At 66.6% G+C, this 51,264-nt stretch carries 52 protein-coding genes; 13 read left to right on the top strand and 39 right to left on the bottom strand.

What is annotated here, in order from left to right; all coding sequences use genetic code 11:
- The 6 genes from BLT64_RS21190 to BLT64_RS21165 form a co-directional block, all read right to left on the bottom strand.
- Positions 1-299 (bottom strand): thiamine pyrophosphate-binding protein (locus BLT64_RS21190; RefSeq protein ID WP_254777249.1); only part of this gene is annotated, 299 nt, incomplete at its 3' end.
- A 12-nt stretch (positions 300-311) separates the two neighbouring features.
- A complete protein-coding gene (locus BLT64_RS21185) occupies positions 312-1,703 on the bottom strand; it encodes an NAD(P)/FAD-dependent oxidoreductase (RefSeq protein WP_074810627.1) in 1,392 nt (463 codons plus the stop codon).
- 8 nt (positions 1,704-1,711) lie between these two features.
- Positions 1,712-2,131, bottom strand: a complete 420-nt coding sequence (locus BLT64_RS21180) for a nuclear transport factor 2 family protein (RefSeq protein WP_011747939.1) — start codon at positions 2,129-2,131, stop codon at positions 1,712-1,714.
- 14 nt (positions 2,132-2,145) lie between these two features.
- Positions 2,146-3,486 carry a TRAP transporter large permease gene (locus BLT64_RS21175; protein ID WP_011747940.1) on the bottom strand — a complete coding sequence of 447 codons (1,341 nt, stop codon included), beginning with the start codon at positions 3,484-3,486 and terminating at the stop codon, positions 2,146-2,148.
- A complete protein-coding gene (locus tag BLT64_RS21170) occupies positions 3,483-4,043 on the bottom strand; it encodes a TRAP transporter small permease (RefSeq protein WP_011747941.1) in 561 nt (186 codons plus the stop codon). Before BLT64_RS21170 ends, BLT64_RS21175 begins: the two co-directional genes overlap by 4 nt.
- An 84-nt stretch (positions 4,044-4,127) precedes the next feature.
- Entirely contained in the window at positions 4,128-5,138 is a 1,011-nt protein-coding gene (locus tag BLT64_RS21165; RefSeq protein ID WP_011747942.1) for a TRAP transporter substrate-binding protein, read from the bottom strand.
- 114 nt (positions 5,139-5,252) lie between these two features.
- On the opposite strand from BLT64_RS21165, the gene pdxR reads away from it, so the two are divergent.
- From pdxR to BLT64_RS21140, 5 genes are all read left to right on the top strand, one after another.
- Entirely contained in the window at positions 5,253-6,740 is a 1,488-nt protein-coding gene (gene pdxR, locus BLT64_RS21160; RefSeq protein ID WP_074810625.1) for a MocR-like pyridoxine biosynthesis transcription factor PdxR, read from the top strand.
- A gap of 316 nt (positions 6,741-7,056) precedes the next feature.
- Complete coding sequence (gene fabA, locus BLT64_RS21155) at positions 7,057-7,566, top strand: bifunctional 3-hydroxydecanoyl-ACP dehydratase/trans-2-decenoyl-ACP isomerase (protein WP_011747944.1); 510 nt, start codon at positions 7,057-7,059, stop codon at positions 7,564-7,566.
- Positions 7,567-7,587: 21 nt separating this feature from the next.
- Positions 7,588-8,817, top strand: a complete 1,230-nt coding sequence (gene fabB / locus BLT64_RS21150; protein ID WP_011747945.1) for a beta-ketoacyl-ACP synthase I — start codon at positions 7,588-7,590, stop codon at positions 8,815-8,817.
- Between the two features lie 19 nt (positions 8,818-8,836).
- Positions 8,837-9,625 (top strand): enoyl-ACP reductase FabI, encoded by a 789-nt coding sequence (locus BLT64_RS21145; RefSeq protein ID WP_011747946.1) that lies wholly within the window; start codon positions 8,837-8,839, stop codon positions 9,623-9,625.
- Positions 9,625-10,452, top strand: coding sequence for an alpha/beta fold hydrolase (locus tag BLT64_RS21140; protein ID WP_011747947.1), 828 nt, complete (start codon positions 9,625-9,627; stop codon positions 10,450-10,452). The genes BLT64_RS21145 and BLT64_RS21140 overlap by 1 nt, the downstream gene beginning before the upstream one ends.
- A gap of 353 nt (positions 10,453-10,805) precedes the next feature.
- Here the strand turns inward: BLT64_RS21140 and BLT64_RS21135 are convergent, their stop codons facing one another.
- Positions 10,806-12,080: a lytic murein transglycosylase gene (locus tag BLT64_RS21135; RefSeq protein ID WP_011747948.1), complete on the bottom strand. Its 1,275-nt coding sequence runs from the start codon at positions 12,078-12,080 to the stop codon at positions 10,806-10,808.
- Between the two features lie 154 nt (positions 12,081-12,234).
- Positions 12,235-13,281, bottom strand: a complete 1,047-nt coding sequence (gene epmA, locus BLT64_RS21130; protein ID WP_011747949.1) for an EF-P lysine aminoacylase EpmA — start codon at positions 13,279-13,281, stop codon at positions 12,235-12,237.
- Positions 13,282-13,416: 135 nt separating this feature from the next.
- Between epmA and efp the strand changes: the two genes are divergently transcribed.
- Positions 13,417-13,983, top strand: a complete 567-nt coding sequence (efp, locus tag BLT64_RS21125) for an elongation factor P (RefSeq protein ID WP_041529873.1) — start codon at positions 13,417-13,419, stop codon at positions 13,981-13,983.
- 88 nt (positions 13,984-14,071) lie between these two features.
- Here efp and BLT64_RS26995 read toward each other — a convergent pair whose 3' ends face one another.
- Together BLT64_RS26995 and argC are read right to left on the bottom strand one after the other, a co-directional pair.
- Positions 14,072-14,239, bottom strand: coding sequence for a hypothetical protein (locus tag BLT64_RS26995; RefSeq protein WP_086000144.1), 168 nt, complete (start codon positions 14,237-14,239; stop codon positions 14,072-14,074).
- Positions 14,240-14,364: 125 nt separating this feature from the next.
- A complete protein-coding gene (gene argC / locus BLT64_RS21120; protein ID WP_011747951.1) occupies positions 14,365-15,393 on the bottom strand; it encodes an N-acetyl-gamma-glutamyl-phosphate reductase in 1,029 nt (342 codons plus the stop codon).
- Positions 15,394-15,856: 463 nt separating this feature from the next.
- Between argC and panB the strand changes: the two genes are divergently transcribed.
- Positions 15,857-16,687, top strand: a complete 831-nt coding sequence (gene panB, locus BLT64_RS21115) for a 3-methyl-2-oxobutanoate hydroxymethyltransferase (RefSeq protein WP_011747952.1) — start codon at positions 15,857-15,859, stop codon at positions 16,685-16,687.
- Positions 16,684-17,532, top strand: coding sequence for a pantoate--beta-alanine ligase (panC, locus tag BLT64_RS21110; protein WP_011747953.1), 849 nt, complete (start codon positions 16,684-16,686; stop codon positions 17,530-17,532). Before panB ends, panC begins: the two co-directional genes overlap by 4 nt.
- Positions 17,533-17,577: 45 nt before the next feature.
- Here the strand turns inward: panC and BLT64_RS21105 are convergent, their stop codons facing one another.
- Genes BLT64_RS21105 through BLT64_RS21095 form a run of 3 tightly spaced genes read right to left on the bottom strand, consistent with a single transcriptional unit; the run spans position 17,578 to position 19,951 of the window.
- On the bottom strand, positions 17,578-18,957 hold the full coding sequence (locus BLT64_RS21105; RefSeq protein WP_011747954.1) for a sensor histidine kinase: 1,380 nt from the start codon (positions 18,955-18,957) through the stop codon (positions 17,578-17,580).
- A complete protein-coding gene (locus tag BLT64_RS21100) occupies positions 18,954-19,637 on the bottom strand; it encodes a response regulator transcription factor (RefSeq protein ID WP_011747955.1) in 684 nt (227 codons plus the stop codon). The genes BLT64_RS21105 and BLT64_RS21100 overlap by 4 nt, the downstream gene beginning before the upstream one ends.
- Positions 19,637-19,951, bottom strand: a complete 315-nt coding sequence (locus BLT64_RS21095; protein ID WP_011747956.1) for a PepSY domain-containing protein — start codon at positions 19,949-19,951, stop codon at positions 19,637-19,639. Before BLT64_RS21095 ends, BLT64_RS21100 begins: the two co-directional genes overlap by 1 nt.
- A 244-nt stretch (positions 19,952-20,195) precedes the next feature.
- On the opposite strand from BLT64_RS21095, the gene BLT64_RS21090 reads away from it, so the two are divergent.
- A complete protein-coding gene (locus BLT64_RS21090) occupies positions 20,196-20,912 on the top strand; it encodes a calcium-binding protein (RefSeq protein WP_128492938.1) in 717 nt (238 codons plus the stop codon).
- Between the two features lie 130 nt (positions 20,913-21,042).
- On the opposite strand, the gene BLT64_RS21085 is transcribed toward BLT64_RS21090, so the two are convergent.
- A complete protein-coding gene (locus tag BLT64_RS21085) occupies positions 21,043-21,399 on the bottom strand; it encodes a Rieske (2Fe-2S) protein (protein WP_011747958.1) in 357 nt (118 codons plus the stop codon).
- Positions 21,400-21,402: 3 nt separating this feature from the next.
- Positions 21,403-22,515 carry a 4-hydroxyphenylpyruvate dioxygenase gene (hppD, locus tag BLT64_RS21080; protein ID WP_011747959.1) on the bottom strand — a complete coding sequence of 371 codons (1,113 nt, stop codon included), beginning with the start codon at positions 22,513-22,515 and terminating at the stop codon, positions 21,403-21,405.
- Positions 22,516-22,651: 136 nt separating this feature from the next.
- Between hppD and BLT64_RS21075 the strand changes: the two genes are divergently transcribed.
- Both BLT64_RS21075 and BLT64_RS21070 read left to right on the top strand, forming a co-directional pair.
- Positions 22,652-23,107, top strand: coding sequence for an Lrp/AsnC family transcriptional regulator (locus BLT64_RS21075; RefSeq protein WP_230999015.1), 456 nt, complete (start codon positions 22,652-22,654; stop codon positions 23,105-23,107).
- Between the two features lie 81 nt (positions 23,108-23,188).
- Complete coding sequence (locus tag BLT64_RS21070) at positions 23,189-24,229, top strand: lysine-2,3-aminomutase-like protein (RefSeq protein WP_041529874.1); 1,041 nt, start codon at positions 23,189-23,191, stop codon at positions 24,227-24,229.
- Between the two features lie 85 nt (positions 24,230-24,314).
- Here BLT64_RS21070 and BLT64_RS21065 read toward each other — a convergent pair whose 3' ends face one another.
- The 23 genes from BLT64_RS21065 to hmpA form a co-directional block, all read right to left on the bottom strand.
- Complete coding sequence (locus BLT64_RS21065; RefSeq protein WP_011747962.1) at positions 24,315-25,166, bottom strand: ATP-binding cassette domain-containing protein; 852 nt, start codon at positions 25,164-25,166, stop codon at positions 24,315-24,317.
- A complete protein-coding gene (locus BLT64_RS21060) occupies positions 25,163-26,002 on the bottom strand; it encodes an ABC transporter ATP-binding protein (protein WP_011747963.1) in 840 nt (279 codons plus the stop codon). Before BLT64_RS21060 ends, BLT64_RS21065 begins: the two co-directional genes overlap by 4 nt.
- 3 nt (positions 26,003-26,005) lie before the next feature.
- Positions 26,006-26,908 (bottom strand): ABC transporter permease subunit, encoded by a 903-nt coding sequence (locus tag BLT64_RS21055; protein WP_011747964.1) that lies wholly within the window; start codon positions 26,906-26,908, stop codon positions 26,006-26,008.
- Complete coding sequence (locus tag BLT64_RS21050) at positions 26,905-27,912, bottom strand: ABC transporter permease subunit (RefSeq protein WP_011747965.1); 1,008 nt, start codon at positions 27,910-27,912, stop codon at positions 26,905-26,907. The genes BLT64_RS21055 and BLT64_RS21050 overlap by 4 nt, the downstream gene beginning before the upstream one ends.
- Before the next feature lie 73 nt (positions 27,913-27,985).
- A complete protein-coding gene (locus BLT64_RS21045) occupies positions 27,986-29,590 on the bottom strand; it encodes an ABC transporter substrate-binding protein (RefSeq protein ID WP_041529875.1) in 1,605 nt (534 codons plus the stop codon).
- 205 nt (positions 29,591-29,795) lie between these two features.
- Positions 29,796-30,602 (bottom strand): 5-deoxy-glucuronate isomerase, encoded by an 807-nt coding sequence (gene iolB / locus BLT64_RS21040; RefSeq protein WP_011747967.1) that lies wholly within the window; start codon positions 30,600-30,602, stop codon positions 29,796-29,798.
- Entirely contained in the window at positions 30,599-30,784 is a 186-nt protein-coding gene (locus BLT64_RS21035) for a hypothetical protein (protein WP_011747968.1), read from the bottom strand. The genes iolB and BLT64_RS21035 overlap by 4 nt, the downstream gene beginning before the upstream one ends.
- 9 nt (positions 30,785-30,793) lie before the next feature.
- On the bottom strand, positions 30,794-31,690 hold the full coding sequence (gene iolE, locus BLT64_RS21030) for a myo-inosose-2 dehydratase (protein WP_011747969.1): 897 nt from the start codon (positions 31,688-31,690) through the stop codon (positions 30,794-30,796).
- Between the two features lie 11 nt (positions 31,691-31,701).
- The gene (gene iolD, locus BLT64_RS21025) at positions 31,702-33,531 is read right to left on the bottom strand and encodes a 3D-(3,5/4)-trihydroxycyclohexane-1,2-dione acylhydrolase (decyclizing) (protein WP_011747970.1); all 1,830 of its coding nucleotides are present in this window, start codon (positions 33,529-33,531) and stop codon (positions 31,702-31,704) included.
- A 76-nt stretch (positions 33,532-33,607) separates the two neighbouring features.
- Entirely contained in the window at positions 33,608-35,515 is a 1,908-nt protein-coding gene (locus BLT64_RS21020; RefSeq protein WP_011747971.1) for a bifunctional 5-dehydro-2-deoxygluconokinase/5-dehydro-2-deoxyphosphogluconate aldolase, read from the bottom strand.
- A gap of 3 nt (positions 35,516-35,518) precedes the next feature.
- A complete protein-coding gene (locus BLT64_RS21015) occupies positions 35,519-36,319 on the bottom strand; it encodes a TIM barrel protein (protein WP_011747972.1) in 801 nt (266 codons plus the stop codon).
- Between the two features lie 8 nt (positions 36,320-36,327).
- Complete coding sequence (locus BLT64_RS21010) at positions 36,328-37,338, bottom strand: Gfo/Idh/MocA family protein (RefSeq protein WP_011747973.1); 1,011 nt, start codon at positions 37,336-37,338, stop codon at positions 36,328-36,330.
- 2 nt (positions 37,339-37,340) lie between these two features.
- Positions 37,341-38,243, bottom strand: coding sequence for a sugar phosphate isomerase/epimerase family protein (locus BLT64_RS21005; RefSeq protein WP_011747974.1), 903 nt, complete (start codon positions 38,241-38,243; stop codon positions 37,341-37,343).
- A gap of 7 nt (positions 38,244-38,250) precedes the next feature.
- Positions 38,251-39,369, bottom strand: a complete 1,119-nt coding sequence (locus tag BLT64_RS21000; protein ID WP_011747975.1) for a Gfo/Idh/MocA family protein — start codon at positions 39,367-39,369, stop codon at positions 38,251-38,253.
- A gap of 5 nt (positions 39,370-39,374) precedes the next feature.
- The gene (locus tag BLT64_RS20995) at positions 39,375-40,295 is read right to left on the bottom strand and encodes a sugar ABC transporter substrate-binding protein (protein WP_011747976.1); all 921 of its coding nucleotides are present in this window, start codon (positions 40,293-40,295) and stop codon (positions 39,375-39,377) included.
- An 11-nt stretch (positions 40,296-40,306) separates the two neighbouring features.
- Positions 40,307-41,317, bottom strand: a complete 1,011-nt coding sequence (locus BLT64_RS20990; RefSeq protein ID WP_011747977.1) for an ABC transporter permease — start codon at positions 41,315-41,317, stop codon at positions 40,307-40,309.
- Positions 41,318-41,329: 12 nt separating this feature from the next.
- Positions 41,330-42,841, bottom strand: coding sequence for a sugar ABC transporter ATP-binding protein (locus BLT64_RS20985; protein WP_011747978.1), 1,512 nt, complete (start codon positions 42,839-42,841; stop codon positions 41,330-41,332).
- A 53-nt stretch (positions 42,842-42,894) separates the two neighbouring features.
- Positions 42,895-43,836 carry a sugar ABC transporter substrate-binding protein gene (locus BLT64_RS20980; protein WP_011747979.1) on the bottom strand — a complete coding sequence of 314 codons (942 nt, stop codon included), beginning with the start codon at positions 43,834-43,836 and terminating at the stop codon, positions 42,895-42,897.
- 229 nt (positions 43,837-44,065) lie between these two features.
- Positions 44,066-45,070: a LacI family DNA-binding transcriptional regulator gene (locus tag BLT64_RS20975; RefSeq protein WP_011747980.1), complete on the bottom strand. Its 1,005-nt coding sequence runs from the start codon at positions 45,068-45,070 to the stop codon at positions 44,066-44,068.
- A 105-nt stretch (positions 45,071-45,175) separates the two neighbouring features.
- Positions 45,176-45,850, bottom strand: coding sequence for a DUF2270 domain-containing protein (locus tag BLT64_RS20970; RefSeq protein WP_011747981.1), 675 nt, complete (start codon positions 45,848-45,850; stop codon positions 45,176-45,178).
- An 87-nt stretch (positions 45,851-45,937) separates the two neighbouring features.
- Positions 45,938-46,975 carry a GlxA family transcriptional regulator gene (locus BLT64_RS20965; protein WP_011747982.1) on the bottom strand — a complete coding sequence of 346 codons (1,038 nt, stop codon included), beginning with the start codon at positions 46,973-46,975 and terminating at the stop codon, positions 45,938-45,940.
- A 210-nt stretch (positions 46,976-47,185) separates the two neighbouring features.
- Positions 47,186-47,650: a hypothetical protein gene (locus tag BLT64_RS20960; protein WP_011747983.1), complete on the bottom strand. Its 465-nt coding sequence runs from the start codon at positions 47,648-47,650 to the stop codon at positions 47,186-47,188.
- A 13-nt stretch (positions 47,651-47,663) separates the two neighbouring features.
- Positions 47,664-48,872: an NO-inducible flavohemoprotein gene (hmpA, locus tag BLT64_RS20955; protein WP_011747984.1), complete on the bottom strand. Its 1,209-nt coding sequence runs from the start codon at positions 48,870-48,872 to the stop codon at positions 47,664-47,666.
- A 125-nt stretch (positions 48,873-48,997) separates the two neighbouring features.
- On the opposite strand from hmpA, the gene BLT64_RS20950 reads away from it, so the two are divergent.
- On the top strand, positions 48,998-49,441 hold the full coding sequence (locus BLT64_RS20950) for an RrF2 family transcriptional regulator (protein ID WP_011747985.1): 444 nt from the start codon (positions 48,998-49,000) through the stop codon (positions 49,439-49,441).
- A 6-nt stretch (positions 49,442-49,447) separates the two neighbouring features.
- Here BLT64_RS20950 and BLT64_RS20945 read toward each other — a convergent pair whose 3' ends face one another.
- On the bottom strand, positions 49,448-50,350 hold the full coding sequence (locus BLT64_RS20945) for a LysR substrate-binding domain-containing protein (RefSeq protein ID WP_011747986.1): 903 nt from the start codon (positions 50,348-50,350) through the stop codon (positions 49,448-49,450).
- Between the two features lie 120 nt (positions 50,351-50,470).
- Here BLT64_RS20945 and BLT64_RS20940 point away from each other — a divergent pair.
- A partial coding sequence (locus BLT64_RS20940; protein WP_175474419.1) for an aminopeptidase P family protein occupies positions 50,471-51,264 on the top strand: 794 nt, incomplete at its 3' end.

The raw sequence follows: 51,264 nt of genomic DNA, 5'->3' as shown, positions 1-51,264 counted from the left end.
TGCGGCGTCACCAGAAGCAAGGGCGTGTGGTTCCAGTAGGCCGTCTTGACCGGCGTCACGAACCCCGTCACCCCGGGACCGTTCTGCGCGATCGCCATCGACATCCGCCCCGTCGAGCGCGTGAAACCGTCCGCCATCATCCCGGCATTCGTCTCATGCGCACAGTCCCAGAACGTGATCCCGGCCCGCGGAAACAGGTCCGAAACAGGCATCATCGCAGAGCCGATAATGCCAAAGGCATGCTCGATCCCGTGCAATTGAAGGGTTTTGACAAAAGACTCCTCAGTCGTCATCTTCATGGCGATGGCTCCTTATCTGCGCTCGTCGCGATAGTGGTAAAACTGGTAGAGGCCCCATTGGCCGAGGCGCCGGAACGGCGTCCGCCAGCCCTCATGCGGCAATTCGTTGTTGAAGATCGGCAGGTCCGGCACCGCCTCGCCCGCCACCAGCTGCGCCATGCGCCGCCCGGCCATGGCCGAATACATCACGCCGTTGCCGCCATAGCCCAAGGCGTAGAAGGCGCCCGGCAGGTCCGGCAGCCCGGTGATGCGCGGCATCATGTCGTGGCTGACATCCACCCAGCCCCACCAGCTGTAGTCCAGCGCGATGCCGCGCAGCGCCGGGAACTTGCGGGCCATCCCCTCGCGCAGCGCGTCCAGATGCGCCGGGTTCGCGGCGTCGCGGCCGGTGATCGCGGCGCGCGAGCCGATCTGCAGCCGGTTGTCGGGCAAGAGCCGGTAGTAATGCCGCAGCGTCCGCGTGTCGGTCAGCGGCGAGAGCTTTCGGATGCCCACCGCTTCCAGCTCGGCGGGCGTCAGCACGCGGGTGACGATGCTGTTCGACATGATCGGCATCAGCCGGTCCCGGAGCCGCGGATGCAGGCTGCGCGGCGCATAGGCCGCCGTCGCCACCGCCACCCGCCGCGCCCGCACCGTGCCGCCCGGCGTGCGCAGGTGATGCACGCCGTTCCGGTACTCCCAGCCCTGCACCGGGCTGTCGACATGCACCCTGGCGCCCAGCTCGCGGGCCGCGCGCAGATAGCCGAAGGCCAGCTTCGCGGCATGGATGCCGACGCCGTCCGCCTCCCACATGGCGCCATGCGCCTCCTGGTCGCGCGCCACGGTCTCGTGCAACTCGTCGCGCGAGATCATCCGGGCGTCGTAGCCGAAGGTGTCGCGCAGCAGCGCCGTCTCCTTCTCCAGCGCCGGCATCGCCGAAGCCTTGTGGGCGATGTAGTAATGCCCGCCGTCCTGCGGATCGCAGTCGATCGCATGGTCGCGGATCAGCCCGCGGAACAGATCGAAGCCCTCGCAGACCTCGGCATGCAGGCGCCTGGCCACGTCCAGGCCCCAGCGCTCGATCCACTGGCTGCGCTTGAGCCGACCGGAACTGACCTGCGCCTGCCCGCCGTTGCGGGTCGAGCAGCCATAGGCGACGCCGTTCGCTTCCAGCACCACGGCCTTGATGCCGTGCATCTTCGCCAGGTGGAGCGCGCAGGACAGGCCCGTGTAGCCCGAGCCGATCACCACCACATCGGCATCCATGTCGCCCGTCACCGGGCCGTCGTCCGGCGGCGGGGCGCCGGCGGTGCCGATCCAGTAGGTCGGCGCATAGTCGCTGCGCGGACCCAGCCCCCGGGCGGTGACCGGATCATAGAGCGGGTCGTAGGGCAGCGCGCCCGCACGTTTCTCGATTGCCTGCATCGCCGCCCTCATTTCCCGGCAAGGGCGGGCGCGGTGGCGGCGGGAATGGCCGGGCGCTGCTTGCGGATCGCCTGCTTCTCGACGATCCGGCCGTCCGCGATGCGGAACAGGTCGACGCCCTGCACCTCGGTCCGGCTGCCGTCGGGGTTGGTGGCGCGGAAGGTCCATTGCGAGACGCCGCGCGTGCCGTCCTCGGACAGGAAATGCGTGTGCTCGGCCCATTGGACGTCCGGCATCGTGGTCCAGACCGCCTCGAAGGCCCTGGCGATGGCCGCCTTGCCCTCGATCCGGTTGCCGTATTCATGCTCGCCGGAGACCGTGTAGAACACGCAGTCATCCGCAAAATGGGTCATCACACCGTCGATGTCGTGGCGGTTGAAGGCATCAAAGGTCGCCTGCAAATCGGCGGCAGTCAAAGTGCGGGGCATTGGTAACTCCTTGGTCAGTAGCCCAGCAGGGCGGGAAGCCAGAGGGCGATTTGCGGGAACATGGCGATGACGAAGATCGCGGCGGTCGAGGCGACGGCGAAGGGCAGCGCGGTCACGCTGATCTTCTCGATGGTCTCGCCAGAGATGCCGGAGGCGATGAACAGGTTCTCGCCCAGCGGCGGGGTCTGGAAGCCGACGGAGAGCGTGCAGATCATCACGATGCCGAAGTGGATCGGATCGATGCCCACCATATAGGCCACCGGCAGCATGACCGGGACGAGGATCATGATCGCGGCCAGCGTCTCCATGAACATGCCCACGATCAGCAGCATGCCGATGATCAGCGCCCAGATCGCATAGATGTTGGTGGTCAGGCCGAGGATGCCGCCGGCGATGATGCCGGGGACGTTGTTCTCGACCAGGATGCGGCCGAAGATGGTGGCGGCGAACAGCACCAGAAGCACCCGCCCGGCCAGCCAGGTCGTCGCCTCGAGCGCCTTGAAGACCTCGCCCAGATCCAGTTCGCGGTAGATGAAGATCCCGACGAACAGGGTGTAGAAGATGGCGATGATGGCGGCTTCGGTGGGCGTGAACATGCCGGTATAGATGCCGCCCAGGATCACCACCGGGGCCAGCAGCGCCCAGAAGCCCTGATAGCAGGCGCACATGAACTTGCGCAGCGACAGCGGCTCGGACGAACCGTGATAGCCCCGCCGCTTGCAGCGGACATAGTTCATCAGCAGCAGGCCGCCCGCCATGACCGCGCCGGGCAGGAAGCCGGCGATGAACATCTTCGAGATCGAGACCGACTGGAACTGGCCATGCGCCTCGACGGCGGCCGGATCGGGCGCGATGCCCATGGCCGAGATGCCGAAGATGATCATCGGGATCGAGGGCGGGATGACGATGCCCAGGCCGCCCGCGGCCGCGGTGGTCGAGGCCGCGTAATCGCGGCTGTAGCCGTTGCGGATCATCCCGGGGATCATCAGCATGCCGACGGCGGCGGTGGTGGCCGGACCCGAGCCCGAGATCGCGCCGAAGAACAGGCAGGCGACGACGGTCGCGGCGGAAAGGCCGCCGGTGAACGGACCGGCAAGGCTTTCGGCGACCGAGATCAGCCGGCGCGACAGGCCCGCGGCCTCCATCAGCGCCCCGGCCAGGATGAACGAAGGCAGCGCCATCAGCGGGAAGGACCCGACCGAGGACCAGGCCATCTGCACCATCTTGATCGGGTTGTCGCCCAGATAGAGCATGGCAGCCAGTGCGGCCACGCCAAGCGCGACGGTGATCGGTGCGCCCAGCACCATCAGCAAAGCGAAGGTGCCGAACAGGACCTCTACGACGTAATCGTTCATTTCTTGTGCTCCCGCTCGTAGGCGCGCTGCTCATCGGCGGCGAGTTCCAGCATTTCCTCGACCTCGACCTTGTCGGGGTCGCGCGGGTCGATGCCCTTCACGAGCTTCAGATAGTTCACCTGCAGGATGCGGATGGTCATCAGCGCAAAGGCGATGGGCAGCGCCATGTAGACGTAGCGCATCTCCCAACCCAGGGTCTGGGCCTTCACGAAGGGCTTCAGCCGGCTGATGAACTGGATGGCCTGCCAGATGAACACGACGTTGAAGATGATCCAGAACAGGTCCCCGATCGCCTCCAGCACGCGCGCCGCCTTGCGCGGCATCATGTTCAGATGGAAGGTCACCCGGTTATGCGCCGCCATGCGCGCCGCATAGGACGCGCCGAAATAGGCGAACCAGACGAAGAGGATGACGGACAGTTCCTCGATCCAGGTGATCGAGAAGCCGAAGATCTGCCGGGCGACGATCTGGACGAAAAGCAGCGTGACGAAGACCGCCAGCAGCGCGCGGCAGATGTAGCTCTCGAGATGATCGAGATGCTTCCAGAATGCAGACATGAATTGCCTCCGGGTAAGGGGCGTTTCAGGATGGATCGGGAAAAGGGCGGGCGCGGCCTGCGCGCCCGCAGTCGGGGGAGGAACCTATTCCACCGGATCGCGGCCCAGCGAGGTCAGCACGCCGTCGAGAACTTCCTTGCCGCCGATCTGGTCGTAGAATTTCGGCCAGACCTTTGTCGTCGCCAGTTCGATGAACTCCTTTTCCTCATCGGCGGGCTCGGTGATCTCCATGCCCCGGCCGACCAGCTCTTCCTTGATCTTGTTTTCCTGGTCGCGCAGGAACTGCGCCGAGACCTGCGTCGCCTCCTGCCCGGCTTCCAGGACCTGCTGCTGCTCTTCCGGCGAAAGGCTCTGGAACAGCGCCTCGCTGACGATCAGCGGCTCGATCGAGAACAGGTAGCGCAGGTTGGTGACGTATTTCTGGACCTCGTAGAACTTCATCGCGTTGACGGTCATGTAGGGGTTGTCCTGACCGTCGACGACCTTCTGCTGAAGCGCGGCGAAGGTCTCGCCCCAGGCCATCGGGGTCGGGTTGATGCCCCAGCTCTTGTAGGTCTCGATCATGATCTCGTTCTTGGGCACGCGCACCACGACGCCCTGCAGGTCGGCCACCGTGGCGATCGGCTTTTTCGAGTTGGTCAGCACGCGAAAGCCCGAATAGGCCCAGCCGATGATGCGAACGCCCGCATCCTCGACGGTCTGGTCGACCATCTGCCGGCCGATTTCGCCCTGGGTGACCTTTTCGGCGTCTTCCTGGCTCAGGATGACGTAAGGCAGGGTCAGGGTGCCGACCGTGGGCGAGAAAGGCGTGATGTTGTTGATCGCGAGGATCGAGAAATCCAGCGTGCCGGTCGCGGCGGCGGTCACGGTGTCCTGCTCGTCGCCAAGCTGGCCGTTGAGGAAAAGCTTGCCGGTCATCTTGCCGCCGGATTTCTCTTCCAGCGCCGCGACGAAGGCTTTACCCAGCGCCTCCTGCGTGCCCCCGGCGCCGTCGCCGACCGCGATGCGATATTCGGCCGCCGAAACCGGCAGGGCAGCAGCGCCAAGGCTCAGCGCAAGCGCGGTGCCGGACAGGATACGGGTAAGAAAAGACATCGGAGGCTCCCTGTTGAGATATGCGTCGCCTTTGTTTGCGATCGCTGATGCGGCAAAATGTTGCAGGTGACGCGGCGTAACGATATGTCCAGTTGAAAGCAAAGATAGGTCCAGATGAGCGACCGGATCCCCGTCGAGATGTTCTTCCTGCGCGACAGCGAGGCAGGGACGCTGCAAGCGCGGCTGGCGGCGGCCATCGTGCGGGCAATCCTGGAAACGCGGGCGCGTCCGGGCACGCGGCTGCCCTCGTCGCGCGGCCTGGCCGATACGCTCGGCATCTCGCGCATGACGGTGACGCTGGTCTATCAGGAGCTGATCAGCCAGGGCTATCTGGAGACGCGGCCGCGTTCCGGCATCATGGTCGCCGCCACCGTGCCGCACCGGCGGCTGAAGGTGCAGGAACCCCGGCCGCACGAAACCGCGCTGGACTGGGACAACTGGCTTGCCGACCAGTTGCCGCGCCAGCGGGTGATCCGCAAGCCGGCGAACTGGCGCGATTTCCGCTATCCCTTCATCTATGGGCAAAGCGACCCGGCGCTTTTCGACCACAACGCCTGGCGCGACTGCGCCCGCCGCGCTTGGGGCACGCGGGATTTCGGCGAACTGGCCTCGGATTTCTACGGGGCCGACGATCCGATGCTGATCGACTATATCTGCTCGCACTCGCTGCCCCGGCGCGGCATCCAGGCCGAATCGGACGAGGTGCTGGTCACGCTGGGCGCGCAGAATGCGCTGTTCATCACCGTCGAGCTTCTGGCGCGCGGCGACCGGCTGGCGGTGACCGAGGACCCCGGCTATCCCGATTTCGCCGAGACCCTGCGCCGCGCCCACAGCCCCACGACCTTCCTCGACGTGGACGAGGGCGGGCTGAACCCCGAACTGCTGCCGCAGGGCACGCGGCTGGTGATCGTCACGCCCAGCCACAACATCCCGACCGGCGCGACCATGCCGCTGGGCCGCCGCCGCGACCTTCTGGCCCGGGCCGCCGCACATGATTTCCTGATCATCGAGGACGACTACGATTTCGAGATGTCCTATCTGGCGCCGCCGGCGCCGGCGCTGAAGTCACTCGATCGCGCCGGGCGGGTGATCTATATCGGCAGCTTCTCGAAATCGCTGTTCCCGGGGCTGCGCATCGGCTACATGGTGGCACCCGCGCCGCTGATCGCGCGGGCCCGGGCCTTGCGCGCCATCATGCTGCGCCACCCGCCGAACCACCTGCAAAGGATCACTGCCTATTTCCTGGCGCTCGGCCATTACGACGCGCATATCGTGCGGCTGCGCGGCGCGTTGAAGCGCCGCCGGGCGCTGATGGAGCAGGCGCTGGCCGCCACGGGCCTGCGCATCGCCGGGGCCGCGCGCTCGGGAGGGTCGAGCCTGTGGATCGAGGGGCCGGCCGCCAGCGACAGCGGCATCCTGGCCACCCGGCTGCAAGCCGACAGCGTGCTGATCGAACCGGGCGAGGTGTTCTTCGAGACCCCGCCGGTGCCCTGCCCCTTCTTCAGACTGGGCTATTCCTCGATCCGCGAGGGCGACATCGCGCCGGGCATCGAGCTGATCGCCCGCCGGGTCCGCGAACTGGACGCCGAACAGGCGGGTTGACCGGCCGCCGCACCCCCGTCCCGCAAGGCGGAATGCGCGACCCGCGATCTTGCGGACCAGACTGCCCCAGCGCTGCCCCGGCCCCGATGCGCCCGGACGCGGCCGCCGCGGATCGGAAGGATCGGCCGCGGCAAGATGACCCGCGGCGTTTCCCGCTTGGGCAATTGCGGGCAACAGGGTGCAAAAACCCGAAAAACCTGCGCTCTTGCGCCTTGCCGGGGCGGAATGATAGACCCAAGGACAAGTTTCGCGCCGGCCTTGCCCGGCGGTGATCGCAGCAGATAACGCAACGTCGGATCGAGGGGAAAACACGCGCATGACGATGACAAGGACCAGCTTTGACAAGGAAGATCTGCTGGCCTGCGCCCGTGGCGAGCTGTTCGGCCCCGGAAATGCCCAACTCCCCGAACCGCCGATGCTGATGATGGACCGCATCACCGAGATTTCCGCCGATGCCGGCCCGCATGGCAAGGGCCATGTCGTCGCCGAATTCGACATCCACCCCGACCTGTGGTTCTTTTCCTGCCATTTTCCCGGCAATCCCATCATGCCCGGCTGCCTCGGCCTTGACGGGCTGTGGCAGTTGACCGGATTCAACCTGGGTTGGCGGGGCTGGCAGGGGCGCGGCTATGCGCTTGGCGTGGGCGAGGTCAAGCTGACCGGCATGGTCCGCCCCGACCGCAGGATGCTGCGCTATTTCGTCGATTTCACCAAGGCGATCCAGACCCGCCGCCTGACCATGGGCGTCGCCGATGGCCGCGTCGAGGCCGACGGCGAAACCATCTACGAGGTCAAGGATATGAAGGTGGCCCTGTCGGCCGCCTGACACATGAACAAGGAGCACGCCATGCGCCGTGTCGTCATCACCGGGCTGGGCATCGTCTCTCCCATCGGCAACAATGCCGCCGAAGTCACCGAAAGCCTACGCGCGGGCCGCTCGGGCATCGTCTTCGCCCCCGAATATGCCGAGCGCGGCTTTCGCAGCCAGGTCCACGGCATGCCGCAGATCGTGCTCGAGGACCATGTCGACAAGCGCAACCTGCGCTTCATGGGCGCCGGAGCGGCCTATAACTTCATCGCCATGCAACAGGCGATCGAGGATGCGGGCCTGGCGCCCGAGGATGTCTCGAACGAGCGTTCGGGCCTGGTCATGGGCTCGGGCGGGCCATCGACCGCGAACCTGTTCGAGGCGCATCGCACCGTGATCGAGAAGGGCGCGCCCAAGCGCATGGGCCCCTTCATGGTCACGCGCTGCATGTCCTCGACCAATTCGGCCTGCCTGGCCACCCCGTTCAAGATCAAGGGCGTGAACTATTCGATCACCTCGGCCTGCTCGACCTCGGCGCATTGCATCGGCAACGGCACCGAGCTGATCCAGATGGGCAAGCAGGACATCGTCTTTGCCGGCGGCGGCGAAGAACTGGACTGGACCCTCAGCTGCCTGTTCGACGCGATGGGCGCGATGTCGTCGAAATACAACGACACGCCGCAAACCGCCTCGCGACCCTTTGATGCGACCCGCGACGGCTTCGTCATCGCCGGCGGCGCCGGCGTGGTCGTCCTTGAGGAACTGGAGCACGCCCTGGCTCGCGGCGCCCGGATCTATGCCGAGGTGACGGGCTATGGCGCGACCAGCGACGGCTATGACATGGTCGCGCCTTCCGGCGAGGGTGGCGAGCGCTCGATGCGGCTGGCCCTGTCCACCCTGCCCGAGGGCCGGCGCATCAGCTATGTCAATGCGCATGGCACCTCGACCCCGGTGGGCGATGTGGGCGAGATCAAGGCGCTCCGCCGGGTCTTTGGCGAGGGTGAGGTGCCGCCGGTTTCCTCGACCAAGTCGCTGACCGGGCATTCGCTGGGTGCGACCGGCGCGCATGAGGCGATCTATTCGCTGCTGATGATGCAGAACGGCTTCATCGCCGCCTCGGCCAATGTCACCGAGCTGGACCCCGAGATCCGGCCCGAGGAGATTGCGCTTGCGCGCGTGGATGATGTCGATTTCGATAGTGTCCTTTCCAACAGTTTCGGTTTTGGCGGCACCAACGCCACGCTGGTCCTGTCGAAATACCGCGAATAAACCAAGAAAAGGTTAAGCCATGGGCGAATTGATGAAAGGCAAGCGCGGCCTTGTGATGGGGGTCGCGAATGACCGCTCGATCGCTTGGGGAATTGCCCGGGCGCTGTCCGAGCAGGGCGCAGAGCTGGCCTTTTCCTATCAGGGCGAGGCTTTCGGCAAGCGGGTCGAGCCGCTGGCGCAATCCCTGGGCTCGGATTTCCTGATGGATGTCGATGTGCTCGACGACGAATCGCTCGACCGCGCCTTTGCCGACATCGAGGCGCGCTGGGGCGGGCTGGATTTCCTGGTCCATGCCGTCGCCTATTCCGACAAGAACGAACTGACCGGGCGATTTGTCGACACGACCCGCGACAACTTTAAGAATTCCTTGACGATTTCCTGCTATTCGCTGATCGACCTGGCCCGGCGGGCGCAGCCCCTGATGACGAATGGCGGCTCGATCATCACGCTGACCTATGCCGGCTCGAACCGGGTCACACCGTTCTACAACGTCATGGGGGTGGCGAAGGCCGCATTGGAATCATCCGTCCGCTATCTGGCCAACGACCTAGGCCCCGAGGGAATTCGCGTCAATGCGATCAGCCCCGGCCCGATGAAGACCCTTGCCGGCGCGGCCATCGGCGGCGCGCGCAAGACCTATCGCCATACCGAGGCGAACGCGCCCTTGCGCGCCAATGCCACGCTGGAGGCGATCGGCGGCACGGCGGTCTGGCTCTGCTCGGATTGGGGCGCCTGCACCACCGGCGAGATCGTGCTGGTCGATGGCGGCTATCATGTGCTGGGCATGCCGCAATCGGACAATCTCTGATGGCCGTCCAGTTCTTCCAGGCCGAGGACGGCGCCCGGCTGGCCTATCGCGACGAGGGCGAGGGCCTACCCGTCCTGGCCCTGCCGGGGCTGACCCGGACGGGACGGGATTTCGACTATCTGGCGCCGCATCTGCCGGGTGTGCGCCTGATCCGGCCGGACTATCGCGGTCGCGGCGATTCGGACTGGACCGGCTCGGACAGCTATACGGTCCCGCAAGAGGCCCGCGACGTTCTGGTGCTGCTGGATCACCTGGGCGTGGCTCAGGCAGCCGTGCTGGGCACCTCGCGCGGGGGGATCATCGGCATGCTTCTGGCAGCGACGGCGCGCGAACGGCTTCTGGGCCTGTGCCTGAACGATGTCGGTCCCGTGCTGCAACGCAGCGGGCTGGAACGGATCTTCGACTATGTGGGCCGGAACCCGGCCGCGAAAAACCTTGAGGATCTGGCGCAGCGCCTGCCCGCCGCCATGCCTGGTTTCGCCAATGTCCCGGCAAGCCGATGGCTGGAGGAGGCCGCGCGTCACTATGTCGAGACGCCCTCGGGCCTGAGCGTCAACTATGATCCCGCGCTGCGCGAGGCGTTCCTGGCGGCCTTCGACGGTCCCGAGGTCGACCTGTGGCCGTTGTTCGACGCCACGCAGGGATTGCCGCTGGCGCTGATCCGGGGCGCAAACTCGGACCTGCTGTCGCATGAGACCGCGACGGAAATGCAGCGCCGTCGCCCAGACATGATCTTGGCCGAGGCTCGGGACCGCGCGCATGTCCCCTTCCTCGATGAACCGGAATCCCTGGCCGCGATCCATGCCTGGCTTGCAGCGATGCGGTGAAACCACACCGGCCCCGGTCGCATATCTGACGCGGAAGCACCTGAAGAGACGCCCTTGATCCCCGAAGAAGGCGGCAGTCGGTGCCTTGCGATGGTGCGCTGCCGCCACTTCTCAGCCGCAACGATGCACTACCCCGGCCGAAAGCCTCTTCCCGCCCAGGTGATCCGTCCCAATCGGGAAACGTCGCCGTTTTCCGCGCAGCACGCGAGGCGACGGCCCTTGCCGAAGATGAACGTCGAATCCGGCAAGAGCCTTGTTCACCCCCTGCCGGACCTCATGCGGTGCCGATGCCGGGAAGCGGCATCGCCGAACGAGACGTCGTTCGCACGATCCGCGCCCCGCGCAAGGCTCCGTCAGCCGCGGCGCAACTGCTCGAGCAGCGCGGCCGAGGGTTCGCCGGTGACGGGCAGTCCGCGCGACATCTGATAGGCCCTGATGGCGCTGATCGTATTCGAGCCGACATTGCCATCGACGCCCTGCGTGTCGAAGCCGCGTGCGGTCAGCAGGCGCTGCATTTCCTTGCGCTGCTCGATGCGCAGGCCGGGATGATCGGCCGGCCAGGGATTGGCAAGCCCCGGATACCCCTTCAGCCGGTCTGCCAGGTGCGAGACCGCCAGCGCATAGCTATCGGCATTGTTATAGCGCAGGATGGCGTGGAAATTGCGGGTGATCAGGAAGGCCGCGCCCGAGGCACCGCCGGGAATGATCAGCTCGGTCGAGGCGCCGGCGGGCGGCAAGGGTCGCTGGTTGGCCTGGCGCACGCCCAGGGACTGCCATTCCGCGACGCTGCGCCGCTTGCCCTTGCCGGCCAGCCCGGTGTTGAAGCCGGGCGGAAGCGTGACCTCGACCGCAGCCGGCAGCCCGCGCTGCCAGCCCGATTTCGCCAGGTAGTTCGCCGCCGAGGCCAGTGCGTCGGAGGGATCGTTCGACCAGATATCGCGCCGCCCGTCGCCGGTGAAATCGACCGCGAAGCTGAGATAGGTGGTCGGAATGAACTGGGTGTGCCCCATGGCGCCGGCCCAGCTGCCGGTCATGTGCGCAGGGTCGATGTCGCCGGCTTGCAGGATGCGCAGCGCCCCCATCAACTGGCTGCGGAAGAACTCGCCGCGATAACCCTCATAGCTGAGCGTGGCCAGGCTTTCGATCAGCGGCAGGTCGCCGCGCCGCTCGCCATAGGTCGATTCCATGCCCCAGACCGCGGCGACGACTTCCTTGTCGACGCCATAGGTCGCCTCGATGCGGCTCAGCACGCCGCCATATTGCGCCAGCGCCGCTCGACCATCGGCCTGGCGCTTCTCGGAAACCGCGTTCTCCAGGTATTCCCAGACGGATTTCTTGAACTCGGCCTGGCTTTGCGAGCGGCGGATGACCTCGGGGTTGTAGGTCACGTCGCGAAAGGCGAAATCCAGCGTGCTGTCGCTGATGCCCTGGCTGCGGGCATTGGCCTTGAAGCCCTGAACCCAGCTGTTCAGCCCGGCCACCTTGGCCGGAGGCGGATTCTGGTATCGGCCCCACTTGATTTCCTGGCTTTGCTGGGGAACGCCCGTGCCGGGATAATTTCCGGCACAGCCGCCAAGCAACAGGGCCATGGCCGTAAGCGTCGCTGAAACTCGCAATGAAAGCCGCATGACTGTCCCCTCGGTCGGCGTTTTGGCCCAGCCTAGCGTCCCGCGCCCCGGGCCGAAAGCGGGAATCTCGGCGCCGGCAGAAGGCTGCTGTCCAAAGGGCGCCCCTACTGGTCGAAACGAGATCATCTTTAGCCGGCATCCATTTGATTTGGCGTCAATCAATCAAGGGGGTCCAGATCACCTCGTCGATGCGCGGAGCGCCGGTGGCCAGCATCACCAGCCGGTCGAACCCCAGCGCACAGCCCGAGGCCGCCGGCATGAAGGCCAGGGCCGCCAGGAAATCCTCGTCCAGCGGGTAGCACTCGCCATAGATTCGGGCCTTCTCCTCCATCTCCAGCTCGAAGCGGCGGCGCTGCTCGACCGGGTCGGTCAGTTCGCCGAAGCCGTTGGCCAGTTCGACGCCGCAGGCGTACAGCTCGAACCGCTCGGCCTCGCGCGGGTCGTCCCCGGCACGGCGGGCCAGCGCCGCCTCGGCCGCCGGATAGCGGTCAAGGATCAAGGGCCGGCCATGGCCCAGGTGCGGCTCGACCCTTTCCACCAGCGCGCGCGACAGGATGTCGGACCAGCCGTCATCCGGGGCCGTGCGGATCCCCTGCCGTTCGGCCTGCGCGCGCAGGGCCCGCGTATCAGTTTCGGTCCCGTCGCAAGTCGAAAGCAGGTCGATGCCGGCATGTTCGCGGAACGCCTCGGCGACGCTCATCACCTCGGGCGCGGCATAGGGATCGCATTCGGCGCCGCGAAAGCGCAGCAATTCGGCGCCCGCCACCTCGGCCGCATGCCTAAGGTATTGCGCGCAATCATCGAAAAGAACGCGATAATCCTCGCCGGCGCGATACCATTCCAGCATGGTGAATTCGGGACTGTGCAGCGCGCCGCGCTCGCGATTGCGCCAGACATGGCTGAAGGCGAAGATGCGTTCCTCCCCCGCCGCCAGCAACTTCTTCATGGCGAATTCCGGGCTGGTGTGCAGATACATCGGCTGGGCCAGCCCGTCATTGCCGATCCGATGCGTGGCGAAGGCATGCAGATGCGCCTCGTTTCCCGGGCTGACGGCCAGCGCCAGCGGATCTGCCTCGATGAAGCCCTGCGTGCCCAGCCAGTCGCGGATCGCGGCCTGGATGCGGTTTCGCGCCAAAAGCAGCGGCCGGCGCCCCGCGTGCCGGTCGCGATCCCACCAGGGGCTTTCATCGGCGGATTTCATGCGCGGACCTCCTGCATCTGGGTCGTTTTCCGCTTGCGGCTGGCGCAAAGCTGCGAAAAACGCTATGGGATATCATCTTTGCCGGACTTCGTATCCGGCCCCCCGGAATTTGAAAAGCAGGCAAGGGAAACCGCCTTGAAAGTCATCGCCTCCAGCCTTCGCAAAGGCAATGTCGTCGAGATCGACGGCAAGCTCCATGTCGTCCTGACCGCGACCAACTTCCACCCCGGCAAGGGCACGCCGACGACGCAGGTCGACCTGCGCCGCATCTCGGACGGCAACAAGGTCTCGGAACGCTGGAAGACCACCGAACAGGTCGAGCGCGCCCATGTGGATGAACGCGCCTATAATTTCCTTTACGAGGACGGCGAAGGCTTCCACTTCATGGAGCCGGAAAGCTATGAGCAGGTCGTGGTCTCGCCCGACGTGGTCGGCGACGACAAGGTGTTCCTGGAGGACGGCATCAGCGTCTTCCTGCAAGTCCACAACGGCGTCGTCATCGCGCTCGAGCTGCCGCAGAAGGTCACCGTCGAGGTGGTCGAGACCGAGCCGGTGGTCAAGGGCCAGACCGCCTCGTCCAGCTACAAGCCGGCGATGGCGCATAACGGCGTGCGCATCATGGTGCCGCCGCATATCGGCGTGGGCACCAAGGTGATCATCAACACCGCCGACCTGACCTATGTCGAGCGCGCCAAGAGCTGACCTCTGAGACTTTCGGGGGCGGGGCGTCCTGGCGCCCCGCCCCCTTGCATTTCGCCGCATCATCCGCAGGCTCGCGGGATCATGCGGATCAATCCGCGGTCGCGGCGCCGATGGTTCCGCCCACGACCGCACCGGCCGGGCCGGCGACGACCGCCCCGCCCAGACCGCCGGTCGCGGCACGTTCGGTGGGATTGTCGCCGCAGCCGGCAAGCGCAAGCACCATCGCGGAAACGGCAGTCGCAATCAGGCTACGCATCTTGTGTTTCCTCCTTTGAGGCGGCAGGCCGTGCCATCCATATGGAACAAGACGCGCGGCCCCGCCCCGCGGTTCCGCGCGCCGCCATCGAGGAGCAGGGCCGAAATGCCGGCTTTCGGCACCCTTCAGGGAAAGATCGGCGCCAGCATCAGCCCTTCGGTTTCCGGCAGGCCCAGCATCAGGTTGGCATTCTGCACCGCCTGCCCCGAGGAACCCTTGCACAGGTTGTCCAGCGTCGAGACGACCAGCGCGCGCCCCGAGATCCGGTCGCCCGTCACGCCGATATGGCAGAAGTTCGAGCCCTGCACATGCGCCATCGCCGGCAGTTGCCCATAGGGCAGCACCACGATGAAAGGCTCGTCGGCATAGGCCGCCGCCAACGCGGCATGAACCGCCTGCGGTTCGCCCTTGAGATAGCAGGACGCCAGGATGCCGCGGTTCACCGGTACCAGATGCGGGGTGAACTGGATGCGCACCTCGCGCCCGGCCAGCACCGAGAATTCCTGGTCGAACTCGCCCAGGTGGCGATGCTTGCCGCCTTGGGAATAGCCCGCCACATCCTCGGAGCGTTCGGCGAAGAGCATGTTTTCCTTGAGCGAGCGCCCTGCCCCGGACACGCCGTTCTTGAGGTCGCAGATGATGTCGTCAAGGTCGATCAGCCCCGAGCCGATCAGCGGCCGCAGCGCGAATTGCACGGTGGCCGCGTTGCAGCCGGTGCCGGCGACCAGCCGCGCCCCGCGGATCTGGTCGCGATAGAATTCCGTCAACCCATAGACCGCTTCCGGCTGGACCTCGGGCGCGGCATGGTCCAGCCCATACCATTTCTTGTAATCCGCCGGATCGCGCAGCCGGAAATCGGCGCCCAGGTCGACGATCTTCACATTACGCGGCAATTGCCCGACCAGGGGCTGGCTAAGCCCGTGCGGCAGGGCACAGAACACCAGGTCGATGGCGGAGAAATCGATCTCTTCCATCCTGACCAGCGCCGGCAGCTTCAGGTGTCGCAGATGCGGGAAAACCTCGTCATAGCCCTGTCCCGCCTTGCGGTCGGCGGAAAGCGCGGCAATCTCGATCCGGGGATGGGTGGCCAGGATGCGGACAAGTTCCGCCCCCGTGTAACCCGAGGCCCCAAGGATGGCAGCTTTCAGCGTCATGTCTCGATCCCGAGGAAACGGCCGCGCGGACGCGGCGCTGGTTGGAGCGGCCCCGAAAGGGACCGGAACCGGCACTAGGCCCCGGTCCCTGTCATGTCAAGCAAAGGGGCATCGACGGGTCAGGCGCGAGCGCCGCGAAATCCTGCGATCGTTCGATATATGCCATGCAAAATCCTGTAAAAGAAAGGATTCGATGCGCCCTTTCTTGCAATATCCTTCGTCGCTCCGGCCCGGTTCTTCCGTCTGCACCGGATATTCCGCGTCCTGCGCCGACACCTGCTGCGTATCCTGCCAGGCTATTGAATTATCTTGGAAAATCTTCTTCCTGCGCAGCGGTCGCCATCGTCAGGCTTCTTTTCATGCGCAAGAATGCTGCATCTGCATCATTTTATTGCGAGACATGGCGGCGCGAATCCAATATTCGGGCAGCGGCCGCCAGGCCCCTGGAAAAACGGAGGAGTTGATGAGCGCGACCCCTGATCGCAAGGGCCAGCTTGGCCCCGGTGACATCCGTGCCCGCAAGGGCGGCGAACCCGTGGTTTGCCTGACCGCCTATACCACGCCCATGGCCCGGCTGGTCGATGCGCATTGCGACATCGCTCTGGTCGGCGACAGCCTGGGCATGGTGCTGCATGGCCTGCCCTCGACCATCGGCGTCAGCATGGAGATGATGATCCTGCACGGCAAGGCGGTGGCGCGGGGCTGCTCGCGCGCCTGCATCGTGGTGGACATGCCCTTCGGCAGCTATGAAGAGGGGCCGGAGCAGGCGTTCCGCAACGCCGCGCGGCTGATGGCCGAGACCGGCTGCCAGGCGGTCAAGCTGGAGGGCGGGCGCCACATGGCCGAGACGGTGGCCTTCCTGGTCGCACGCGGCATTCCGGTGATGGGCCATGTCGGGCTGACGCCGCAATCGGTCAATACGCTGGGCGGCTACAAGGTGCAGGGCCGCGGCCATCACGAGGCCGACCGCATCGCCGCCGATGCCGCGGCGCTGGCGGATGCCGGCGCCTTTGCCGTGGTGCTGGAAAAGCTGCCCGAGGCGCTGGGGCGGCGCATCACGCAAGAGATCGCCGTGCCGACCATCGGCATCGGCGCCGGCCTCGATTGCGACGGGCAGGTGCTGGTGGTCGACGACATGCTGGGGCTGTTCTCGGATTTCCGGCCGAAATTCGTCAAGCGCTATGCCGAGCTGGGCCAGGATGCCGATGCCGCCATCGCCGCTTATGCCGCCGAGGTCCGCGCCCGCCGCTTTCCCGGTCCCGAGCATGTCTTCGGCGAGGGCAAGCCCGCATGAACGCCCCGATCGTCCGGCCGCTGGCCGAGCTGCGCTCGATGGTTCGCGGCTGGAAATCGCGTGGCGAAACCATCGGCGTGGTGCCGACCATGGGCGCGCTGCACGAAGGGCACCTGAGCCTTGTGCGCGCGGCGCGTGCCAGCTGCGACCGGGTGATCGTGACCCTGTTCGTCAATCCGCGCCAGTTCAACAATACCGAGGATTACGCGAAATATCCGCGCACCGAGCATACGGATGCGGCGTTGCTTGCCCCGCTGGGCGTCGATGCGCTGTTCGTGCCCGACGGCGATGAGGTCTATCCGCCGGACCACGCCACGGTGATCTCGGTCTCGGGCGTGACCGCGCCGCTGGAAGGGGCGCATCGTCCGGGCCATTTCGACGGCGTGGCCACGGTGGTGACGCTGCTGTTCAACATGACCGGGGCCGACCGGGCGTTTTTCGGGGAAAAGGACTGGCAGCAGCTGCAACTGGTGCGGCGGCTGGTTCAGGATCTGAAGCTGCCGGTCGAGATCGTGCCCTGCCCCTGCGTGCGGGCCGAGGATGGGCTGGCGCTGTCCTCGCGCAACCAGCGGCTGACGGCCGAGGGGCGCACCCGCGCCGCCGCCCTGCCCCGGACGCTGTTCGAGGCAGCGCGCCGGATCGAGGCGGGTGCGCCGACGGCCGAAGCACTGGCCGCGGCACAGGAAGGGCTTGAGGCGGCAGGCATCGGGCCGGTCGAATACCTGGAACTGCGCGACGGAGAAACCCTGGGCGAGCCGCAGCTTGGCCGACCGGCGCGGCTGCTGGTGGCGGCCTGGCTGGACGGGGTGCGGCTGATCGACAACGTGGCCGTTACACTGCGCTGACAGATTCCAAGCCGGCGGGCATTACCGCCCGGCTGCACGGCTGTGTCAGGAGTATTTGGGGAACGAAGAAGCCGCCTCGGGCGGTGCCGCGTCGAGATGCAGCTCGGCCAGAAAGCCGGGATGGGCGTTTGCAAGTCGCAATTCGCCCTGCGCCGCATCGACGATGTCGGCGACCACGGCCAGGCCGATGCCCTGCCCTTCGCCGCTGGGGTCGAGGCTCAGGCCGCGCCGGGTCAGCCGTTCCAGGTCCGCCTCGGGCACGCCGGGGCCGTCGTCCTGGACGGAGATGACGACGCGGTTGCCTTCGGGGCGGCCCGCGACCTGGACGGCTTCACGGGCATGGCGCATGGCGTTTTCCAGCAGCGCGCCAAGCGCCTCGGTCAGGTCGTCGGGGTCGATGCGGGCGCAAAGCCCGGACGGAGCCGAAAGCCGCCAGTCGATCCCGGCGCCCAGCGGCGTGCGGCGCAGCACGCCGACCAGCTTGGCCGCGATCCAGCCGGGCTCGCTTCCCCCCGGCGCATTCCGCCCCGACTGGATGCGGGCGCGGGCCAGTTCGCGATCGACATGGCGGCGCATCTGATTGACGACGGTTTCGATGCTGCGGGCGATCTCGGCCTCGCCATTGCCGCGCAGCCGCGCCGCATCGCCCAGCAGCGCCTGCAGCGGCGTCTTGAACCCATGCGCCAGGTTGGCGGCGCGGTGGCGGGCGCGGTCCAGTTCCCGGTCGCGGGCGTCCAGCAGCTTGTCGATCTGGGTCGCCAGCGGGACGACCTCGGCCGGCAAGTCCTGGCCGATGCGCGGCCGCGCACCCGAGACCAGCGCCGCCACCCGCCCACCCACCTGCCCAAGCGGGCGCAGCCCGACGGTGATCTGCACCCAGCTGGCCAGCAGCAGCGCCGCGCCCAAGAGGCCCAGATAGGGCAGCAGGTCGCCCAGAAAACCGCGCCGGGCCAGCACCAGCTCATCCCGATCCGAGGCGACGACGATGCGCAGCGGCACCGCGTCCGGGCCGCGGCCGACCATCAGGCTTTGCTCGACCGCAAGCAGCGGCTCGCCCCGCGGGCCGGGCAGCGTCAGCACCGCGCTTTGGCCCGGCCTTGGCGCGGCCTGGTCGCCCGGCAGCGTATAATCCCAGAGCGAGCGCGAGCGGCGCAGCTCCTCGCCCAGCATGAGCTGCCAGTAATGGCCCGAGAAGGGTTGGTCGTAAAGCGGATCGTCGGGGGGTGCGCGCAGGCTGGCGCCGGCCGCGCCGCCGGGCTGCACCATGGCGGCCAGCGCCAGCGCGCGGTCCTGGAGGTCGGCGACGGCGACGCGCTCGACATGGCGCTCGAACAGCACAGCAAGGCCCATGCCCGACAGCGCCAGGGCCAGCGCGATGGCCAGCGCCCCCGCCAGCACCAGCCGCCAGCGGATCGAGCGGATCATGCCCGGCCCTGCGCCTGACCGGCCCCGTCCTCCAGATGATAGCCGAACCCGCGCCGGGTGCCGATGACGCCGGGCCCCAGCTTGCGGCGCAGCCGGGTGATGATGGCCTCGATGGCGTTCAACTCGCGCGACTCGTCGTCGCCGTAGAGATGCTCCAGCAATTCGGTCGGCGGCACGATGCGGTCGCGGTTCAGCGCCAGATAGGAGACCAGCCGAAGCTCCAGCGGCGTGACCGCGACGGGGATGCCGTCGATGGCGGCGGTCATGCGGTTCAGGTCCACCGTCAGCCGCCCGACCTGCTGGGTCGCATTGCCCCGCCCGCCGGCGCGGCGCACCAGGGCGCGGGCGCGGGCGATCAGTTCCTCCATGCGAAAGGGCTTGGGCAGGTAGTCGTCGGCGCCGGCATCGATGCCCTCGACCCGCTCGGTCCAGGCGCCGCGCGCGGTCAGGATCAGCACCGGGGTTTCGCAGCCCTCGGCCCGCCAGCGTTTCAGCACCGTCAGCCCGTCCAGCCGCGGCAGGTTCAGGTCCAGCACGATCAGGTCGTAATCCTCGGTGCCGCCGCGGAACCAGGCGGTCTCGCCATCGGCGACGGTCTCGACCAGAAAGCCCGCCGCCTTCAGCGCACGGTCCAGATCGGCGGCGATCCGGGGCTCATCCTCGACGATCAGGGCGCGCATCAGTCCTCGTCATCCTGGTCCAGGGCAAGGATACGTCCCGAGGCCGCGTCGATCTCGACCTCGATCAGGCGGCCGTCCGGGGTCACGAGTTCGATCTCATAGATCGTCATGCCGTCCTCCTCTTCAAGCTCGACCTCGCTTACCCGTCCGGGCTGCGTCTCGTGCAGCCGCGCCAGCACCTCGGCAAGCGGCAGGATCCTACCCTGCTCGACGGCATCGCGGGCATATTCGAAATCCGGCCCGGCGATATCCTGCCCGACCGTCGGGAACGGCGACAGCGAAAAGAACAGCGCGAATGCGGCAAGCGATCTCATGGGCCCGTCATAGCCGCAAGGAACTGACAGGCGACTGACAAAAGCCGGCGGCGAAGCTTGCAGCGGGCGCGACGTGCCGAAGCGGCAACAACCCCGGATCGGCGCCTTTCCGCCGGGCACGCGGTTCCTGACAAATCCCTGACAGGCCGGGTCAGAAGGCTGTCAGCCGGGCTGTGGCATGTCTCGCCCATCATCTTTGCGGCCGGGCGACCCGGACGCCGACACACAGGAAAGGACCACGGACATGGTGCGCAAGATCGGGACGAATTTCGGGGATGTGCTCAACGGCACGACGTTCAACGACTGGCTGTCGGGGCTGGGCGGCCATGACCAGCTGTCGGGCTTTGGCGGCAACGACAGGCTGCATGGCGGCGACGGCGATGACACGCTGAAAGGCGGCAATGGCAATGACGAGCTGGAGGGCGGCCGCGGCAACGACCGGCTATATGGCGGCAACGGCCGGGACGAGCTGGAAGGCGGTGCAGGCAACGACACCTTGTATGGCGGCGACGGCAATGACGAGCTGGAGGGCGGCGCCGGTGCCGACAGGCTTTACGCCGGAGCGGGCCGCGACGAGCTTGAAGGCGGCGCGGGCAACGACATCCTGTATGGCGGTGCCGGCAATGACGAACTGGATGGCGGTTCCGGCAACGACCGGCTGAATGGCGGCAACGGCCGGGATCGGCTGGAGGGCGGCCGCGGCAACGACATCCTGACCGGCGGCGCCGGCGCCGATGTCTTCGAATTCGAGCGCGGCGACGGCCGCGACACCATCACCGATTTCCAGAACGGCATGGACCGGCTTGATTTCGACGATTTCAGCCGGACGCAGGTGCAGGCAATCATCGAAAATGCCCGGCAGGTTGGTGACGATCTCGTGCTGCGGCTGTCCGCCGATACCACCATCACCATCGACGACATGCAGAAATCGCAACTCGACATGAGCGATTTCATCTTCTGAGCCGGCTCTCCGGCAGCCGGGATGATGCCGCCGCATCCCCCTGCGGCGGCATATATATTATGTATTACAGCTAACTGCCTTGAGTATTTGAAGCAAATTCAAGATCGCCTCACCCGCATACCCATGACCCTCAGGCTTGCCCGATCCTGACCTTGCCGCCGCTGATCGCCAGCGGCACGGCATCCAGTCCGCAATCGGCGCCCTGCACGGCCTCACCGCTGGCGATGTCGAACATCGCGCCATGGGCGGTGCACATCAGCCGCGTCCCATCGGCCGAGACGATCTGATCGCCGCGGTGATCCAGCGGCAGATACTGGTGCGGACAGGCATTCACATAGGCCCGGATGCCCTCCCCCAGCCGCACCAGCAGCAAGGGAAAGCGGCCATTGCGGCTTTCCACGGTCAGGCAGCGGATACGGTCCAGCTCGGCCTCGTCGCAGATCTCGGTCCCGGCGGGCGGGGCCGAGGCATAGTCGGTCCAGCCCATCGGTCACTCGGCCGCGTCGATCTTGAGCACGCCGCGGCGGACCTGGTCCTCTTCGATCGACTCGAACAGGGCGCGGAAATTGCCCTCGCCGAAGCCGTCGTCGCCCTTGCGCTGGATGAACTCGAAGAAGATCGGCCCGATCACGGTTTTCGAGAAGATCTGCAGCAGCACCCGCGTCATGCCGCCGCCCACGACGCCTTCGCCGTCGATCAGGATGCCGTGCTTCTTCATGCGCTCGATGGGCTCCTGGTGGCCCTTAACCCGGCGATGCGACATCTCGTAATAGGTATCGGGCGGGCCGGGCATGAACTCCATGCCGGCCGCGGCGATCTGGTCGGTGCCGGCATAGATGTCCTCGCTGGCGATGGCGATGTGCTGGATGCCCTCGCCCTTGTATTCGCGCAGGTATTCCTCGATCTGGCTGTGGTCGTCGGTCGATTCGTTGATCGGGATGCGGATCTTGCCGTCGGGCGAGGTCAGCGCCCGGCTGACCAGCCCGGTCTGCTTGCCCTTGATGTCGAAATACTTGATTTCGCGAAAGTTGAACGTGTCGTGGTAGAACTTGTACCAGGTATCCATGTTCCCGCGCACCACGTTATGCGTCAGGTGGTCGAGATAGTAGAAGCCGAAGCCCTCGGGGCGCGGGTCCGGCTCGCCCAGCCAGTCGTAATCGGCATCATAGGCGCTGCCCGCATCGCCGTAACGGTCGATGAAATACAGCAGAGAGCCGCCGATGCCCAGGACCGCCGGGGCGTCGATGGATTTGCCCGCACCCGTATATTCCTTGGCGCCCAGGTCCAGCGCACGCCTCAGGGCTGCCTGCGCATCGACCACGCGCCAGGCCATGGCCGGGGCGCAGGGACCGTGTTCGCGCACGAAAGCGGCGGCATGGCCCTCGGGATCGGCGTTCAGCAGATAGTTGATGTCGCCTTGCCGATACAGCGTGATGTCCTTGCGCTTGTGCCGGGCCACCGGGACAAAACCCATCTGGCGAAAGATGCGGTCCAGGATCTCGGGCTGCGGATGGGCGAATTCGACGAATTCGAACCCGTCGGTGCCTGCGGGATTGCTGGGGCTGATCGTGGCTTTCGGGGCGTCATGCGGGAACGGTCCCATGGCGTCTCCTCCTGTGTTCGCGTGTCTGGAACCATGATCGCGCGAATGCGATGCAATCCGGGCGCAAACTGTGCCATGATCGGGGCGCGCAGGCATGAAATGCGCATGAGGGGGCAGATCAATGCAAGAAACGCGCATGGATGGATTCGATATCGCCATTCTCAACGCACTCCAGCGCGACGGGGGAATGACCAATGCTGCGCTGGCCGAACTGGTGAACCTGTCGCCCTCGCAATGCTCGCGCCGGCGGGCTGCGCTGGAGGAAGCGGGCGTGATCGAGGGGTATGCCGCGCGCCTGAACCCGCAGAAGCTGGGCTTCGGGCTGCGCGCCATCATCCGCGTGAACCTGCGCAGCCATGGCCAGGGCAAGGAGGACGATTTCGCCCGCTTCGTCGCCGCGCATCCGCAGATCCGCTCGGCCTTTTCGGTTTCGGGCGATGCCGATTACATCCTCGACGTGCGGTTGCGCGATCTGGAGGCGTTTTCCGATTTCATCCATCGCCACCTGCTGCCGCAGCCGCAAGTCGCGCAGGTGCGTTCCGAAATCGTGCTGAAAACGCTCAAGGACGACCGCAGCCTGGTTCTGGCCTGAGCCATGGGGCAAGTCCCGCCCTTGCCAAGACCGGCCAAGGGGTCGATAAACCGCCCTTCCCGTCCACCCCGAGAGGCCGTCTTGTCCCAGCGCCCCATCACCACCGTCCCTGCCCTGGTCGAGGCCGGGCTGGCCGATCCCGCCCGTGCCGAGGTGCTGGACAAGGTGGCGGCCGAGTTCCGCATCCGCATCTCGCCCGCCATGCGCGAGGCCATGGGCGCACCCGGCGACGGCATCGCCGCGCAATTCGTGCCCGATGCGCGCGAGTTGCAGATCCGTCCCGAGGAACTGGCCGATCCGATCAGCGACGCGGCCTTCAGCCCCACGCCCGGCCTGACGCATCGCTATCCCGACCGGGTGATCCTGCATGTCACCAGGACATGCGAGGTCTATTGCCGCTTCTGCTTTCGCCGCGAGGTGGTGGGCGAGGAAGGCACCCTGCCCGAGCCCGATCTGGCTGCGGCGCTGGACTATGTCGCCCGCACCCCGGCGATCCACGAGGTGATCCTGACCGGCGGCGACCCGATGGTGCTGTCGCCGCGCCGCATCGCGGCGCTGATGGCCCGGCTGGAGGCGATCCCGCATGTCGACATCGTCCGCTTCCATACCCGCGTGCCGGTGGTGGCGCCCAGCCGCATCGATGCGGCGATGCTGGCGGCGCTGCATCCCCGGCGGCTGGCGGTCTGGGTGGTGATCCATACCAACCACGCGCAGGAGTTGACGGCCGGGGCGCGCGCCGCGCTGGCCCGGCTGGCCGATGCGGGCATTCCGCTCTTGTCCCAGACCGTGCTGCTGAAGGGTGTGAATGCCGATCCCGAGGTTCTGGCCGATCTGTTCCGGGCGCTGATCCGCAACCGGGTCAAGCCCTATTACCTGCATCATTGCGACCTGGCGCGCGGCACCGGCCATTTCCGCACCACCATCGCCGAGGGCCAGGCAATCATGGCGGGATTGCGCGGGCGGCTGTCGGGGACATGCCTGCCGACCTATGTGCTGGATCTGCCGGGCGGGCATGGCAAGGTGCCGCTGGGACCGGATCACGTCAAGGAAACCGGCCCCGGCCGCTATCTGATCCGCGACTGGCGCGGAAAGGATCACGAATATCGCGACCTGGAGGATTGAGAGCGGCGACAACGTGTCGCCGCCCTCAGGATCGGAAGCGCATCCCGGGTTGCCTGCCTACGCCCCCCGGGGTCGCCTTGTCCTGTCAGGCAGTCGCGGCGCGCAGCGCCTGGCGGCGTGCCACGCGCTCGCGGATCGCCTCGACATCCGTGACCGGGGTCGCGGCGAAAAGCTCGCGCGTATAGGGATGCTTGGGGTCGGCAAAGACCTCTTCCCGCGTGCCCTGCTCGACCGCCTCGCCCTTGTTCATCACCAGCACGTCGTCGGCGATATAGCGCACCACCGACAGGTCGTGGCTGATGAAGACATAAGCCAGGTTGAACTCTTCCTGCAGGTCGGCGAGCAGGTTCAGAACCTGCGCCTGTACCGACAGGTCCAGCGCCGAGACCGGCTCGTCCAGCACCAGCAGCGTCGGGTTCAGCATCAAGGCGCGGGCGATGGCGATGCGCTGCCGCTGCCCGCCCGAGAACATGTGCGGATAGCGGTTGAACACCTCGGGCGGCAGGCCGACCTTGACCAGCATCTCCTCGGCGCGGCGGCGGCGCTCGGCAGAGGGCGTGTCGGTGTTCAGAAGCAGCGGCTCCATCAGCACGTCGCCGATCTTCTGGCGCGGGTTCAGGCTGCCATAGGGGTTCTGGAACACCATCTGCACCTTGGAGCGCATCTCGCGCGTCAGCCGCGCCTTGGCGATATCGACCGGCTTGCCCTCGATCATGAGTTCGCCGCCCGAGGCCGGATCGATCAGCGCGATGATCCGCGCCAGCGTCGACTTGCCGGACCCGGATTCGCCGACGATGGCCAGCGTCTTGCCGCGATCCACCGAGAAGTTGATGCCCTTGACCGCGCGCACCGTCTTGGCGGCGCGGGTCAGCGAGCCGGGGACGTAATAGTCGCGGACCAGGTTGCGACCTTCGACGACATGGGTTTCGGTGCTCATGGCTGCACCTCCGGTTCAAGGAAGCTGCCGACGGTGGGCAGCCGGTCGCCGGTGGCGTTTTCCGGCAGCGCCGAAAGCAGCGCACGGGTATAGGGATGCGAAGGCCGCTCGAACAGCGTCAGCACGTCGGCCTCTTCCATCTTCTTGCCCTTGTATTGCACCTGCACGCGGTCGGCCGTCTCGGCCACCACGCCCATGTCGTGGGTGATCAGGATCAGCGCCATGCCGGTCTGTTCCTGCAGCTTCATCAGCAGGTCCAGGATCTGCTTCTGGATCGTCACGTCCAGCGCCGTCGTCGGCTCGTCCGCGATCAGCAGGCGCGGGTTGGTGGCGATGGCCATGGCGATCATCACCCGCTGGCACTGGCCGCCCGACATCTGGTGCGGATAGGATTTCAGCTTTTCCTCGGGGTCGGGGATGCCGACCTGGCGGTAAAGCTCCAGCGCCCTCGCCCGCGCGGCCCGTTTCGACAGGCCCGCGTTGAAGCGCAGCACCTCCTCGATCTGGTAGCCGGTGGTAAAGGACGGGTTCAGCGAGGCGATGGGCTCCTGGAAGATCATGGTGATCTCGCGCCCGATGATGCGGCGGCGCTGGCGCGGGGTCATGCGCAGAAGGTCCTGCCCGTCGAAGCTCATCTCGTCGGCGGTGACGGTGGCGGTGTCGGGCAGAAGCCCCATCGCCGCCAGCATCGAGACCGACTTGCCCGAGCCCGACTCGCCCACGATGGCCAGCACTTCGCCCTTGTCCACGGTTACGTCGATGCCGTCCACGGCGGTGAAGCTGCCGGTCGAGGTGGCGAAGCGGACGGTCATGTTGCGGATTGTCAGCAAGGCCATGGCTCAGCTCCGCTTCAGTTTCGGGTCGAGCGCGTCGCGCAGACCGTCGCCCATCAGGTTGATCGCCAGCACCGAGACCAGGATGGCAAGGCCCGGGAAGGTCACCACCCACCAGGCGCGCAGGATGAACTCGCGCGCCTCGGCAAGCATGGTGCCCCATTCCGAGGCCGGCGGCTGCGCGCCCATGCCAAGGAATCCCAGCGCGGCCGAGTCGAGCACGGCGCTGGAAAAGCTCAGCGTCGCCTGCACGATCAGCGGCGCAAGGCAGTTGGGCAGGATGGTCTTGAACATCAGCCGCAGGTTCGACGCGCCCGCCACCTTGGCGGCGGTAACGTATTCGCGCGCCTTCTCGCTCATCACCGCGGCGCGGGTCAGGCGGGCGAAATGCGGCTGGTAGACGATGGCGATGGCGATCATCGCATTGGTCAGGCCCGGCCCCAGGATGGCGACCAGCACCAGCGCCAGCAGCAGCGAGGGAAAGGCCAGCACCACATCCATGACGCGCATGATGACCGTATCCACCCAGCCGCCGAAGAAGCCGGCGACCAGGCCGATGATGATGCCGCCGGTCAGCGCGATGGCGACGACGACGATGCCGATGAACAGCGAATATTGCGCGCCGTAGATCAGCCGCGACAGCATGTCCCGGCCCACGGCATCGGTGCCCAGAAGGAAGCCCGCGCGGCCGCCATCCTGCCAGATCGGCGGCACCAGGAGCGCGTCGCGATATTGCTGGGTGGGATCATGCGGCGCGATCAGCGATGCAAAGATCGCAGTCAGCACCAGCAGGATGAAGACGACGAGGCCGATCACCGCGCCGCGGTTCTGGCTGAAGTAGAACCAGAACTCCCTGAGCATCCGGCGGCGGATGGCCGCGTCCGAAATCTTGACGGTGGTATCGGTCATTTGTGCCGGATCCTCGGGTTGATGAGACCATAGGTCAGATCGACGATCAGGTTCACGATCATCACGATGGCGGCGATCAGCAGCAGGCCCGACTGCACCACCGGATAGTCGCGGCGCGAGATCGAGTCGATCATCCACTTGCCGATGCCGGGCCAGGAAAAGATCGTCTCGGTCAGGATGGCGCCGGCCATCAGCACGCCGACCTGCAAGCCGATGGTGGTGATCACCGGGATCAGGGCGTTGCGCAGCGCATGCACGCCGATCACCCGACGGCGCGACAGGCCCTTGGCCCGGGCGGTGCGAACGTAATCCTCGCCCATCACCTCCAGCATGGCCGAGCGGGTCTGGCGCGCGATCACCGCAAGCGGGATGGTCGCCAGCACGATCGAGGGCAGGATCAGGTGGCTGACCGCCGAGGCGAAGGCGCCCTTCTGCCCCGAGATCAGGCTGTCGATCAGCATGAATCCCGTCACCTGCGGAAAGAAATACATCAGCGAGATGCGGCCCGAAACCGGCGTCCAGCCCAGCACGCCCGAAAACAGGATGATGAGCAGAAGCCCCCACCAGAAGATCGGCATCGAGAACCCGACCAGCGCCGCGGTCATGGAAAACTGGTCGAACCAGGAACCGCGCTTGATCGCCGCGATCACGCCCACGGGCACGCCGATCACCGTGGCGATGACGATGGCCACCAGCGCCAGTTCGACCGTGGCCGGGAACAGCGCCAGGAACTCGGTCAGCACCGGCTTCTTGGTCACCAGCGAATTGCCCAGGTCGCCCTGCAGCAAGTTGCCGAGATAGTGGAGGTATTGCTGCCAGACCGGCTTGTCATAGCCGAGCTGCGCCGCAATCTGGGCATAGCGCTCGGGCGAGACGCCGCGCTCGCCGGCCATCAGCAGCACGGGATCGCCGGGCAGCAGCCGGATGAAGCCGAAGGCCACCAGCGTGATCCCGATCATCGTCGGAACCAGGTAAAGCAGTTTCTTGAGGATGAATCTGAGCATCGAACCCTAACCTAAGGGCCGTGCAAGGAAGTTTCCCTGCACGGCCGCGAGAGTTTTCAATCCGGGCGCGACCTTATTCGGTCAGGTCCACGGTGTCGAAGGCATAGTCGCCCAGCGGCGATTGCACAAAGCCGGTCACGTTCTTGGCCATCGGCACGTATTGCGTCGAATGTGCCAGCGTGGCCCAGGGCGCCTCTTGCTTGAAGATGACCTGCGCCTCTTCGTAAAGCTTCACGCGCTCGTCGTGGTCCGAACTCGCCTTGGCCTTGGCCAGCAGGTCCGAGAACGCCTCGTTGCACCAGAAGGCGCGGTTCGCGCCGCCCGGATTGGCCGACGCGCAGCTGAGCAGCACCGACAGGAAGTTGTCGGGGTCGCCGTTGTCGCCGGTCCAGCCCAGGATGACGGCGCCCTTGCGGCCCTCTTCCATCGACTTCTTCAGGTATTCGCCCCATTCGTAGCTGACGATCTCGACCTTGACGCCGATCTTGGCGAAGTCGCTCTGGATCATCTCGGCCGTGCGGCGGGCGTTGGGCATGTAGGGGCGCTGCACCGGCATGGCCCAGACTTCCATGGTCAGGTCCTTGACGCCGGCTTCCTCGAGCATCGCCTTGGCCGCCTCGGGGTCGTATTTGTCGTCCTCGATGGCGTCGTTATAGGACCACATGGTCGGCGGGATCGGGTTCTTGGCGACCTCGGCATTGCCCTGATAGACGGCCTCGATCAGCGCCGGCTTGTCCAGCGCCATGTTCAGCGCCTTGCGGACCTGCGGATTGTCGAAGGGCGCGACGGTGGTGTTATAGGCCAGATAGCCCACGTTCAGGCCGGGCTGCTCGTCCAGCTTGAGGTTCGGATCGGCCCGGATCTCGTCCAGGTCGGCGGGCGCGGGATAGGGCATCAGGTGGCATTCGCCGGCCTTGAGCTTTTGCAGCCGCACCGATGCGTCGGGGGTGATGGCAAAGACCAGGTCGTCGACCTTGGGCGCCTCGCCCCAGTAATCGGCGTTCTTCTGGTAACGGATCACCGCGTCCTTCTGATAGGCGACGAAGCGGAAGGGGCCGGTGCCGATCGGCGCGTTGTTCAGATCCTCGCGGGTGCCGGCGGTTTCCAGCGTATCGGCATATTCCTTGGAGACGATCGAGACGAAGGGCATCGCCACATTGGCGAGGAAGGGCGCCTCGGGCTGGCTCAGGGTGAACTTGACCGTGTGGTCGTCGACCTTTTCGATGGACTTGATCAGCTTGTCCATCTCCATCGACGAGTAATACTCGTAGGTGATGCCGGGGATGTATTCGTGCCAGGGATGGTCGGCGCTGGCCTGGCGCTCGAAGGTGAAGATCACGTCGTCGGCGTTGAAATCGCGCGAGGGCGTGAACTTGTCGTTGGAGTGGAACTTCACGCCCTGGCGCAGGTGGAAGGTGTATTCCAGTCCATCCTCGGACACGTCCCAGCTTTCGGCCAGCGCGGGCTCGATCTCGGTGGTGCCGGGCTTGAACTGCACCAGGCGGTTGTAGACCGCGTGGCCAGAGGCATCGAAGGTGGTGCCCGATGTATAGGGCGCCGCGTCGAAGCCCTCGGGCGAACCTTCCGAGCAATAGACGAATGTCTTGGCATGCAGCGGTGCCGCAGCCATCAGCGCAAAGGCCGACGCCGCGAGCATGCGGGTGGAGAAGAACGACATAATGCCTCCCATGTCTAGAGATATTCCCTGACCTGATGCAAACGAATCTGCCTGACAGGTCAAGTGCTCTGCCGGGCCTTGTCGTCATTTTGCCGCGATGACGCAGCGAAACGCCGAAAATTTCGCCTGATTTACGGCGTTTCGCGGGCAGGCATCGGCAGGAAGAGGCAGACCGTTTCCGCGAAAGCGGACTGAACGGGTCCGTTCAAGGGTTGTCGCGCTGCCAGATCCAGTCGTGGTCGGGATGATTCTCATAGCGCCATTTGCGGATCGGCCCGGCCATGACGTTCAGGTAATACATCTCGTAGCCATAGGGCACGCCGCAGGGATGATGGCCGCGCGGCACCAGCACGACATCGTGGTTCTGCACCGCCATGGTCTCATCGAGGCTGCCGTCGTCGGTAAAGACCCGCTGGATGCCGTAGCCCTGCGCCGGATTGAGCCTGTGGTAATAGGTCTCCTCCAGGTGGGTCATGCGGGGAAAGTCATCCTCATCATGGCGATGCGGCGGATAGCTCGACCAGTTTCCGTCCGGCGTGAAGACCTCGGTAACCAGCAGGCTGTCGCAGTAATCGTCGTTCTCCATGGCGATGTTGTTGATGAAGCGAGTGTTGGCGCCCTGCCCGCGCTGGGTCAGGCTGATGCCCTGGGGGCCGATGCGGCGCGCGGGATGGCCGCCCTTGCCGGGGGCGAGGCAGACGGCCAGGGTCAGCGGCGTCGCGGCCTCGGCCCGCCAGTCGCTGCCATCGGGCAGATAGAGGCAATGCGGCGGCGTCTTTTCGAACACGTCCGTCCGCCCGCCCATCTCGCCCCAATCCTGCCCGGCACCGGCGATGCGGGCCTTGCCCTCGACGATGACCAGGATCGCCTCGTTGCCGCCGGTATGCCCCTCGGCCACTTCGCCTGGTTCCAGTCGCCAGAGGTCGAAGCCGACATGGGACCAGCCCGCATCCTCGGGGGTGACGTGATGGACAAGGCCGTGCCGGCCGGCCGGTTTGCGCAAGAGTTTCATCGGTCCTCGCTGCGGTTCAGGAAAAGCGCCACGAACAGATAGATGCCCGCGGCACCGAACAGGATGGCCCAGAAGAGCGCCCCGCTGGCGGCCTCGAACCCCGCCCAGAGCAGGGGCAGCAGGACACAGAGGATACGGATCCAGAGCGGGCGGAAGAACGGGTGTTTCGGATCGACCAGCATGGCACCAGCCTAGTGCAGCCCGGCGGCACGCGCCATGTCCTTGAGCGATTTCAGGCCCAGGGATTGGTATTCCAGCGGGTTGCGCCGGTCCGGGTCCTGCTCGGCCTCGATCACCAGCCAGCCGTCGTAGCCGGCATCGGCCAGGATCTTCAGCAGCGGCTGGAAGTCGATGGCGCCTTCGGGGTCGCCCGGCACGGTAAAGGCCCCGGCCAGCACGCCCTGAAGAAAGCTCATGCCCTTGGCGCGCACCTCGTCCGTCACGGCGCGGCGGATGTTCTTGGCGTGGAAATGCGCGACGCGGCCGACATGCCTTTTCAGCACCGCCTCGGGGTCGCCGCCGCCGAAGGTGCAATGCCCGGTGTCGAACAGCAGTTGCGTCGCCGGTCCGGTCGCGGCCATGAAGGCGTCGATCTCCTCGGGGCTTTCGACCACGGTGCCCATGTGGTGGTGATAGGCCAGCGTCACGCCCCGGCTTGCCAGGTATTGCGCGAATTCCTCCATCTTGCGGCCGAATTCCGCCATGTCCTCGGCCGTCAGGCGCGGGCGGGCGTTGACCGGAACGTCGGGCCGGCCATGCACGGTATTCGAGCATTCGCAGGCGATGCAGACCTTGCAGCCATTGGCCTCGAGCCTGGCCAGATGCTCCTGCACCGCCGCGATCTCTTCCTCGACCGAGCGGGTCAGCAGCGCGGTGGAATACCAGCCCGAGACGAATTTCAGCCCATAGCGGCCCAGCAGGTCCTTGAGCTGCTGCGGGTCCGAGGGCCAGCGATGGCCGTTCTCGATACCGTCGAAGCCGATGACCTCGCCAGCCTCGTGCAGGATCTGCTCGGTCGGGATATGGGCGCCGATGGACTGGTCGTCATCATTGGCCCAGGCGATGGGATTGGTTCCGAAAAGGATCATTCTTTCGAGCCTCAATTGACAAGCTGCTGTTTTTGCATCCAGGTTTCATATCTTTCGCGGGCGGCGCCCAGCTTGTCGCCCTGGCCGGTCTGGGGCACGGCGACGTCCCACCAGCCGCCGCCGATGCCGGCCCCGGTCAGGGCCTCGGTGTCGATGACGACGACGCTGGGGATGTCGCGGCCACGCGCGGCACGGATCGCGGCCTCCAGCGCGGCGATGTCCGAAACCTTCTCGGCATGCGCCCCCATGCTGGCGGCATGGGCGACGAAGTCGATCTGCGGCTCTTCGACCACGTTCGAGCTGGCATACATGTTGTTGAATTCCTCGCCGCCGCATTCCTGCTGCAGCCGGTTGATGCAGCCATAGCCGCGGTTGTCGGTCAGCACGACGGTGAAGGGCACCTTCAGCATGACGGCCGTCGCCAGCTCGCTATTGGCCATCATGTAGCTGCCGTCGCCGACCATGCAGATCACCTCGGCCTCGGGTCGGGCCATGGCGATGCCAAGCGCGCCGGCGACCTCGTAGCCCATGCAGCTGTAGCCGTATTCCATGTGATAGCCGCCGGGGCTCGCGCGCCACAGCACCTGCAAGGCGCCGGGCATGGTCCCGGCCGCGCACATCACCACGGTATTCTCGCCGGCGACGCGCTGCACCGCGCCGATCACCTGCGCATCCGAGGGCAGCCCGTCATGGTTCGGCGCCGCCATGGCCTTGTCGGCCAGCGCGAACCAGTCGGCGCGCGGCGCCGCGTCGGGTTCGGCAAAGCGATGCGCGCCAAGTGCGGCACCGATCCGCTCCAGCGCCACCCGGGCATCCGCGACCAGCGGCACCGCGCCGTGCTTGGCCGCGTCATAGCCCGTGAGGTTGATCGAGACCAGCCGCCGCGCCGGATTGGCGAAAGCCGTCCAGGAGCCGGTGGTGAAGTCCTGGAACCGCGTGCCGACGCCGATGATCAGGTCGGCCCGCGCGCAGGCGGCATTGCCGGCATCGGTGCCGGTGACGCCGGGTGAGCCGAGGTTCAACTCCTCGCGCCAGTCGATGGCGCCCTTGCCGGCCTGGGTCTCGACCACGGGAATGCGGTGGTGCCTGGCGAAATCCAGCAGCGTGGCTTCGGCCCCGGAATAGATCACGCCGCCGCCCGAGACGATCACAGGCCGCTCGGCCTTTCGGATCAGTGCGACGACCTCGGCCAGTTCGGCGGCATCCGGCTCGGGACGGCGGATGCGCCAGACCTTGGGCGCAAAGAACGCTTCGGGCCAGTCGTAAGCCTCGGCCTGCACGTCCTGGCAGAAGGCCAGCGTCACCGGCCCGCAATTCGCCGGATCGGTCATCACCTGCATGGCGCGCGGCAGCGCCGTCAGCAGATGCTCGGGCCGCGAGATGCGGTCGAAATAGCGGCTCACCGGGCGGAAGCAGTCATTGGCGCTGACCGTGCCGTCGCCGAAATCCTCGATCTGCTGCAGGACCGGGTCGGGACGGCGGTTGGCAAAGACATCGCCCGGGATCAGCAGCAGCGGCAGGCGGTTCACATGCGCCAGCGCGGCGGCGGTCACCATGTTGGTCGCCCCCGGCCCGATGGAGCTTGTCACCGCCATGGCACGGCGGCGCTTTCTGGTCTTGGTCCAGGCGATGGCGGCATGGGCCATGGTCTGCTCGTTCTGGCCGCGCAGCGTCGGCAGGGCGTCGCCGATGCCATGCAGCGCCTCGCCGATGCCCGCGACATTGCCGTGGCCGAAAATCGCCCAGACCGCCTCGATGAAACGCTCGCCCTCCTCGGTCATCTGCACCGACAGCCAGCGCATCATCGCCTGCGCGGCGGTCAACCGGATCGTCCCGCTCATGCCTTGCCTCCTTGGCGCGCATCGGCGCCGATGTCCCATTTGCCCCGATCTTCCGGGGTGAACCGGCCCGCCCCGCTCATGCCGCCACCTTCGCGGCCGCGCGGGCCCGGTCCCAAAGCGCGCAAAGGCGGCCATAGCGCCGGCCCATCTCGGCCACGGCCTCGTCGTCGGTGCGGCGCCCGGCGAGCCAGTCGCGCGCCACATCGCCGAAGATTGTCCGGCCGACGGCAAAGCCCCTGACCAGGTCGTGCCGCGCCGCCTTTTCGAAACTGGCCGCCAGTTCGGCCTCGGGCGCGTCCAGCCCCAGCACGACGATGCCGCGCAGCCAGGGATCATGCGCCCGGATCGCCTCCACCGCCTGATGCCAGGCGGCATCGGATTGCAGCGGTTCCAGCTTCCACCAGTCGGGATAGACGCCGATCTCGTACCAGCGCCGGATCAGCGCCGCCGTGGTCCCGTCATCCACCGGCCCGACCTTGGAGGGGATGATCTCCAGCAGGAATTCCAGGTCATTGGCCCGCGCCGCCTGATAAAGCCGGGTGACGGTCGCCTCCTGGTCCGCGCGCGTCGCCGCGTCGTCGCCGGGATGGCAGAAGCACAGCACCTTGACCGCCTGCCCCGCCGGCCATTCCATCAGCCCCTCGCAGGCCGCGCCCAGCTCCGGCTCCAGCCGCAGGGGACGCGAGCCCGGCCATTCGCAGGGCCGCCCGACCCAGAGCCCGGTGCCGGCCGCGGCATGCAGCGCCGCCCGTCCCAGCCGGTCGTCGCAGAGGATGCCATGGCCCGGGCGGCCGTCCTGCACCGCCAGCGCGGCCTTCAGGCACAGCCGCTTGAAGGCGCCGATCCGCTCGGGCGTCGCGCCCTGCATCTCTTCCAACTGGATGCGGTGATCGAAGGCAAAGGCGCGGATGTCGCCTTGCAGCGGATGCAGGTTGGTGGCGCGGTGGATGCGCTCAAGCTCGGCATCCTTGCGCAGCGCCCGCTCGCGGATGCCGCGCTTGAGAAAGAACTCCAGCTCGGCCAGCGAGGGATAGGCGGGCGTGCAGCCATGCCGGCTGACGGCAAAGGCGCCGCAGGCATTGGCGTATTCCAGCGCCCGGGGCCAGGGCTCGCCGTCGAGCCAGCCCTTGAGCAGCCCGGACATGAAGCCGTCGCCGGCACCCAGCACGTTGAAGACCTCGATCGGGAAGCCCGGCCCGGTCTCGCCGCTGTCCCAGCCCTCGACGGCGCCGGTAAAGGCCACCGCACCCGCCGCGCCGCGCTTGCAGACCAGCACCGCAGGCGTCAGGGCGCGGACGGCCCGCAGCGCCGCAAGCGTGTCGGTCGAGCCGCCGGCGATATGGAACTCTTCCTCGGTGCCGACGATCAGGTCGAAAAGCGGCAGATGCGCCTGCAGCTTGGCCGTCACGCTGTCGCTGGCGATAAAGCGGTTCTCGCCGTCGCCATGGCCGGAGAGCCCCCAGAGGTTGGGGCGATAGTCGATGTCCAGCGCCGTCTGCCCCCCCGCTTCGCGCGCCAGGCGCAGCGCCTTGAGGACCGCCGCCTCGGTGCGCGGATGGCTCAGATGCGTGCCGGTGGCGACCACGGAGCGCGCTTCGGCGATCAGCCCCTCATCGATGTCATCCTCGCACAGCGCCATGTCGGCGCAATTCTCGCGATAGAAGATCAGCGGAAAGCTGTCCTCGTCGCGAATGCCCAGCAGGACAAGCGCCGTCAGCCGTTCGGGGTCGGTCGCGACGCCGCGCACATCGACACCCTCGCGCGCCAGTTCCTCGCGCAGGAAGCGGCCCATATGCTCGTCGCCCACCCGGGTGATCAGTGCCGAGCGCAGCCCCAGCCGCGCCGTGCCGCAGGCCATGTTGGTGGGCGAGCCGCCGACATATTTGCTGAAGGACCGCATGTCTTCGAGCCGGCCCCCGATCTGCGCGCCGTAAAGGTCGACCGAAGAGCGGCCGATGGTGATGACGTCCAACGTCCTGCTCATCCCTCAGCCCTCCACGGGTTCCGACAGGGCGGCGCGCAGGTGGTCCATGCTGGCGCGCAACGCGGGTTCGATATCGTCCAGCGCATGAACCTCGGGCGCGAAAGGCTCGAAGCTGACCGGCCCGTCATAGCCGTCGGCCAAAAGCGCGCGCAACTGCGCCAGGTTCTCCAGCCGGTCGCCGGCATCGACCAGCAGCCGATGGCCGTCCAGCATCTCGGCGACCGCCAGCGACGGATCGGTCACGCCCGAGACATGCACCAGCCCGGTGCGATGCGGGAAGAACGCGGTTTCGCCCGCCAGATGGTGGTGGAACGTGTCGTGCAGCAGGCGGAAGGCGTCGAAGCCGCCCGCCTCGGTGATGGCGGCGACGGCCTCGGCCTTGCGGCGCAGCGAGCTTTGCGGGAAGCCCAGCGGCTCGACCAGCCCGGTCAGCCCGCGCGGCTGCAGGATGGCGCGCAGCCTGTCCAGCGCCGCTACCGTCTGGGAATGGGCGATCTCGGTGCCGTCGTTCAGCGGGCACAGCACCAGCGCCTGCGCCCCTGCCCCGGCGGCGAAATCCGCCAGGCGCTCGGCGCGGCCGGCCAGATCCTCGCTCCATCGGTTGAAGGGATAGAGCGCGTTGACCGACAGGATGGCCACGCCGGCATCGGCAGCCATGCGGGCGACCTCGGCCGGGGCCAGCCCGGTCACGTCGGGCAGGTCGTTGCGGATCTCGACCTCGGTGCAGTCGAGGCGGCGGGCCAGGGCAAGGAACTCGGCCAGCAGCAGGCGCGGGGCGACGATATGGTTCAGGGCAAAGCGCATGGCGAACCTCAGGCGTAAAGGGCGGGACGGGCGGGCAGTTCGATCGCGACGGACTCGCCCCCGGCTTCCTGCGCGGCAACGCAGGCATCGGCGGTGACCGCGGCGACATAGCCGTCCCAGGCGGTCGGGCCGGCGGCGGTGCCCCTGGCGGCGGCCTTCAGGAAATCGGCCAGTTCATAGTCGTAGCTGTCGATGAAGCGGTCCTTCCAGTCCATCAGGATCGGCTGGCCAAGCACCGCGCCCGAACGGGTCTGGATGCCCATCGGCTCGGGCAGCCGGGCGATGCCGTCCTCGCCCACGATCTCGCACTGGATGTCGTAGCCGTAATGGCAGTTCACAAAGACCTCGACATCGATCACCACGCCCCGGGCAGTCTCCAGCACCACCACCTGCGGGTCGCGCAGCTTTTCATGGGCGCGCGGCGACTTGCGCGGGAAGAGCACCCGGGCGCCGACATAGTCGTCGTCGAGCAGCCAGCGCAGCACGTCGATCTCGTGGATCAGCGTGTCGTGGATCGCCATCGGGGTCAGGTAGTTCTCGCCCACCCGCGGATTGCGATGCGCGGCATGCACCATCAGCGGCGCGCCGGTCACCTCGGCCACCGCCTTTTTCAGCGCGACATAGCCCGGATCGTAGCGGCGCATGAAGCCGACCTGCACCAGCCGCTTGCCGGCCGCTTCTTCGGCCTCGACGATGCGGCGCGCGCCTTCGGCGGTGGTGGCCAGCGGCTTTTCGCAAAAGCACGGCTTGCCGGCGGCGATGGCGGCCAGCACGTATTCCTCATGCGTCTGGCCCCAGGAACAGACGAGGATCGCATCCACCTCGGCATCGCGGATCAGCGCATGCGGGTCGTCGAAGATCCGCGCCTCGGGGGCATGGTCGCGCTGGCAGGCCTCGGCATTGGCACGGTTCACGTCGTTCAGCGCCGCGACCCTGGCGCCGGCCAGGACCTGGTTGATGCGCCGGGTATGGTCCTGGCCGATGGCGCCGGTGCCGATCACTCCGATCTTCAGGGTCATGCTCATTTGCTCCAATAGGTGTCGATGTAGCGCTGCATTTCGTTGCGCATGAATTTGCCGGACTGGTCGGCGCGGTCCTCCCAGGCAAAGACGCAGGCGGTCATGATGCCGTCGAAGCCGATCTCGGCCAGGGTGCCGAAGAAGTCGTCCCAGGGCACCTCGCCCTGGCCGATGTCGAGATGCTGGTGGATGCGCGCCTGCGTGCCCGGAGGGTTCAGGATATAGCGCAGGCCCGAGCTGGCCTTGTGGTTGAAGGTGTCGCCGACATGGACATGCGCCAGCACGTCGGCGGCCTCGCGCAGCATCGCCCGGGTGTCGTCGCCGAAATAATAGGTATGCGGCGCGCAATAGAGGAACTTCACCCGCGGCGAGTTCACCGTGCGGATGATGTCGAGCGCGGGCTGCAGCGTCTCGCACCAGTCCTCGGGATGGGGCTCGACATGCAGGTTGATGCCCTCGCGCTCGAAGATCGGCACCAGCTCTTCCATGCTGCGCCACCAGGCGTCCTCGCAAGCCTCGATCATCGAGCCGGTGTGGCAGCAGTAGCACGAGCCCTTGTCGGGATGCGGGCCGCGGCCGAATTCGCTGTTCATGGTGTCGACGCCCAGCTCGACCGCGATCTCGATGGCGCGCTTCCAGTGCTTGACGGCGGCCTGCCGCTCGGTCTCGTCATTGCTGGCCCAGCGATACATCGGCAGCAGGCTGGCGATGCCGACCTCGGCCTCGCGCAGCGCCTGCTTCAGCGCCTTGATGCGGTCGGGAAAGACGCGGGGCGCCTTGAACCATTCCAGAAAGTCGCCGCGCGGGCTCAGCTCGATCCAGTCGTAGCCGAGTTCCCTGACCTTGGCGGGGATCTGCTCCAGCGGCAGGTGGCGGTGCATGAAGGGGTCGATGGCGATTTTCATGACGTCCTCAGAAGGTGACGGGCTGGCCGGTCTCGGCGGACCGGGCCATGCCGTGGATGATGCGTTCGATGACCAGGCCGTCAGTGAAGTCGGGCCAGGCGCGGGCGGTGCCGGCGATGGCCTGGCGCAGCATTTCCGCCTCGACCACCTTCTGCTCGTTGAAGCCGAAATTATGGCCGGCGGCCGGGCAGAAGGCGGCAAAGCCGGGCTGCGCCGGGCCGGTCAGGATGCGGCGGAAACCGTCCGCCTCGGGCGGGCCGGGCCGGTAGAGCCAAAGCTCGTTCATCCGCTCCTGGTCGAAGCGCAGCGTACCCTCGGTGCCCTGCACCTCCCATGCCAGGCGGCAGCGATAGCCGCGGGCCACCCGCGAGCAGGAGAATTCGCCCGAGGCGCCCGAGGCAAAGCGGATCAGCGCCTGGGCCTGGTCTTCGTTCTCGACCGGGGCCGTGCCGTCCTGATGTGGACGCCGGGCGATCACCGTGTCCATCTGCGCCTGGACCCGCGCCACCGGCCCCATCAGCGCCAGCATGACCGAGACCAGATGGCAGCCCAGATCCCCCAGCGCGCCCAGCCCGCCTTCGGCACGGGTCAGCCGCCAACTCCAGGGCAGCTGCGGATCGGCCATGTAATCCTCGTCATAGATGCCGCGGAAATGGATCGGCCGGCCGATGGCGCCCGCGGCCACCATCTCGGCGGCGGCGCGGAAGGCGGGCGAGCGGGCGTAGTTGTAGCCCAGGATGGTGACGCGGCCCGAGGCGCGGGCGGCGGCCTCCATCGCCTCGGCATCCGCGACGGTCAGCGCCATGGGCTTTTCCAGCCAGACATGCTTGCCCGCCGCCAGCGCCGCCTCGGCCATCTCGCGATGCATGCCGTTCGGCGTGGCGATCGAGACCACGTCGACGGCCGGATCGCCGACCGCCGTGCGCCAGTCATCGGTGGCGCGGGCAAAGCCGAAGGCTGCGGCATGTTCGGCGGCCTTGCGGGCGGGCGTGTCGGCCAGCACCTCCAGCCGGGGCGGCAGGCCGCCGAATGCGGTGGCAAGATTGCGCCAGGCCATCGCATGGCACTTTCCCATGAACCCGGTGCCGATCAGGGCGACACCGAGGGATTTCTCCGTTGCGGTCATCGGGCTTACTCGTAGTTCGAGAGGTTCTCGGGGGTGACGGGCTCGAAGGGCACCCAGATATTGCGTTCGGGCGTTTCGCCCCCCGCCATGGCGATGGCGGTCTGGACCGCGACCTCGCCCTGACGGGTGGCGTTCTGGTAGACGGTGACGTCCAGGTCGCCGGCCCGCATCGCCGAAAGGCCGTCGGGCGTCGCGTCGATGCCGGCGACGACGACCTTGTCCATCGCCACGCCCGCCGCCTTCAGCGACTGGATGGCGCCGATGGCCATCTCGTCATTGTTCGAGATGATGGCGTCGAAGGCGATGCCCGAGCTCAGCCAGTTGGTGGTGATGTCCTGCCCCTGGGTGCGGTTCCAGTTGCCGACCTGCCTGTCGACGATGGTCATGCCCGAGCATTCCGGGGTCGCGATCACCTCTTCGATGTCGCGGGTGCGGATGGCCGAGGCCTCGTTCTCCAGCGGCCCCATCAGCACCATCACGTTGCCCTTGCCGCCCAGCATCCGGCAGACCTCGCGCGTCTGCATGGTGCCGCTTTCCACCTCGTCCGAGCCGACGAAGCTGGTGCCCTTGGGCAGCGCCTCATGGCCGATCGGCGGGTGGTTGACATAGACCAGCGGCACGCCGGCCTGGATCGCCATCTGCGTCATCGCCGGAGTGGCGGCGCCGTCGACGGCGTTGACGATGATCGCATCGACGCCATTGGCGATGAAGTTCTGCACCTGGTTCTGCTGGCGGGCGACGTCGAGCTGCGCGTCCTCGAGGATCAGCTCGGCGCCATCCTGCGCCGCCTGCTGCTTGATGCCGTTCAGCAGGATGGTCAGGAAGGGATTGTCGAAGCTGGTCATGCTGACCCCGATCCGGGTGCCCCCGGCCAGGGCCGGGGCGGAAAGCCCCAGCACCAGCGCCATTGCGGTCAAGCCTTTCATCATCGGCCCCCTTACGCCTTCTTGCGCTTTTTCTGGCGGTAGACATCGGCGACCACGGCGGCGACGATGATCACGCCCTTGATCATCTCCTGGTAATAGGCGTCGAGCCGCAGGAAGGTGAAACCCGAGATGATGACGCCAAAGATCACCATGCCGATCATCGTCCCCAGGATCGAGCCGCGCCCGCCGGTCAGGGACACGCCGCCGATCACCGCCATGGCGATGGCGTCCAGCTCGTACATGGTGCCCATGCCGGCCTGCGCCGTCAGGCCGCGGGCGGCGACCACGATCCCGGCCAGCGCCGACAGAAGCCCGGCGATGGCATAGATCCTGACCAGCTGGCGCTCGACGTTGATGCCCGAGACGCGCGCGGCCTGCGGATTGGCGCCGATGGCATAGGTGAACTTGCCGTAGCGGGTGTATTTCAGCGCGACATGGAAGATCAGCGCCACCACCAGGAAGATGAAGACCGGCATCATGCCCTTGCCGATCGCGGCGAAGCTGTCCGAGGGAAAGCTGATCGGCTGGCCCTTGGTATACCATTTGGCAAAGCCCCGCGCCGTCACCATCATGCCCAGCGTGGCGATGAAGGGGGGGATCCTGGTATAGGCGATCAGCACGCCGTTGATCGTGCCGCAGAGCAGCCCGAAAAGCAGCCCGGCCAGCAGCGGCACCACCACCGGCAACCCGGTCAGGTCGGGATAGATCGCCCGCTCGTAGCCGGCGGCCTGCGCAAGGCTCATCGAGATCATGGCGGTGGCGCCGACGATCGAGCCCGACGACAGGTCGATGCCGCCCGAGATGATGACCTGGGTCACGCCGATGGCGATGATGCCCACCACCGAGACCTGCAGGATCATGATGGACAGCCGTTGCCAGTTGCCCAGGAAGCTCTGCCCCTGCATGATCCAGCCCAGGATCTCGAAGGTCAGGCTGATGCCGACCAGGACCAGAAGGATGTTGAGTTCCGCCATCATCGGGCGGTGGCGGCGCGGTGCCGCGGCCATGCTTGCGTCTGACATGGGGTTCCCCTGTTACTTGGCGGCCAGCGACATGATCTTGACCTGATCGGCCTCGGCCCGGTCGAGAAAGCCCGACACATGGCCCTCGTGCATGACCATGATGCGGTCGCTCATTCCCAAGACCTCGGGCATTTCCGAGGAAATCATGATGACGGCCACGCCCTGCGCGGCCAGCTTGGTGATCAGGCGGTGGATTTCCGCCTTGGCGCCCACGTCGATGCCGCGGGTGGGCTCGTCCAGGATCAGGATGCGCGGTTCGGTCAGCAGCCAGCGAGCGATCAGCAGCTTCTGCTGGTTGCCGCCCGACAGGTTCTCGACCGTCTCGCGCAGGCTGGGTGTCTTGATGCGCAGCGTCGCGGCCATCTCCTCGGCCTTGGCGGCGACGGTCCGCAGGTCGATGAAGCCGTTTTTCACATGGCTTCTGGTGATCAGCGCCGACTGGATGTTTTCCAGGCAATCGAGGATCAGGAAGCAACCGCTTTCCTTGCGGTCCTCGGTCAGGAAGGCCATGCCATGCCCCATGGCGTCCGAGGGACAGGTGATCTGCACATGCCGGCCGTCGATCAGGATGTCGCCGATGGGCGCGGGATGGACGCCGAAGATCGCCTCGGCCACGTTCGAGCGCTTCGAGCCGACCAGCCCGGCGATGCCCAGGATCTCGCCGGCGCGGACCTGGAAGCTGACGTCGTGGAACACGCCCGGCAGGGTCAGGTTCCTGACCTCGAGCACGGTCTCGCCGATCTCGCAATCGATCTTGGGGAACATCTCGGTGATCTCGCGGCCGACCATCATGCGGATGATGTCGTCGCGGGTCACGTCGGCGCTGGGATGGGTGCCGACATACTTGCCGTCGCGAAAGACGGTGAACTCGTCGGCAATCTCGAACAGCTCGTTCATCTTGTGGGTGATGTAGACGATGCCGATGCCGCGCGACTTCAGGTCGCGGATGATGGCGAACAGATGCTCGACCTCGGCCTCGGTGATGGCGCTGGTCGGCTCGTCCATGATCAGCACGTCGGAATTGTAGGAAACCGCCTTGGCGATCTCGACCATCTGCTTTTGCGCCACGGTCAGTTCGCCGACCTGCTGGTCGGGGTCCAGGCGGATGTTCAGCCGGCCCAGCAGTTCGGCCGTCATCTGCCGCATCCTGCCGTGATCGACCAGCCCCAGCCGGTTCAGCGGCTCGCGCCGGATCCAGATGTTCTCGGCCACCGTCATCCAGTTCATCAGGTTCAGTTCCTGGTGGATCATGGCGATGCCCGAGTTCAGCGCGTCGAGCGGCGTCCTGACATCCAGCGGCTGCCCGGCAAAGCGCACCTCGCCGCCATCGGGCGTATAGACGCCGGCGATGATCTTCATCAGCGTGGATTTCCCGGCGCCGTTCTCGCCCATCAGCGCATGGACGGTGCCGGGGCGGATCTTCAGCTGCACCCCGTCCAGGGCCTTCACGCCCGGGAATTCCTTGGTGATGTTGTCGACTTCCAGAATGTATTCGCCATGCCAGGCGCTGGTCCGGTCAAGCATCGTCTCCCCCTTCGTCTTGATCGGGCGGGGCCGGGACGACCCCGCCGCCGGCATCAGTTCCTGGAAAGGAACTCGTCCAGATTTTCGGGGGTGACGAGTTGGAAGGGCACATAGACCTTTTGCTCGACCGTCTCGCCACGGGCGAGCTTCAGCGCCGTGTCGACCGCCCCGTGGCCCTGCCCGGCCGCATCCTGAAACACCGTCACGTCCAGATCGCCGGCCTTCATCGCCGCCAGCGCGTCCTGCGTCGCGTCGATGCCGCCGATCACCACGTCATCCATCGGGCGGCCCGCCGATTTCAGCGCCTGGATCGCGCCGATCGCCATCTCGTCGTTGTTCGAGATCACCGCGTCGAACTCGGTCCCGGCCGAAAGCCAGTTGCTGACCAGGTCGGCGCCCTGGGTGCGCGACCAGTTCGCTGTCTGCTCCTGGACGATGCTGATGAAGCCGCATTCCGGCGTGGCCAGCACGTCCTTGATGTCCTGCGTGCGCATCCGCGCCGCCTGGTTCGACAGCTCGCCCATCAGCACCACGGCCCGGGCCTCGGTCTTGCCCTGTTCCTTGAGCAGGCGGCAGATCTCCTGCGTCTCCAGCGTGCCGGATTCCTTTTCGTCCGAGGCGACGAAGGCCTGCTTCTCGGGCAGGCTGTCCAGGTTCACCGGCTGGCGGTTGACAAAGACCATCGGGATGCCGGCGTTCTGCGCCGCCGCGCTCATGGCGATGGTGGCGTCGGTATCGACCGGGTTCACGATGATCGCATCGACGCCCGAGGCGACGAAGTTCTCGATCTGGTTCAGCTGCTTGCCGACGTCGTTCTGCGCATCGTCGATCTGGATCGTCACGCCGTCCAGCGATGCCGCATGCTCCTGCATGCCGTTGCGCAGCACGGTCAGGAAATTGTCGTCGAACAGCGCCATGCTCACGCCGATATTCTCGGCCATGGCCGCGCCCGAGACCGTGACGGCACAGGCGGTCGTCAGCAGAAATGCTTTCATTCTCGTCATCCTCCCCAATCGGTTCCGCAGGCACCCAGGGCCCGCACAAGGCGGCCGGCATGTCCGATACCGGCCCTGCGCCCTGCCACCGGACCGCGACTCCCGAGCGCGGACCGTGGGGAGAGACTTCTGCCAGAAAGCGATTCCCGTCAAACTCTTTGAGAGGTTTTATCCATCATGAATGATAGAAAGATGGTCAATAATGATGGCTTTCCATCATTCCGGCCGATCACAGGCTTTCGGGCGTCACGACCAGAGAGGTGACGAAACGCTGGCCGGGATTCTCCGCCATGCCATGTTCCAGCACATGCGCGACGGCGCTCAGCAGATCCGCCGCCAGCGGCTGCAAGGGCGTCGCCAGCACCACCGAGACGATGCCCTGCATCAGCCCCTGGCGGGATTCCGGCGTCAGTTCGTTCACGATCAGCGCCACCTTGCCGCCCAGGTGCAATTCCTGGATCGCGGCGATGGCGCCCTCCATGCCGCCGCCGGCACAATAGATGCCGGCAAGGTCGGGGTGGCGGGCGGCGATCTCCAGCGTGGTCTCATAGGTCAGTTGCCGGGTTTCGAGGTTGATCATCGTGTCCAGAAAGGCGATCTCGGGCGCGTATTCGCGGAAATAGCTGCGAAACCCGGCCTCGCGCAGGTCGTGGCCGTGAAAACGATGGCCGCCGATGAACAGCGCCAGCTTGCCCGGACGGCGCATGATGCGATGCATCAGCCAGGCGGCGGTGCGCCCGGTCTTGAGATTGTTGGTGCCCAGATAAGCCTCGCGCACGCCGGCGGCGAAATCGGACAGCAGCGAAAACACCGGAACGCCGCGCCCGCGCAGCATGGCGACGGCCGAGGTCACGTCGTGATGGTCGATGCCGGTCGCCGCCACGGCCTGCACCTTGCCGGCCATGCCGGCGATGGTTTCGGCGAAATCGGCCGGCGACTGGCCGGGCGAAAACCGGATGGTCAGCCGCCAGCGGCGCAGCGGATCCTGGCGCGCGGCCTCCTGGATGCGTGCGGCGAAATCCTGATAGAAGGCGTGGCGTTCCTTTTGCAGAACGATGCCCAGATGCAGTTCCGGCACATGCGCCAGCGCCCGCGCCCGGATCGCCGGCGCCGCGTGATAGCCGACCGCCTCGGCGGCTTCGGAAACCTTGCGCGCGGTTTTCTCACGCACCCTGGCACGGCCGTTCAGCACGCGGTCGACCGTCGCCACGCTGACTCCGGCCGCCTTGGCCACATCCTCGATCGTCGGGCGTCGGGCGTCCCGGCATGTCTTCCCTCATCCATATGAGGGTAAGCGTGATGGAATCACGTCAGGATTGCAATGCCCCGCAAAAGCGTTTTACCCCATGCCGAGAGGATCGCGGCGCCAGCGCGCCCGCTTGCGATCCTCGCGCAGGCTCCACAGCGCGATGGCGCCCCAACTGAAGCAGTAAAGCAGGCCCACCCCCAGCACCAGCCAGCCCGGGATCGGCCCGACGGCGGCGCGCTCCAGCAATTCGCCAAAGGATTGCAGCGCGGCCGGATGCACCGCCAGCTTGCCCAGATAAGCGGCGGTCTGGATCAGCAGGATCCAGAAGTAGTTGCGCCGGATGCGCCGGCCGATGGCGGTGCGCAGGCTGACGTGATAGGCGGGGCGGCGGTAATCCTCGGCCAGCCTGTCCTGCCAGCCGGTATCCATCCGCAAGTCGCCGTCGTTCAGCATCGGCGCCATGAAGTTCAGCTCCATCCAGCGGCAGCGTGCGCGCCAGACGTTGAAATAGCGATAGCGCCGCGCCTCCAGCATCAGGAAGAAGATGATGAGGATGCCGACCAGCACCAGCGGCAGAGGCGAGGCCTGGGGCGAGGAAAAGGTGATCGACAGCGCCACCCCCAGCGTCACCACCGACCAGTTGGTGGTGGTGTCGAGCCGTGTTCGCCAGATGGTCGAGCGATAGATCTCTGCCCGATAAAGATGCGCCAGCGCCCCGATCTCCGCCGTATCCAGCGGTTTGCGGCCGTTCCCCTGTCCGTCCATTTGCGCGTTCTCCCTGCCTCGCAGCTTGGCAGGGGACGCGTTTGGGGGCAAGTGCCCGCTATCCGGGCAGGCATGCGGATCGGTGCCTCATTCCCCCGTGCGCTTGCGGGTCAGCGAGAACTTGTAGGGCGAGACGCCGTATTGCCCCCGAAACACCTTGGAGAAATACGAGGATGAACCAAAGCCGCAGGCCACCGCCACCTGCATGACGCTGAGATTGGTCTCGGTCAGCAGAGAGCGGGCATGCTGCAGCCGCACCTTGTTGAGATATTGCAGCGGCGTCGTGTCGAGGTAGCGCTGGAACAGCCGCTCCAGCTGGCGGCGCGAGATGCCCAGGTGGCTGGCGCATTCTCCCAGATCGACCTCGTCCTCGACATGGGCCTCGATATAGGCCACCGCGCGGATCAGGTGGTCGTTGCGCGTGCCCAGCCGGACGGAAAGCGAGCTGAGCTGCTCTTCCTCGCCGCGCCGGATCTGGCCCAGCAGGCACATGTTCATCACCGCCTGGCCGAGTTCGGCGCCGTAGTAATCCTCGATCAGCTTCAGCGCCAGCTCGGCCGAGGCGACGCCGCCGGCACAGGTGACGATGCGCTCGTCGATACAGAAGATGCGCCGCTCGGGCGCGAGGTCGGGATATTTCTCGGTGAAGTTCGGAAGGTTCTCCCAATGCAGGGTAAAGCGACGGCCGTTGAGGATGCCGGCGCGGGCCAGGGCATAGGCGCCGGTGCAAAGCCCGCCCACCGTGCCGCCATGGCGCCATTGCTTGCGGATCCAGTCGGTCAGTTCGGCGCTGCATCCCGCATCCGGCTCGACCCCGCCGCAGACCAGCACATAGTCCGAGGCGGGCGCCTCGGACAGCGGCGCGTCCGGCACCAGCGGCACCCCGTTCGAGCAGGCGATCGGCGCACCCGTCTCGCTGTGGATACGCCATTTGAACAGCAGCCTCTCGGTCAGCTGGTTGGCCACGCGCAAGGGCTCGATCGCCGAGGTGAAGGCCAGCATGGTGAAACGCGGCATCAGCACGAAAGAGATCGTGATCGGCGCCCGGGGCGGCGTCGAAAGCTTCACATGGGCGATGCCCCGCGCGATATAGCGCTCGCTGTCTTCGGCAACGGATTGCGGCACGATACCTTTCCCGAATGCTTCGCCCGGCCGGCGGACCGCGCGTCAGCTTTCGCATTGCCACAATGCGCGGCGGGCTGCCAAGCCCCTGCCCGCACGGTTCCCCCCGATCCGCGCCGCTTCCGGCGTCTCGTGCGGGGGAGCCCGCGGGATTTGCAGCGCCTGCGGCCATGGCGCGAAGGCGCCGGGCAACGCACCGGCATGAAGGCCGCGCTAGAACAGCCCGTGACTGCCGCCGACCGCGCCGACCACTGCCACCACCGACAGCGCCAGCAGAATGCGATGCATCCGCGCCAACCGCACGAAATCGCGCCCCGGATCGCACGACCGGCGCATGCGGCGATGCAGGAACAGCGGCTCGATCAGGTAGAGCATGACCGAAAAGGCCAGCCAGACCGCCAGCATGGCATGCATCCACCAGGACCGCATCTCGGCGAAGCGGTGCCACATGTCGCCGCGCCAGACCATCCAGAAGCCGCTGGCCCCGGCCAGCAGCACCCAAAGCCGGGCCTGCGGGGCGAACCGGCCCTCGATGCGGTGAAAGAAGCGCAGCCGCTCTGCCGCAGGGAAGGCGGCGGCGACGGCGGGGATCAGAACCGTGGTGACGAAGGCCACGCCGCCGATCCAGAACAGGACGGCGACGACATGGACGATCCGCGCCAGGGCAAGATCGTCCATGACGCGCCCCGCCTCAGGCCGCCAGCAATTCGTCGGCCGGACCGAAGAATTCGTAATGGATCCGGTCCGAAGGCACGCCCGCCAGCGACAGCGCCGCGACCGCCGCGCGCAGGAAGGGGCGCGGGCCGCAGATATAGTAATCTGCCTCGCCCGCCGGCGTATTGGCCAGCAGCCATTCCTCGGTGATCAGCCCGGCATGGTCGTAGTCGCGGCCGGCGACCTCGTCCGCCAGCGGGGTCTGGTGGAAATCGGTGACACGGATCTGCGGCTGCCCCTCGGCCAGCGCGCGGACATGGGCGCGCATCGCATGGGTGTCGCGGTCATGCGTGCCGTGGATGTAATGCACCGGAACCTGCGCGCCGGACTGCACCAGCGCCTCCAGCATCGCGACCATCGGCGTCAGCCCCACGCCCCCGGACAGCAGCACCACCGGCCGCTCGGGTCGCTCGGCCAGGAAGAACTCGCCCGCCGGCGCGGCAATCTTCAGCACCGCCCCCGGCGCCTGCTCATGCAGCCAGCCCGAGGCCAGCCCCTGCGGCTCGCGCTTGACCGAGATGCGATAGGTCCGGCCATTCGGCGCGGCCGAGATCGAATAGTTGCGCTTGGCCGGGGCATGGCCGGGGATCTCCAGCCAGAAGGTCAGATACTGGCCCGGCTTGTGGGCCATCACCGGCCCGCCATCGACCGGGCGCAGCACGAAAGAGGCGATGGTGCTGCTTTCGCGGATCACCTCGTCGATGCGGAACGCGCGCCAGCCGTTCCAGCCGCCCTCGCTGGCCTGCTGTTCGTCGTAGATCCGCCGCTCACGCGCGATCAGGATGTTGGCGAGGAACCAATAAGCCTCGCCCCAGGCCTCCAGAACCTCGTCGGTGGCGGCGTCGCCCAGCACCGCCCGGATCGCGCCCAGCAGCGCCTCGGCGACATGGGGGTAATGTTCGGGCAGGATCTGCAGGCCGACATGCTTCTGGGCGATACGCTCGACCGCCGGGACCAGCGCCGTCACATTGTCGATATTGTTTGCATAAGCCAGGATCGCTCCGGTCAGCGCGCGCGGCTGCGCCTCGGCCCCGTCCTGATGCGACTGGTTGAACAGGTCGCGGATTTCCGGGTTCTGGAACATGCGCGCATACATTTCACGCACGATATCAAGACCATGAGCCTCGATCGCGGGGACGGTGGCTTTGACCAGCGCAATGGTCTGCGCGCTCAAGGGCTGCGGCATTCGGCTTCTCCTGCAAGGTTGCGCGGCAGGGTTCCCGGCCGCGACTCAAAAACATGTATTCTGGATACATCTATCCTTGCCGCCAGAAACATGCAATCAGGATGCATGTTTTATCGGAGACCGCGATGCGCCTGACGCGCTATACCGATTACGCCATGCGCGTGCTGCTGTATCTGGGCCGAGAGCCCGAGCGGCTGTGCCCGATCGGCGAGATCGCGCAGGCCTACGGCATCTCGCAGAACCATTTGATGAAGGTCATCAACGATCTGGTGAACGCGGGCTTCCTGGCCAGCCTGCGCGGCCGCAACGGCGGCATCCGGCTGGCGCGGCCGCCGGCCGAGATCAATATCGGCGCGCTTGTGCGCCATACCGAGGACGATTTCGACCTGGTCGGCTGCGGCAATTGCATCATCGCGCCAGCCTGCGGGCTGACCTCGGTGCTGGACGAGGCGATGGCGGGCTTCATGGCGGTTCTGGACGGCTACAGCCTGGCCGACGTGCTGGCGCGGCGACCGGATTTCTCGTATCTGCTGAACCCGGTCGCGCCACGCGAAACGGCGCGGTCCTGACCCGGATCAGGCGCCCTCGCCGTCCCGTTCCCGAAACGCCCAGTCCTGGAAGGCCTGGGCGTTCTCGGCGAGGTCGGCGGGCGGAGGATCGCTGGCAAGCAGATAATAGCCGTAATTCTCCAGCACGGTGACCGGCGACAGTTGCACCAGCCGGCCGGCGTCCAGATCGTCCTGGATCATCGCCAGCGGACACAGCGCCACGCCCTGCCCGGCCAGCGCGGCGGCGCGCAGCAGGTTGAAATCCTCGAAAACCGGCCCGGCCTCGCCCGGCTCGATGCCGCTGCCGACGCGCGCAAACCAGGCGTGCCAGGCGGATGTGTCGGTATCGTAAAGCAACCCCGCCGCCTTGATGCCGGCGGCCGAGGGCGGCCCCTCGCCCAAGGCGGGCAGCAGCGAGGGGTTGCAGACCGGCGCGCTTTCGCCCGGCAGAAAGGCCAGCACCCGCACGCCGGGCAAAACCGGCGGGCTGTCGGCGAAGACGAAGGCGAAATGCGTGCCGCGAAAGTCGATCTCCTGCCCGTGAATGGCATAGACCACCCGCAGCGCCACATCGGGATGCGCCTGGCGAAAGCGGGAAAGCCGCGGAATCAGCCAGCAGATCGCCACCGACGGGATGGCGGCGATCACCAGCGGCTGCGCCTCGCCGGCCCGGCGCACCCGCTTGCAGGCCGCCTCGATCTCGGCCAGCGACAGGCTCAGCGTGCGCGCAAGCTCCTGCCCGCGCGGCAGGATCTCGGGCCGCGCCCCCGAGCGGTCGAACAGCGCTACGCCCAGGAATTCCTCAAGATGGCGGACCTGATGGCTGACCGCCGACTGGGTGACGAACAGCGCCTTGGCCGCCTCCTTGAAGCTTTTCAGCCGGGCGACGGCCTCGAAGGCGCGCAGGGCATTGAGCGGCAAAAGCGACATGGGATTCCTCAACCATTTGAGATTTTCTCAAGTGAACCATGAGAAACCGTCTTTTGACAAGGGCCCGTCCCGGCCCGATCCTGCCGCCATCCGAACCCCAAAGGACGAAAGGGAAATCCCATGCAACGCGACCGGCTTCAGAGTTTCATCGGCAATGGCGAGAAGGCGGTCCCGACCTTCTCGGCCTCCGAGATGCAGCGCCGCCAGGACGGCATTCGCGCGCATATGGCGCAGGCGGGCGTCGATGCGGCGCTGTTCACCTCCTATCACAACATCAACTATTACGCCGATTTCCTCTATTGCCAGTTCGGCCGCCGCTACGGCCTGCTCATCGACCACGACAAGGCCACCACCATCAGCGCCGGCATCGACGGCGGCCAGCCATGGCGCCGCAGCTTCGGCGGAAACATCACCTATACCGACTGGCAGAAGGACAATTATTTTCATGCCATCCGCCAGATCGCCGGCAGCGCCAAACGCATCGGCATCGAGTTCGACCATGTCAGCATCGACCTGCTCGCCCTGCTGAAATCCGAATTCCCCGGCGTCGAGTTCGCCGACATCGCCGCCCCCGCCATGCGGCTGCGCATGGTCAAGTCCGCCGAGGAGATCGCCCATATCGCCGAGATGGCCCGCATCGCCGACCTGGGCGGCGCCGCCTGCCTCGAGGCCGCCGCCGTCGGCACCCCCGAGCACGAGGTGGCGCTGCATTCCACCGCCGCCATGGTGCGCGAGATCGCCAGGACCTGGCCGCATGCCGAATTGCTGGACAGCTGGACCTGGTTCCAGTCCGGCATCAACACCGACGGCGCCCACAACCCCGTCACCTCGCGCAAGATCCGGCGCGGCGACATCCTGTCGCTGAACTGCTTTCCCATGGTCGCCGGCTATTACGTGGCGCTGGAGCGCACGCT

Origin of the sequence: Paracoccus denitrificans, from assembly GCF_900100045.1 — a bacterium.
Taxonomy (GTDB): Bacteria; Pseudomonadota; Alphaproteobacteria; order Rhodobacterales; family Rhodobacteraceae; genus Paracoccus; species Paracoccus denitrificans.
This window is presented reverse-complemented; position numbering and strand designations above follow the sequence as displayed.

Excerpts from the sequence above, each read along its gene's own strand:
- BLT64_RS21185 (WP_074810627.1), bottom strand. The coding sequence starts at position 1,703 with ATGCAGGCAATCGAGAAACGTGCGGGCGCGCTGCCCTACGACCCGCTC.
- BLT64_RS21180 (WP_011747939.1), bottom strand. The coding sequence starts at position 2,131 with ATGCCCCGCACTTTGACTGCCGCCGATTTGCAGGCGACCTTTGATGCC.
- BLT64_RS21175 (WP_011747940.1), bottom strand. The coding sequence starts at position 3,486 with ATGAACGATTACGTCGTAGAGGTCCTGTTCGGCACCTTCGCTTTGCTG.
- BLT64_RS21170 (WP_011747941.1), bottom strand. The coding sequence starts at position 4,043 with ATGTCTGCATTCTGGAAGCATCTCGATCATCTCGAGAGCTACATCTGC.
- BLT64_RS21165 (WP_011747942.1), bottom strand. The coding sequence starts at position 5,138 with ATGTCTTTTCTTACCCGTATCCTGTCCGGCACCGCGCTTGCGCTGAGC.
- pdxR (WP_074810625.1), top strand. The coding sequence starts at position 5,253 with ATGAGCGACCGGATCCCCGTCGAGATGTTCTTCCTGCGCGACAGCGAG.
- fabA (WP_011747944.1), top strand. The coding sequence starts at position 7,057 with ATGACGATGACAAGGACCAGCTTTGACAAGGAAGATCTGCTGGCCTGC.
- fabB (WP_011747945.1), top strand. The coding sequence starts at position 7,588 with ATGCGCCGTGTCGTCATCACCGGGCTGGGCATCGTCTCTCCCATCGGC.
- BLT64_RS21145 (WP_011747946.1), top strand. The coding sequence starts at position 8,837 with ATGGGCGAATTGATGAAAGGCAAGCGCGGCCTTGTGATGGGGGTCGCG.
- BLT64_RS21140 (WP_011747947.1), top strand. The coding sequence starts at position 9,625 with ATGGCCGTCCAGTTCTTCCAGGCCGAGGACGGCGCCCGGCTGGCCTAT.
- BLT64_RS21135 (WP_011747948.1), bottom strand. The coding sequence starts at position 12,080 with ATGCGGCTTTCATTGCGAGTTTCAGCGACGCTTACGGCCATGGCCCTG.
- epmA (WP_011747949.1), bottom strand. The coding sequence starts at position 13,281 with ATGAAATCCGCCGATGAAAGCCCCTGGTGGGATCGCGACCGGCACGCG.
- BLT64_RS26995 (WP_086000144.1), bottom strand. The coding sequence starts at position 14,239 with ATGCGTAGCCTGATTGCGACTGCCGTTTCCGCGATGGTGCTTGCGCTT.
- argC (WP_011747951.1), bottom strand. The coding sequence starts at position 15,393 with ATGACGCTGAAAGCTGCCATCCTTGGGGCCTCGGGTTACACGGGGGCG.
- panB (WP_011747952.1), top strand. The coding sequence starts at position 15,857 with ATGAGCGCGACCCCTGATCGCAAGGGCCAGCTTGGCCCCGGTGACATC.
- panC (WP_011747953.1), top strand. The coding sequence starts at position 16,684 with ATGAACGCCCCGATCGTCCGGCCGCTGGCCGAGCTGCGCTCGATGGTT.
- BLT64_RS21105 (WP_011747954.1), bottom strand. The coding sequence starts at position 18,957 with ATGATCCGCTCGATCCGCTGGCGGCTGGTGCTGGCGGGGGCGCTGGCC.
- BLT64_RS21100 (WP_011747955.1), bottom strand. The coding sequence starts at position 19,637 with ATGCGCGCCCTGATCGTCGAGGATGAGCCCCGGATCGCCGCCGATCTG.
- BLT64_RS21095 (WP_011747956.1), bottom strand. The coding sequence starts at position 19,951 with ATGAGATCGCTTGCCGCATTCGCGCTGTTCTTTTCGCTGTCGCCGTTC.
- BLT64_RS21090 (WP_128492938.1), top strand. The coding sequence starts at position 20,196 with ATGGTGCGCAAGATCGGGACGAATTTCGGGGATGTGCTCAACGGCACG.
- BLT64_RS21085 (WP_011747958.1), bottom strand. The coding sequence starts at position 21,399 with ATGGGCTGGACCGACTATGCCTCGGCCCCGCCCGCCGGGACCGAGATC.
- hppD (WP_011747959.1), bottom strand. The coding sequence starts at position 22,515 with ATGGGACCGTTCCCGCATGACGCCCCGAAAGCCACGATCAGCCCCAGC.
- BLT64_RS21075 (WP_230999015.1), top strand. The coding sequence starts at position 22,652 with ATGGATGGATTCGATATCGCCATTCTCAACGCACTCCAGCGCGACGGG.
- BLT64_RS21065 (WP_011747962.1), bottom strand. The coding sequence starts at position 25,166 with ATGAGCACCGAAACCCATGTCGTCGAAGGTCGCAACCTGGTCCGCGAC.
- BLT64_RS21060 (WP_011747963.1), bottom strand. The coding sequence starts at position 26,002 with ATGGCCTTGCTGACAATCCGCAACATGACCGTCCGCTTCGCCACCTCG.
- BLT64_RS21055 (WP_011747964.1), bottom strand. The coding sequence starts at position 26,908 with ATGACCGATACCACCGTCAAGATTTCGGACGCGGCCATCCGCCGCCGG.
- BLT64_RS21050 (WP_011747965.1), bottom strand. The coding sequence starts at position 27,912 with ATGCTCAGATTCATCCTCAAGAAACTGCTTTACCTGGTTCCGACGATG.
- BLT64_RS21045 (WP_041529875.1), bottom strand. The coding sequence starts at position 29,590 with ATGTCGTTCTTCTCCACCCGCATGCTCGCGGCGTCGGCCTTTGCGCTG.
- iolB (WP_011747967.1), bottom strand. The coding sequence starts at position 30,602 with ATGAAACTCTTGCGCAAACCGGCCGGCCGGCACGGCCTTGTCCATCAC.
- BLT64_RS21035 (WP_011747968.1), bottom strand. The coding sequence starts at position 30,784 with ATGCTGGTCGATCCGAAACACCCGTTCTTCCGCCCGCTCTGGATCCGT.
- iolE (WP_011747969.1), bottom strand. The coding sequence starts at position 31,690 with ATGATCCTTTTCGGAACCAATCCCATCGCCTGGGCCAATGATGACGAC.
- iolD (WP_011747970.1), bottom strand. The coding sequence starts at position 33,531 with ATGAGCGGGACGATCCGGTTGACCGCCGCGCAGGCGATGATGCGCTGG.
- BLT64_RS21020 (WP_011747971.1), bottom strand. The coding sequence starts at position 35,515 with ATGAGCAGGACGTTGGACGTCATCACCATCGGCCGCTCTTCGGTCGAC.
- BLT64_RS21015 (WP_011747972.1), bottom strand. The coding sequence starts at position 36,319 with ATGCGCTTTGCCCTGAACCATATCGTCGCCCCGCGCCTGCTGCTGGCC.
- BLT64_RS21010 (WP_011747973.1), bottom strand. The coding sequence starts at position 37,338 with ATGACCCTGAAGATCGGAGTGATCGGCACCGGCGCCATCGGCCAGGAC.
- BLT64_RS21005 (WP_011747974.1), bottom strand. The coding sequence starts at position 38,243 with ATGAAAATCGCCATCGACCCCTTCATGCACCGCCACCTGCCGCTGGAG.
- BLT64_RS21000 (WP_011747975.1), bottom strand. The coding sequence starts at position 39,369 with ATGACCGCAACGGAGAAATCCCTCGGTGTCGCCCTGATCGGCACCGGG.
- BLT64_RS20995 (WP_011747976.1), bottom strand. The coding sequence starts at position 40,295 with ATGAAAGGCTTGACCGCAATGGCGCTGGTGCTGGGGCTTTCCGCCCCG.
- BLT64_RS20990 (WP_011747977.1), bottom strand. The coding sequence starts at position 41,317 with ATGTCAGACGCAAGCATGGCCGCGGCACCGCGCCGCCACCGCCCGATG.
- BLT64_RS20985 (WP_011747978.1), bottom strand. The coding sequence starts at position 42,841 with ATGCTTGACCGGACCAGCGCCTGGCATGGCGAATACATTCTGGAAGTC.
- BLT64_RS20980 (WP_011747979.1), bottom strand. The coding sequence starts at position 43,836 with ATGAAAGCATTTCTGCTGACGACCGCCTGTGCCGTCACGGTCTCGGGC.
- BLT64_RS20970 (WP_011747981.1), bottom strand. The coding sequence starts at position 45,850 with ATGGACGGACAGGGGAACGGCCGCAAACCGCTGGATACGGCGGAGATC.
- BLT64_RS20960 (WP_011747983.1), bottom strand. The coding sequence starts at position 47,650 with ATGGACGATCTTGCCCTGGCGCGGATCGTCCATGTCGTCGCCGTCCTG.
- hmpA (WP_011747984.1), bottom strand. The coding sequence starts at position 48,872 with ATGCCGCAGCCCTTGAGCGCGCAGACCATTGCGCTGGTCAAAGCCACC.
- BLT64_RS20950 (WP_011747985.1), top strand. The coding sequence starts at position 48,998 with ATGCGCCTGACGCGCTATACCGATTACGCCATGCGCGTGCTGCTGTAT.
- BLT64_RS20945 (WP_011747986.1), bottom strand. The coding sequence starts at position 50,350 with ATGTCGCTTTTGCCGCTCAATGCCCTGCGCGCCTTCGAGGCCGTCGCC.